General features: G+C 68.9%; 45 protein-coding genes, 1 tRNA gene and 1 other RNA gene (1 of these 47 running past the window's edge). 20 read left to right on the forward strand and 27 right to left on the reverse strand.

The features are described 5' to 3' along the window. Positions 1–54: 54 nt before the first annotated feature. The 5 genes from ACHAAJ_RS10900 to ACHAAJ_RS10920 form a co-directional block, all read right to left on the reverse strand. The gene (locus tag ACHAAJ_RS10900) at positions 55–1,143 is read right to left on the reverse strand and encodes an ArsA family ATPase (RefSeq protein WP_435728167.1); all 1,089 of its coding nucleotides are present in this window, start codon (positions 1,141–1,143) and stop codon (positions 55–57) included. A 44-nt stretch (positions 1,144–1,187) separates the two neighbouring features. Continuing rightward, complete coding sequence (locus tag ACHAAJ_RS10905) at positions 1,188–1,442, reverse strand: cory-CC-star protein (protein WP_435728168.1); 255 nt, start codon at positions 1,440–1,442, stop codon at positions 1,188–1,190. Between the two features lie 118 nt (positions 1,443–1,560). Continuing rightward, entirely contained in the window at positions 1,561–3,258 is a 1,698-nt protein-coding gene (locus ACHAAJ_RS10910; RefSeq protein WP_435728169.1) for a carbon starvation CstA family protein, read from the reverse strand. A gap of 223 nt (positions 3,259–3,481) precedes the next feature. Beyond that, positions 3,482–3,799, reverse strand: a complete 318-nt coding sequence (locus ACHAAJ_RS10915) for an SSI family serine proteinase inhibitor (RefSeq protein WP_435728170.1) — start codon at positions 3,797–3,799, stop codon at positions 3,482–3,484. A gap of 206 nt (positions 3,800–4,005) precedes the next feature. Beyond that, entirely contained in the window at positions 4,006–4,950 is a 945-nt protein-coding gene (locus ACHAAJ_RS10920; protein ID WP_435728171.1) for a 3-methyladenine DNA glycosylase, read from the reverse strand. A 191-nt stretch (positions 4,951–5,141) separates the two neighbouring features. Here ACHAAJ_RS10920 and ACHAAJ_RS10925 point away from each other — a divergent pair, with 191 nt between their 5' ends. Together ACHAAJ_RS10925 and ACHAAJ_RS10930 are read left to right on the forward strand one after the other, a co-directional pair. Next, complete coding sequence (locus tag ACHAAJ_RS10925) at positions 5,142–8,240, forward strand: S8 family serine peptidase (RefSeq protein ID WP_435728172.1); 3,099 nt, start codon at positions 5,142–5,144, stop codon at positions 8,238–8,240. A gap of 167 nt (positions 8,241–8,407) precedes the next feature. After that, positions 8,408–9,103 (forward strand): GntR family transcriptional regulator, encoded by a 696-nt coding sequence (locus tag ACHAAJ_RS10930; protein ID WP_435728173.1) that lies wholly within the window; start codon positions 8,408–8,410, stop codon positions 9,101–9,103. Between the two features lie 71 nt (positions 9,104–9,174). On the opposite strand, the gene ACHAAJ_RS10935 is transcribed toward ACHAAJ_RS10930, so the two are convergent. Genes ACHAAJ_RS10935 through ACHAAJ_RS10965 form a run of 7 tightly spaced genes read right to left on the reverse strand, consistent with a single transcriptional unit; the run spans position 9,175 to position 20,302 of the window. Then, positions 9,175–10,626, reverse strand: coding sequence for an MFS transporter (locus ACHAAJ_RS10935; protein WP_435728174.1), 1,452 nt, complete (start codon positions 10,624–10,626; stop codon positions 9,175–9,177). After that, positions 10,623–11,888, reverse strand: coding sequence for a M20 family metallopeptidase (locus ACHAAJ_RS10940; RefSeq protein ID WP_435728175.1), 1,266 nt, complete (start codon positions 11,886–11,888; stop codon positions 10,623–10,625). The genes ACHAAJ_RS10935 and ACHAAJ_RS10940 overlap by 4 nt, the downstream gene beginning before the upstream one ends. After that, a complete protein-coding gene (locus tag ACHAAJ_RS10945) occupies positions 11,885–13,105 on the reverse strand; it encodes an aminotransferase-like domain-containing protein (RefSeq protein WP_435728176.1) in 1,221 nt (406 codons plus the stop codon). Before ACHAAJ_RS10945 ends, ACHAAJ_RS10940 begins: the two co-directional genes overlap by 4 nt. Beyond that, entirely contained in the window at positions 13,102–14,445 is a 1,344-nt protein-coding gene (locus ACHAAJ_RS10950) for a M24 family metallopeptidase (protein ID WP_435728177.1), read from the reverse strand. Before ACHAAJ_RS10950 ends, ACHAAJ_RS10945 begins: the two co-directional genes overlap by 4 nt. 60 nt (positions 14,446–14,505) lie before the next feature. After that, complete coding sequence (locus tag ACHAAJ_RS10955) at positions 14,506–15,975, reverse strand: NAD-dependent succinate-semialdehyde dehydrogenase (protein WP_435728178.1); 1,470 nt, start codon at positions 15,973–15,975, stop codon at positions 14,506–14,508. Then, a complete protein-coding gene (locus ACHAAJ_RS10960; RefSeq protein ID WP_435728179.1) occupies positions 15,972–19,010 on the reverse strand; it encodes an FAD-binding and (Fe-S)-binding domain-containing protein in 3,039 nt (1,012 codons plus the stop codon). The genes ACHAAJ_RS10955 and ACHAAJ_RS10960 overlap by 4 nt, the downstream gene beginning before the upstream one ends. Then, a complete protein-coding gene (locus tag ACHAAJ_RS10965) occupies positions 19,007–20,302 on the reverse strand; it encodes an aspartate aminotransferase family protein (protein ID WP_435728180.1) in 1,296 nt (431 codons plus the stop codon). Before ACHAAJ_RS10965 ends, ACHAAJ_RS10960 begins: the two co-directional genes overlap by 4 nt. 66 nt (positions 20,303–20,368) lie before the next feature. Here ACHAAJ_RS10965 and ACHAAJ_RS10970 point away from each other — a divergent pair, with 66 nt between their 5' ends. Next, positions 20,369–21,373 (forward strand): D-2-hydroxyacid dehydrogenase, encoded by a 1,005-nt coding sequence (locus ACHAAJ_RS10970; protein WP_435728181.1) that lies wholly within the window; start codon positions 20,369–20,371, stop codon positions 21,371–21,373. Here ACHAAJ_RS10970 and ACHAAJ_RS10975 read toward each other — a convergent pair. The 5 genes from ACHAAJ_RS10975 to ehuB form a co-directional block, all read right to left on the reverse strand. Next, positions 21,370–22,656: an aspartate kinase gene (locus ACHAAJ_RS10975; RefSeq protein ID WP_435728182.1), complete on the reverse strand. Its 1,287-nt coding sequence runs from the start codon at positions 22,654–22,656 to the stop codon at positions 21,370–21,372. The genes ACHAAJ_RS10970 and ACHAAJ_RS10975 overlap by 4 nt on opposite strands. Before the next feature lie 225 nt (positions 22,657–22,881). Next, entirely contained in the window at positions 22,882–23,730 is an 849-nt protein-coding gene (gene ehuA, locus ACHAAJ_RS10980) for an ectoine/hydroxyectoine ABC transporter ATP-binding protein EhuA (protein WP_435728183.1), read from the reverse strand. Then, a complete protein-coding gene (gene ehuD, locus ACHAAJ_RS10985) occupies positions 23,714–24,382 on the reverse strand; it encodes an ectoine/hydroxyectoine ABC transporter permease subunit EhuD (RefSeq protein ID WP_435728184.1) in 669 nt (222 codons plus the stop codon). The genes ehuA and ehuD overlap by 17 nt, the downstream gene beginning before the upstream one ends. Continuing rightward, on the reverse strand, positions 24,379–25,107 hold the full coding sequence (gene ehuC, locus ACHAAJ_RS10990; RefSeq protein ID WP_435728185.1) for an ectoine/hydroxyectoine ABC transporter permease subunit EhuC: 729 nt from the start codon (positions 25,105–25,107) through the stop codon (positions 24,379–24,381). The genes ehuD and ehuC overlap by 4 nt, the downstream gene beginning before the upstream one ends. A gap of 86 nt (positions 25,108–25,193) precedes the next feature. Next, positions 25,194–26,114 (reverse strand): ectoine/hydroxyectoine ABC transporter substrate-binding protein EhuB, encoded by a 921-nt coding sequence (gene ehuB, locus ACHAAJ_RS10995; protein ID WP_435728186.1) that lies wholly within the window; start codon positions 26,112–26,114, stop codon positions 25,194–25,196. A gap of 341 nt (positions 26,115–26,455) precedes the next feature. Between ehuB and ACHAAJ_RS11000 the strand changes: the two genes are divergently transcribed. Next, complete coding sequence (locus ACHAAJ_RS11000) at positions 26,456–27,214, forward strand: GntR family transcriptional regulator (protein ID WP_435728187.1); 759 nt, start codon at positions 26,456–26,458, stop codon at positions 27,212–27,214. Between the two features lie 46 nt (positions 27,215–27,260). Here ACHAAJ_RS11000 and recR read toward each other — a convergent pair whose 3' ends face one another. The 4 genes from recR to ffs form a co-directional block, all read right to left on the reverse strand. After that, a complete protein-coding gene (gene recR / locus ACHAAJ_RS11005) occupies positions 27,261–27,860 on the reverse strand; it encodes a recombination mediator RecR (protein ID WP_435728188.1) in 600 nt (199 codons plus the stop codon). Between the two features lie 53 nt (positions 27,861–27,913). Next, entirely contained in the window at positions 27,914–30,811 is a 2,898-nt protein-coding gene (locus ACHAAJ_RS11010) for a DNA polymerase III subunit gamma and tau (protein ID WP_435728189.1), read from the reverse strand. After that, a complete protein-coding gene (gene gluQRS, locus ACHAAJ_RS11015) occupies positions 30,808–31,746 on the reverse strand; it encodes a tRNA glutamyl-Q(34) synthetase GluQRS (RefSeq protein WP_435728190.1) in 939 nt (312 codons plus the stop codon). The genes ACHAAJ_RS11010 and gluQRS overlap by 4 nt, the downstream gene beginning before the upstream one ends. A gap of 20 nt (positions 31,747–31,766) precedes the next feature. Continuing rightward, positions 31,767–31,863, reverse strand: an RNA gene (gene ffs, locus ACHAAJ_RS11020) — signal recognition particle sRNA small type. Positions 31,864–31,983: 120 nt separating this feature from the next. Here ffs and ACHAAJ_RS11025 point away from each other — a divergent pair. From ACHAAJ_RS11025 to ACHAAJ_RS11040, 4 genes are all read left to right on the forward strand, one after another. After that, positions 31,984–32,068 (forward strand) — tRNA-Ser (locus tag ACHAAJ_RS11025). 254 nt (positions 32,069–32,322) lie between these two features. Beyond that, positions 32,323–32,982, forward strand: a complete 660-nt coding sequence (locus ACHAAJ_RS11030) for a hypothetical protein (RefSeq protein WP_435728191.1) — start codon at positions 32,323–32,325, stop codon at positions 32,980–32,982. Beyond that, positions 32,975–34,390 carry a multicopper oxidase domain-containing protein gene (locus tag ACHAAJ_RS11035; protein WP_435728192.1) on the forward strand — a complete coding sequence of 472 codons (1,416 nt, stop codon included), beginning with the start codon at positions 32,975–32,977 and terminating at the stop codon, positions 34,388–34,390. The genes ACHAAJ_RS11030 and ACHAAJ_RS11035 overlap by 8 nt, the downstream gene beginning before the upstream one ends. Positions 34,391–34,393: 3 nt before the next feature. After that, positions 34,394–35,908 (forward strand): multicopper oxidase domain-containing protein, encoded by a 1,515-nt coding sequence (locus ACHAAJ_RS11040; protein WP_435728193.1) that lies wholly within the window; start codon positions 34,394–34,396, stop codon positions 35,906–35,908. Positions 35,909–36,028: 120 nt separating this feature from the next. Here the strand turns inward: ACHAAJ_RS11040 and ACHAAJ_RS11045 are convergent, their stop codons facing one another. Then, entirely contained in the window at positions 36,029–37,054 is a 1,026-nt protein-coding gene (locus ACHAAJ_RS11045; protein WP_435728194.1) for an isopenicillin N synthase family dioxygenase, read from the reverse strand. A 181-nt stretch (positions 37,055–37,235) separates the two neighbouring features. Here ACHAAJ_RS11045 and ACHAAJ_RS11050 point away from each other — a divergent pair, with 181 nt between their 5' ends. Next, entirely contained in the window at positions 37,236–37,535 is a 300-nt protein-coding gene (locus tag ACHAAJ_RS11050) for a type II toxin-antitoxin system VapB family antitoxin (RefSeq protein WP_435728195.1), read from the forward strand. 2 nt (positions 37,536–37,537) lie between these two features. After that, on the forward strand, positions 37,538–38,230 hold the full coding sequence (locus ACHAAJ_RS11055) for a LytR C-terminal domain-containing protein (RefSeq protein WP_435728196.1): 693 nt from the start codon (positions 37,538–37,540) through the stop codon (positions 38,228–38,230). Here ACHAAJ_RS11055 and ACHAAJ_RS11060 read toward each other — a convergent pair. Continuing rightward, positions 38,227–38,940 carry a DsbA family oxidoreductase gene (locus ACHAAJ_RS11060; RefSeq protein WP_435728197.1) on the reverse strand — a complete coding sequence of 238 codons (714 nt, stop codon included), beginning with the start codon at positions 38,938–38,940 and terminating at the stop codon, positions 38,227–38,229. The genes ACHAAJ_RS11055 and ACHAAJ_RS11060 overlap by 4 nt on opposite strands. A gap of 28 nt (positions 38,941–38,968) precedes the next feature. Next, on the reverse strand, positions 38,969–40,192 hold the full coding sequence (locus ACHAAJ_RS11065; RefSeq protein ID WP_435728198.1) for a benzoate/H(+) symporter BenE family transporter: 1,224 nt from the start codon (positions 40,190–40,192) through the stop codon (positions 38,969–38,971). Positions 40,193–40,480: 288 nt separating this feature from the next. On the opposite strand from ACHAAJ_RS11065, the gene benA reads away from it, so the two are divergent. From benA to ACHAAJ_RS11095, 6 genes are all read left to right on the forward strand, one after another. Beyond that, complete coding sequence (gene benA, locus ACHAAJ_RS11070; RefSeq protein ID WP_435728199.1) at positions 40,481–41,908, forward strand: benzoate 1,2-dioxygenase large subunit; 1,428 nt, start codon at positions 40,481–40,483, stop codon at positions 41,906–41,908. 10 nt (positions 41,909–41,918) lie between these two features. Further along, entirely contained in the window at positions 41,919–42,446 is a 528-nt protein-coding gene (gene benB, locus ACHAAJ_RS11075) for a benzoate 1,2-dioxygenase small subunit (protein WP_435728200.1), read from the forward strand. 23 nt (positions 42,447–42,469) lie between these two features. Beyond that, the gene (benC, locus tag ACHAAJ_RS11080; RefSeq protein ID WP_435728201.1) at positions 42,470–44,062 is read left to right on the forward strand and encodes a benzoate 1,2-dioxygenase electron transfer component BenC; all 1,593 of its coding nucleotides are present in this window, start codon (positions 42,470–42,472) and stop codon (positions 44,060–44,062) included. Continuing rightward, positions 44,059–44,853: a 1,6-dihydroxycyclohexa-2,4-diene-1-carboxylate dehydrogenase gene (locus tag ACHAAJ_RS11085; protein ID WP_435728202.1), complete on the forward strand. Its 795-nt coding sequence runs from the start codon at positions 44,059–44,061 to the stop codon at positions 44,851–44,853. Before benC ends, ACHAAJ_RS11085 begins: the two co-directional genes overlap by 4 nt. A gap of 70 nt (positions 44,854–44,923) precedes the next feature. Further along, positions 44,924–46,297, forward strand: coding sequence for an MFS transporter (locus ACHAAJ_RS11090; RefSeq protein ID WP_435728203.1), 1,374 nt, complete (start codon positions 44,924–44,926; stop codon positions 46,295–46,297). A gap of 86 nt (positions 46,298–46,383) precedes the next feature. Beyond that, positions 46,384–49,107 carry a LuxR C-terminal-related transcriptional regulator gene (locus ACHAAJ_RS11095; protein ID WP_435728204.1) on the forward strand — a complete coding sequence of 908 codons (2,724 nt, stop codon included), beginning with the start codon at positions 46,384–46,386 and terminating at the stop codon, positions 49,105–49,107. Positions 49,108–49,139: 32 nt separating this feature from the next. Here the strand turns inward: ACHAAJ_RS11095 and ACHAAJ_RS11100 are convergent, their stop codons facing one another. From ACHAAJ_RS11100 to aceA, 3 genes are all read right to left on the reverse strand, one after another. Next, positions 49,140–49,379, reverse strand: a complete 240-nt coding sequence (locus ACHAAJ_RS11100; protein WP_435728205.1) for a hypothetical protein — start codon at positions 49,377–49,379, stop codon at positions 49,140–49,142. Positions 49,380–49,475: 96 nt separating this feature from the next. Beyond that, positions 49,476–51,107: a malate synthase A gene (gene aceB / locus ACHAAJ_RS11105; protein ID WP_435728206.1), complete on the reverse strand. Its 1,632-nt coding sequence runs from the start codon at positions 51,105–51,107 to the stop codon at positions 49,476–49,478. Positions 51,108–51,139: 32 nt separating this feature from the next. Next, positions 51,140–52,444 carry an isocitrate lyase gene (gene aceA / locus ACHAAJ_RS11110; protein ID WP_435728207.1) on the reverse strand — a complete coding sequence of 435 codons (1,305 nt, stop codon included), beginning with the start codon at positions 52,442–52,444 and terminating at the stop codon, positions 51,140–51,142. Positions 52,445–52,601: 157 nt separating this feature from the next. Here aceA and ACHAAJ_RS11115 point away from each other — a divergent pair, with 157 nt between their 5' ends. The 4 genes from ACHAAJ_RS11115 to ACHAAJ_RS11130 form a co-directional block, all read left to right on the forward strand. Further along, positions 52,602–54,098, forward strand: coding sequence for a helix-turn-helix domain-containing protein (locus ACHAAJ_RS11115; RefSeq protein ID WP_435728208.1), 1,497 nt, complete (start codon positions 52,602–52,604; stop codon positions 54,096–54,098). Between the two features lie 170 nt (positions 54,099–54,268). Beyond that, positions 54,269–54,955 carry a hypothetical protein gene (locus ACHAAJ_RS11120; protein WP_435728209.1) on the forward strand — a complete coding sequence of 229 codons (687 nt, stop codon included), beginning with the start codon at positions 54,269–54,271 and terminating at the stop codon, positions 54,953–54,955. A gap of 161 nt (positions 54,956–55,116) precedes the next feature. Further along, the gene (locus ACHAAJ_RS11125) at positions 55,117–56,322 is read left to right on the forward strand and encodes an SH3 domain-containing protein (protein WP_435728210.1); all 1,206 of its coding nucleotides are present in this window, start codon (positions 55,117–55,119) and stop codon (positions 56,320–56,322) included. A 128-nt stretch (positions 56,323–56,450) separates the two neighbouring features. Further along, positions 56,451–57,671: the 5' portion of a PQQ-binding-like beta-propeller repeat protein gene (locus ACHAAJ_RS11130; protein ID WP_435728211.1), read on the forward strand. 384 nt of this gene lie beyond the right edge of the window; only the first 1,221 of its 1,605 coding nucleotides appear in the window; the start codon lies at positions 56,451–56,453; the stop codon falls past the right edge of the window.

Raw genomic sequence — 57,671 nt, forward strand, 5'->3', positions numbered from 1 at the left:
ACACCTCAAACCACGCAAAGCCGCATGAAATCGCGGAGATCCTGCACCGTCGGTTTAGGGCTCGATCAAGCTGGGGACTGCGCGCAGTCCGTCGATCCCACGGATTTCCCCGGGTGCCAAACGCAGGTTCATCTCCGGGAGCCCAGGCAGGGCGCGGTTCAGCTCGGCCACGTGGCGATCTTCGGCGGAACGGCGCTGCGCCAGGAAGTCCCCGGCGTCGCGGGGAGACCGCTTGTTGACCAGGAGGGCGCGCACCGAGATCCCTTGTGAACGCAGGTGTTCATGGAATTCGATGGTTTCGGCCACCGGGAGCCGCTCGGCGGCCAGAACCAGCACGAATGCGGTCCGCGACTCGTCGGTCAGGAGCTCGCGCAGCCCGGCGAAACGTTTTCGGCGGCGCGTCAGCAGTTGGCGGATGCGGGCGTCCCTGGAGTCCTCGTCCTTGCGCGCGTCGCCGAGGCCCACCAGGGCCTCCCCGAACTTCTCGCTGGCGGCGCGGCGGCGGAGAAGACCGTCCGTCCACGCCGTCATCATCTCCGGCAGAGCCATGAGCCGCGAAGTATGCCCCGAGGGTGCCGTGTCGAAGATCAAGACGTCGTAATCCGCGGCCGAGCCTGCGGAGCGGCCAAACCGGCCGAGGCCCGGTGCCTCCGCAACGGGAACAGCCCTGTCGAAGGACGTCTCGGTGAGTTCGGCTATCCGCTCCAGTACGGCGGCTTCGTGGGTTCCCGGGGCATCGGCGGCCAGCTTGAGGTACTTGTCCACCTCGCGGTGCAGGTGCTCGGGCATCATCCTCCGGATGGTGGCGCCCACGTCCTTAAGGTGCCGGGCCGTGATCGCCGCCGGGTCCATTTCGACGACGTCGAGACGCCCCCCGCCTGCGCCATCAGAGTCGATGAGCGTGCGGGGGGCGTCCCCCAGGCGGCATTCGAAGAGGTGCCCGAGGTTGTGTGCCGGGTCCGTGGAAACAAGAAGGACGCGCTCTCCGGCGTCGGCACGCGCCACCGCGGTGGCAGCGGCCAGTGTGGTCTTACCGACCCCACCTTTGCCGGAGAAGAACATGACGCGTGCGCCCGGACCGAGGGCGCGGAGGTCACCGCGTCCGTCGACCTCCGTGCCGGGCCGGGAAGCTTCAGAAGACATGGGTTCCTTGTGCGGGAGACGTTCTTCGTGCAATAGGGCGGGAATCAGCAACACGACAGGTTGTCGAACGGTGAACGTTCCATGCCCATGCGGCGGTGCCACTCGTGGAATCGGTCGAACATCACGGGCAGCAGCTCCAGCGTGTAGTAGCTGGCGGGATTCGGCACGCCGAGCGATTCGGAAAGGACCAGCATCATGAACAGGTCCTCCTCGTCCCGGCGGGCACGTGCCAAGGCGCTGCGGTACGGTGCCGCGTAGAACTCGGCGAGTCCGCGGCTGGCCTTTTCCATCCAACTCATGCCCGCTCGCATTCTTCGTGGTCGGTGAGGGGGGCCTGCCGGGCTGGCCGGGGCATCTCGAGGATGCCACGGCCAGCCCGTCGGGGCTACCCCCGGCCGGACTGAGGGTCCAGTCGACCTACCGGTCGACCAAGCGGTCGACGTCGTCCGCGTTGTCGGCGTCCGCGGGCTCGCGCCGGGCGCGGCCCATTGCGATGACTGCCTCCACGATGACCCAGACGGCGGCCACAAGGATGACGAGGTCCAAACCGAGCAGGAACCAGTTGCCCGCCTCGTAGAAGCCCTTCAGCTGGACCAGCAGCGCCAGAACGCTCATGGCGAGGATGAACGTCAGCGGGATCAGGGCCGGCAGGACCGGACGGCGGCGCTTGATTAGCATGACCGCGACGATCGAGAGCGTCAGGCCGGCCAGCAGCTGGTTGGTGGTGCCGAACAGCGGCCAGATCAGCATTCCGCCCGAGCCATCGCCGCCCGCGCTGAACGTCAGGCCGGCGGTCACGCCGACCGCAACCAGCGTGGCGACGGCGGGATTGACGCGGATGCCGGCGATGTCGCCGACTTCGGACACCACGAAACGCTGCAGGCGCACGCCCGTGTCCATGGTGGTGGCCGCGAACAGCACCGCCATGGTGGCCAGGATCGTGGCGGAGAGCGACTCCGGAAGCCCGAGTCCCTGGTTCACTATGGTCCCGCCGCCGGTGACGAACGCACCCACGCCGCCCTGTCCGAACGCGGAGTAGACCTCTTCCCATTCGGCCACCGTACGGAAGCCCGCGGACACGGCGATGACGGTTCCGAGGGCCAGCAGGCCCTCGCCGACGGCACCGAAGTACCCGACGAATCGCGCGTCGGTTTCCTTGTTCAGCTGCTTCGAAGAAGTCCCCGAGGCCACGATGCCGTGGAAGCCGGAGATGGCACCGCAGGCGATGGTGACGAAGAGCAGTGGAACCATCGACGGCGTGCCCTCGGGCAGATTGGTGTTGAAAGCCGGTGCCACAAGCGTGGGCGCGGAGATCAGGATGGCGCCGTAGAGGATGCCGAGGGCGATGAACAACTGCAGGCCGTTGATGTAGTCGCGCGGCTGCAACAGCATCCACACCGGAAGCAGCGAGGCGATGCCGGCGTAGACGAAGAGGATGATGATCCAGAACGCGTTCGCGCTCAGGCCCAGGATCGTCTCCGGCAGGACCACCGGGAACGCGTCGCCCAGCAGGATCAGGCCGTACAGGGCCACGACGCCGAGGGCGGAGACCCACGGCAGGCTCCACTTCATGCGGTAGATCGCCTGCCCGATGAACAGCGCAACCACAATGGCGCCCCACGCGGGGATGACCGCCGTCGGGGTGGCGACCAGAAGGTTGGAGATCACCGTGGCGAACGCCGCGTTGACCATGAGGAGAACCAGGAACACGATCACCAGGAACAGGTTGCGTCCGCGAGCCCCGATATAGCGGCCGGAGAGGGTGCCGATCGACTGGCCCTTGTTCCGGTTGGAGGCCCAAAGGGCGCCGAGGTCGTGCATGCCGGCGAAGAACACGGTGCCGAGCGTGACCCAGAGGACCGCGGGCACCCAGCCCCAAATGACGGCGATGGCCGGGCCGACAATCGGCGCGGCGCCGGCAACGGACGTGAAGTGGTGGCCCCACAGGACGTATTTGTTGGTGGGGACGAAGTCGACGCCGTCCTGGTAGCGGTGGGCCGGCGTCTGGTAGGACGGGTCCAGCGCGAAGACGCGCCGGGCTAGGAACTTCGAATAGAGCAGATAGCCCGCAATGACCATTGCGATGCCAATGAGCGCGAGTGCGACGGAACTCAAGGCCAAACCTCTTTCCTGTGTGGTTTCGCCAGCTACTCGGTCCGTCTGCGAAGTCGTGGGTGCGCTGACGTGGGGCTTTCAGCCGTGATGGTCCGGCCGGCGAGGTTGATCAGCGCCAATCATAATGGCTAGTGCGCTGGATCACATGGAGAGGCGATGGCTAGGCTCGGCGGTGCGCCGGGGGCGCCCGATTTTGCGGTGAGCGGTTCCAGGGTGGCCGTGGTCAGGTTCCGGCGCCGGATCCCATGCCAAGCAGTGCGCGTGCCGAATCCCACTCGCCGATCTTGCACCCGTCCGTGAGGCTGAACGTCTTGTTCACCTCGCTGTCGTCGACCACTCCGTGCACGCGGGCCTTCTGCGGTCCGCCATACTGCTGCGTGCAGGCGACATCCTTGCGGGGGAGCGCCGTCAGCAGTCCGGCGTCGGGGCCGGACAAGAACGCGCAGGCGTCTTCCGGCGTCGGATGGTCGGTGCCGGCGGCGGGAGCGCCATCCACGCACACCACCCGGTGCGTGGCGTCGACGTCGGTGCCGTTCGCCATGACTTCCACGGTCACGTCCGTGACGCCGGAGCCCGCGGTGGCAGTACCGGTGGGCTCCCCACTGGTACTGCCGGTGCTGCCCCCGGATCCCCCCGGCGTTCCGGGAGTCGTCTGTCCGCAGGCGGTCAAGACCAAGAGCCCGGCGGCGAAGCAAAGCGTGGCGAACGGTCGCACGGTCCGGGGCGAACGTGGGCGGTCGGCCGCCGTCACGGCGCCACCCCCGCGACCGGCGTCGTCCCCGAAATCGTCCCCGACGTCGCGGCCACCGCGGCGTCGATGTCCTCGATGGCCGTCAGGAGTCGGCCACGCAACACGGCGGAGCGCTCCGCGAAGCCTCTTTGGAGGTCGGCGTAGCGCGCCTTGCCAGCGGGCGTTTCGATCCTGATCGGCTCGTGTCCCCAGTCGCCGAGGTCGTACGGTGAGGCCTGCATGTCCATGGTTCGAATGTCCCACGCCAACTCGAAACAGTCCATGACCAGGTCACTCGGAACCGCGGGGGAGAGCTTGTAGGCCCACTTGTACAGGTCCATATTGGCGTGCAGGCACCCGGGCTGCTCGAGGTCCCGCTGCGTTTCGCGCGTCGGCGTCAGTTCGTTCAGGGCCACGGCCTGGGGTGCGTAGAAACGGAACGCATCGAAATGCGTGCAGCGGATGCGGTTCTCCTCGACCACCCTGTCGGTGCCGGACGCGCCCAGGCGCAGCGGCAGGTACTCGTGGCGGATCCCGTTCTCCTCCGAGCGGTACGCCATGGCCCACTCGTGCAGGCCGAAGCAGGAGAACTGTGCGGGGCGGGCCTCGGTTCCGGAGAGGATGATGCGCGCGAACCCGAGCGCCTCGGCGCGCGCGGTGGCGAAGGCGCCGGCGTCGAGTTCCATCCCTGCCCCGCCCGCGCTGTGCGCGTAGAACTTCCAGCCCGCACGCTCGCGGGCGGCATCACCCGCAAGGACGACGCCGGGGCCCGGGTGCCAGCGCCGCAGCTGGCCGGGCTTTTGGGTGTAGTAGGTGAAGAGGAAATCCTCGACGGGGTGCTTCCGGCCGGTCATGCGGCGGTCGAGGAAAGGCGCGGCGAACCGGTCCACCCGCGCGGCGTGTGCGGCGGCGCGGGGTCGCCAGAGATCCTCTGGCAGGACTTCGGGTTCCGGCTCGATCATGACTCCATTGTCCGCCGGGTGCTGCGCCGCCCGCGAATCTACGGAAAGTGTCAATCACTCATTTCATTTCTTGATCACTTGAGGTACCTTTCATTCAGATCCCTCCCTGTGTGAAATGGGACACGAAGGACGCCGCGAAGGACATCTCGCCCATCGGGCATCATCACCGCACCCACGAAAGGTAGCTAGTTATGGAGAACGTCTCAGCGCGGACGGGGAGGCGCCCCGTTTGGCGCGCCGCAACCGCCGTCGCCATGGGCCTGCCGCTGGTCCTGACCATGGGCCTCGGCGCCCAGCAGGCCGCCGCGGCACCCGAAACCGATACGCCGGCCGTCGCGGCCTCGCCCCAGTCCTTCAAGGACGGCAACTACATCGTCGTCCTCAAGGAGGCTCCGGTCGCCAGCTACGACGGCGGGGTCCCCGGCATCGCGGCCACGCAACCGGAGCGGGGCAAGAAGCTCGACGCCGGAGACCGCAACGTCAAGGCGTACCAGGCGCACCTGAAGAAGGCGCAGAAGGCGGTCGCGAAGTCGCAGAAGGTGGCGGTCCAGCGGGACTTCACCACCGCCCTGAACGGTTTCCAGGCGAATCTGACCGCCCGTCAGGCCCAGGATCTTTCCAAGGACAAGAACGTCCTCTCGGTCAGCGAGAACGTCCAGTTCGCGCCCGACTACGCATCCGTCGACTACCTCGGGCTGCGCGGCGAAGACGGCGTGTGGGCCGAGGAGTTCAGGGGCGAGCGGAACGCCGGCCGCGGCGTCGTCGTCGGCGTGATCGACACCGGCTACCTCCCCTCCAGCCCCTATCTGGAGGGCTCGGAGGTCTCGGCGCTCCCGGGCAAGAAGAAGGCGAAGGTCGGAGAGCCGTACCGCGACTCGGACGGCGCAATCGCCATGCTGAAGTCCGACGGCACTGTCTTCAAGGGCGAGTGCGAGGTCGGCGAGGGCTTTGACGGCTCGTTGTGCAACGACAAGGTCCTCTCCGCCCGCTACTTCGCCGACGACTTCCTGAAGTTCGTCCCCGAGGAGAAGCGCGCTCCCGAGGAGGTCATCTCCCCGGTGGACATCGGAAGCCACGGAACGCACACGGCGTCCACCGCCGCCGGCAACAACGACACGCAGCAGACCGTCAACGGGCGGGACTTCGGCACGGGGTCCGGCGTCGCACCCTCGGCGAAGGTCTCCGTCTACAAGATCTGCTGGGAAGACACCGATCCGAACACCGGCGGCTGCTACACCGCGGCTTCGGTCGCGGCGATCGAACAGGCGATCCTCGACGGCGTCGACGTCCTGAACTACTCGATCTCCGGGAACAACAACTCGGTCCTCGACCCGGTGGCCACGGCGTTCAAGAACGCCGCAGCCGCGGGCGTCTTCGTCGCCGCCTCGGCCGGCAACTCGGGCCCGACGGTCTCCACCGTCAATCACGCTTCACCGTGGCTCACCACGGTGGCCGCGTCCACGTTCTCCGCCGAACTGACCGGAACGGTCGAGATGGAGGACGGCACCAAGTACCGCGGCGTCTCGGTCGCCTCCCGCGAGGTGCTGGACACCGAACTGGTCCTCGCGGCCGACGCCGGCAGGACCGGCGCCACCAACCCCGAACTGTGCCTGCCGGACACCATCGACCCGGCCAAGGCCGAGGGCAAGATCGTGGTCTGCGACCGCGGCGTCAACGCCCGCGTCGAGAAGTCGCAGGTGGTCGGCGACGCCGGCGCCGTGGGCATGGTCCTCGTCAACCTCTCCCCGATGTCCGAGGACTCGGACATCCACGCGGTCCCGACCGTGCACATCTCCAATCCGGCCATCAAGGAACAGGTCGCGTCCAACCCGGGCATCACGGGCACCATCCGGATGACGGACACCACCGGCCTGCCCTCGGTCGAATTCCCGCAGATCGCCGGCTTCTCCTCGCGCGGCCCGACGCTCGCCGAGGGCTCCGACCTGCTCAAGCCGGACCTCGCGACCCCCGGCGTGAACGTGATGTCCGGCGTCGTTCCGGCCCGCTACAACGGCGACACCGCCGGCTTCATGTCCGGAACGTCGATGGCGTCCCCGCACGCCGCCGGCATGGGCGCGTTGATGCTCGGCAAGTACCCCACGTGGTCGCCGGCCGCCGTGAAGTCGGCCATGATGACCACGGCGTACGACGCCGTCAAGGCCGACGGTTCGGCGGATCTGGACAACTTCGCCACCGGCGCCGGCATGGCCGATCCGGGCGCGATGACCGCTCCGGGCCTGGTCTACGACAACGGCGTGGACGACTGGAACGCCATGCTGGACGGCGAGCTCGAGGCGAAGGACCTGAACCTCGCGTCCTACGCGCTGGGCAACCTGATCGGTGAAACCACGGTCACCCGCACCGTCACCGCGACCACGAAGGGCACCTACACGGCGTCGGCCGATGTTCCCGGCGTCGACGTGACGGTCAGCCCCTCGAAGCTCGCCTTCAGGAAGGCCGGCGAGTCAAAGACGTTCACCGTCACGTTCAAGCGCACGACGGCGGAGGCGGACCGGTTCGCGCACGGATCCCTCACCTGGGCCCGCGAGGGCGGCAAGGGTGGCGGCGCGACGGTGACCTCCCCGGTCAGCGTCCGGCCCGTGACCGTCCAGGCCCCCGCGGTGGCCTCGTTCGAGTCCGAGTCCGGTGAGGGTTCCGGCGTCATCGATGTCGTCGGCGGAGTCGACCGCACGGTCGACCTGTCCGTGAACGGACTCGCCAAGGCCGACAGCACCACGACGGAAAAGGTTCCTGGAGGCTCGCCCTCGGCGCGGGAGGATGCGTCCAACGGCATCAAGAACGTCACCGTTCCGGCGGGGTCCACGTCCGCGACGTTCGCGGTCAACGCGGACGACGCCACGGACGACTGGGACCTGTTCCTGATCACCCCGGCCGGCACGGTCGTTCAGGCCGCCACGGCATCGGCCAGCGAGCGCATTGTGCTCAACGCGCCGGCGGCCGGCAACTACCGGATCATCGCCAACTTGTACTCGACGTCCGATGGTGGACCGGCGACGGCCAGCATGGACTTCGTGGCGCTGGCGGACGACGCCGGCAACCTGGAGGTCTCCCCGGACCCGCTGGAGCTCGTCAACGGCGAACCCACGGCCATCACCGCGGCCTGGTCCGGCCTCGAGGCCGGCGTGTACTTCGGCAAGATCTCGCTGAACGACACGGGCAAGTCGATCGGCGTCCAGGTCTCCGTCGGCGGAACGGCCGCCGCGGCCGGATCGCCCGTGGTCCTGACCGGCGACGAGGCGGCGAAGCTGCCGAAGTCCTCGCTCAAGTAAGCAGACCAGCACCAGCCAGTGGCGGTCGCCGGACCCAGTCCGGCGGCCGCCACTGGTCTCTGCGCGCCCCTCGGGAAGCCGGGCAGGTGTGACGCATTCCTTGGCCCTCGGACCAGCAGGTCGTAGGATTGTCTGCAAACCATAGACCCGTACCGGAAGACGACGCCATGACCACGCGCAACCCGCTCGAACCGCTCAGGCAGGTATCCACGCCGGAAATTATCGCCCGAAAGATCCGGACCGCCATCGGCAACGGCGAGTTCGGTCCCGGGGAGCAACTGGGGGAGGCGGACCTCGCCCGGCAGCTCGGCGTGAGCCGTGGGCCGTTGCGCGAAGCCATGCAGCGGCTGGCCCAGGAGGGGCTGCTGCTCAGCATCCGCAACCGCGGGCTCTTCGTCGCGGAGCCGACGGCCGACGACGTTGCCGACATCTACCTGGCCCGCACCGCCGTCGAGCGTTCCGCCTGCCTGAAGATCATCGAACTGGACCACCGGGAGTCGGAGGTCGCCTCCGCCCTGGATCGGATCGTGGACCGCATGGAGGAGCTCGTCGTCGCCGGGAACCTGGAGCCGCGCCCGCTGTCGGAACTGGACATTGAGTTCCACGAGACCCTCGTGGATCTGGCCGGCAGCCTGCGGCTCTCGCGCATGCACGCCACTCTCGTCACCGAGACCCGGATGTGCCTGTCCGCCCTGGAGGACACCGGCTACACGCCGCAGGACCGCATTAGCGAGCACCGGGACATCGCCCGCGCCATCGGCGCTGCCGACGTCGCCCGGCTCCACGGCCTGCTGGCACGGCACATGGACTCCGCCGTGGAACAGATCGCCGGAAGCATGTTTGGCCGGGCCGAAGCCGTCTAGCTGCCGATGCAGCTTGTGGCTCCGGCCCGGCCAAAGCGGGTGCCGGTTCCCGGTGTCCCGGGCTGGCGGAACTAGCGGGACATGGCTTTGCCGGCGTCTGCCTTCTCGCGGTTGACCTGCACCCACTTGGTGCTCGGAAGCCCCAACGAGCCGGGATCGCCTGGCAGTTCCTCGTGGCGGAGGGACGCCTGCGACGTCTCGCGCATGTACAGGATGCTGACGAACCCGATGACGCCGGCGATCGCTAGGTACCAGCCCGGGATCAGCGTGTTGCCGGTGGTCTCAACGAGGTGGTTCGCCAGGGTCTGCGAGGGGCCCGCGAAGAACGCCGTGGAGAAGTTGTAGCCGATCGCGAAGCCCGTGTAGCGCACGGCCGTCGGGAACAGGGCGGGCAACGTGGAGGACACGGATGCCACCAGGATCACCAGCAGCAGGCCCAGGACGGCCAAACCGACGAACTGCAGGAACAGGTTGTCGATGCCCAGAAGCATGATCGCCGGAACCGACAGCAGCGCGTATCCGGCGGCGGCAACGAGCAGCAGCGGCTTGCGCCCCACCCTGTCCGAGAGCGCGCCCATCGGCGGGATGGCCACGAGCATCATCGCCATGATGCCGACCAGCATCCAGTTGCCCTGGGCGGTGCTGTGGCCCAGCTGGGTGCTCAGGTAGGTGGGCATGTAGCCGAGGATCAGGTAGAACGCGACGTTCAGCAGCACGACGAAGCCCATCAGGACCACGATCTGGCGCCAGTTGCGGCGGAAGACGTCGCGGATCGGGGACTTCGTGATCTCGCTGGATTCGCTGGCCTCCGCGTAGACCTCCGGTTCGTGCAGGCGCGTCCGGATGTACAGGGCCGTCAGGCCGAGGGGAACGGTGAGCAGGAACGGCAGGCGCCACCAGCCGTCCAGCATGGCCTGGTCGCCGACGATCGTGGTCAGCGACGTGCAGACGATCGCGGCCAGGATGAACCCGGTCGTGGTGCCGAACTCCAGGAAGGAGCCGAAGAAGCCGCGGCGCCGGTCGGGGGCGTACTCGGCCATGTAGACCGCGGCGCCGCCATACTCGCCGCCGGCGGAGAAGCCCTGCACCAGACGACAGACCAGCAGGAGGATCGGGGCCAGGATGCCGACGGAGGAGATGGTCGGCAGGAGGCCGATCGCACCGGTGGCGACGGTCATCATGGTCACCGTCATGACCATGACCTTCTGGCGGCCGATCTTGTCGCCGAGGGGGCCGAGGATGATGCCGCCGAGCGGGCGGACCAGGAAGGACAGCGCCAGCGTCGCCAGCGTTAGCGTCACGCCGAGTCCGCCGTCCCCCTCCTCGGATCCGAAGAAGTTCACGGCCATGAAAATCGTCAGGTAGCCGTAGACGCCGTAGTCGAACCACTCGACCGCGTTGCCAAGCGCTGATCCTAGGATGGAACGCTTCAGTTCGGTCTTGCCCTCTGGGGTCTGGGGCTCGGCGCCGGGAGCGTTGGAGTCCTCCACCATTGCCTCGCCTCCGCGGGGATTCTCTTTCATAGGATCCTGCCTTCTGTTCTGACCGGGGTGCCCCGGGTGGTCGATGTGTTGGGAGTGAGCAGTCGTGTAGCCATCAGCGCGTAGGCGCGGGCGGCTGTGGCGAGTTCCTCCAGCCTGACACATTCGTCGGGCTGGTGAGCCTGGTCGTTCAGTCCGCCCGGCCCCATGACGATGGTCGGGACGCCGAAGTCGCGGGCGATGAAGCCGCCGTCGCAGGCGGCCGTCCAGCCGGCCACGCGGGAGGCCGTGCCCGCGTCGCGGAGCGCATCCGTGGAGGACCGGACCAGCGGATGGTCCGCCGGCGTCGAGAATCCGGGCATGGACATGGTGACCTCGGCGCCCACCTCGATCCCGTCTCCGTCGATTCCCGCCGCGGAAATCCGCCGCAGCAGGTTCGCGCAGAGCTCCTGGGCGTCCTCGAACGGCATCAGGCGGCGGTCCACCGAAATGCGGCACTCCGGCGCCACGATCGAGGTGCCGCGGCCACCCTCGATGATGCCGACGTTCCACGACCCTGCGCCGAGCAGCGGATCGAGACTGCCCTGCAGGTCCTTGTGGTCCTCGGCGATCAGCGCGCAGATGCGGGCCGCGGCGTCGATCGCGTTGCGCCCGTCGGAGGGCCGGCCGGAGTGGGCCGCACGTCCGGTGACGGCGATCTCCAGGTAGCTGTCTCCACGGCAGGCGATGACGGTCTCGAGGTCCGTCGGTTCGGCGACGACGCACGCGGCGTACCGGTGCGGCAGGCCGGCGCGGGCCAGCGCACGGATGCCGATGCCGAGGTCCTCCTCGTCGACGGTGCACGCCAGCGTCACCGGACCGCCTCGCGGCAAGCCGGACGCCTTGAGCGCGGCCATTGCGGCGAGGACGGACGCGAGTCCGCCCTTCATGTCCGTGGAACCGCGCCCGTACAGGCGCCCGTCCTCGACGACCGGAGCGAACGGCTCCCGGCTCCAGCCCGGACCCACCGGCACGACGTCGGAATGGCCCAGGAACAGGAGTCCCTCGCCGACCGCTTCGGTGGTGGCCGGAAGCGTCAGCAGCACGTTCGGGCGGCCCGGCGCGACGTCGTCGCGCAGGACCTCGAGCCCGAGCCGGCCCGCAGCCTCCTCGAGTACGACGACGGTCGCCTCCTCGGTGCCGCCAGGGTTCTCTCCGCCGGCGGCGACCAGCGCGCAGGCCAGCTCGACGAGTGCGTCGACGTCGACGGCGTCGACCAGTGCGCGTTCGGAGCCGGTCAGGCCGACCGCCTGCGTCGCGGTCATTCGGTGTCCAGTTCGGCCCGGGCCATGTCCAGCGCGCCGGCCAGCCGGCGAACGCCCTCCTCGGTGCGCTCCGGGTTGCTGGAGGCGAAACACACGCGGAACGCGTCCTTGAAGCGGCCCTCCGCGGACAGCGCCGGACCCGGGATGAAGGCGACGCCTTGGGCCAGCGCGATCTCGAACAACCGGCGGGAGTCCACCGCGGCGTCCGGGCCGAGCAGGGTCACCCAGAGGAAGAACCCGCCCTCGGGGTCGGTGGTGCGGACCCGGCCGCCCAGGTGGCGCTCGATGCTCGCCGCCATCGCGGCCTTTCGGTTCCTGTATTCCACCCGCAGCCCGGCGAGGTGCTCGTCGAGCCCTCCGCGCCGGAGGAACTCCGCGACGACGTGCTGCGCCGGGACGTTCGTGCACGTGTCCATGGCCTGCTTCGCGTTGATCACCAGCTGGCGGAGCGACGGGTCCGCGTCGATCCAGCCCACGCGCAGGCCCGGGGCCAGGATCTTGGAGAAGGTGCGGACGGAGAAGACCAGCGGGTCTTCTCCGCTGAGCTCGCGGAACCCGGGCAGGTCCTCGCCCTGGAAACGCAGCAGGCCGTAGGGGTCGTCGTCGATGATGACGGCGTTCCACTTCCGGGCCAGCTCGATCAGCCGGATCCGGCGCTCCGTGGAGAGCGTGGTCCCGGAGGGGTTCTGGAAGTTGGGGATCGTGTAGATCGCCTTCGGCTTCGTGCCGCCGGCCTCCACGAGCCGCTCGAGCTCATCGACGTCGAGGCCGTCGGCGTCCATGGGCACCTCAAGCAGCTTGGCGCCGTAGCTCAGCGCGGTGGCGGAGCCGTTGGTGTACGTCGGGGATTCGACGACGACCAGGTCCCCGGGATCCACGAAGAGCTTGAACGCGATGTCCAGGCCCTGCATGCCACCGGAGGTGATGGTCACCCTGTCCTCGGTGGTGGCCTCGGCCTTGTCGGAGAAGTAGTCCAGCAGCGCGTCCAGCAGGCGGGGTTCGCCCTCGGTGGCGCCGTAGGTGTAGGAGGAGGCGTCGTGCACGGTGGCGGCGATGTCGTTGAAGATGTCGACCGGGACGAACTCGCTGGCGGGGGATCCCATGGCGAAGCGAACGATGTCGTGCTTCTGCGCCGCGAGCAGCGACGTGCTGGAATCGATCACGGAGCCGACCAGCGAATCCGCGCGGGCGGCCAGGGGCAGGGTGGGGAGCATCATGCGAAATCCTTGGTGTTGAGGTGGTCGTTGGCGGCGGGGAGGCCTGCGGGATCGCCGACCGTCACGACGCGGGGTGGCGCGACCCCGTGGTCCGTGACGATGGGCATTTGGCCCGTTCGGACGGCCTCGAGGCCCGAGTCGCCCGCGGGAAGCAGTCCACGCCCGAACGACGTGAACAATTCGACGCCGGTTGCGGTGACGCGGATCGATTCCGAGACCTCGTAGCCGTAGCCGTCCATCCACATGCCGCAGATCAGGTGGAACGTCATGTTCTCCTGCAGGACCGTCTGGTCCTCGCTGCGGAGGCTGATGGTCCGCTCTCCCCAATCCGGCGGGTAACCGATGCCGATCGAGTAACCGAAGCGCGAGGGCTTCTCGTAGCCGTACTCGAACAGGGTGAGGTTCCACGCCTGGGCGAGGTCGTACACCGGGACTCCGGCTGACACCGTCTCCAGGACGGCGGCCAGCCCGTGGTCGGCGGCGTCGGCCAAGCGCTGCACGTGGTCCGGGGCGCGTCCGGGGACGAACGTCCGGGCCATCGGCACGTGGTAGCGGCGGTGGGCGCCGGCCAGTTCCACGATGACCGCCTGGTCCTTCTTCAGGCGGTCGTCGTTCCAGGTCAGGTGCGGGGTGTCGGCGGATTCGCCGGTCGGCAGCATGGGCACGATCGCGGGGTAGTCGCCGCCCGCGTCGAGGCTGCCAGCGGCCTGTGCCGCCGAGATCGCCGCGGCGACGTCGCATTGTCGCACGCCGACGTCGATTGCCTCCCGGGCGGCCTGCATGGCCAGGGTCGTGACGGACGCGGCCTTGCGCATGAGGTCGATTTCCGCGGGGGACTTGACCGCGCGGACCCAGTTCACGAGTTCGAAGCTGTCCACCAGCGTCCACTCCGGGAGGGCGTTGACCAGGGCGCGGTAGGCCTTCGGGGTGAAGAAGCTCGCGTCCATCTCCAGGCCGACGCAGCCGCGCGAGGCGCGGGCCACCAGTTGCCGCCGGCGCATCGAGTAGGCGACCCAGTCGAACGGGTGGACGTGCGGGCGCTGGATGTAGCTCTCCGGGTAGCCCACGATGTTCTCCGGGGGCAGCCAGCTGGTCCGGAACGCGCCGTGCGCGTCCATTTCCCGTGCGTAGAGGACCATCTCGCCCTCCTCCGGGACGAAGACCATCTGCGGCGTGTAGAACGACCACGCGTTGTACCCGGTCAGGTAGTAGATGTTGGCGGGGTCCGTCACGATCAGGGCGCTGAGGCCCTGCTCCTGCATGCGTGCCCGCACGGCTGCGAGCCGCGCGGAGTATTCATCGCCGGTGAACGCTTGGATGGCGATGCCGTCACTTGCCATGCGTTGTCCTTTCGGGTTTCTGTGGGTTGGAGTGTGGTTTCACGTACAGGGTAGGGACGGTTAGCGGGGCATGGCCATGTATTTGGTCTCCAAAAATTCCTCGATGCCCACGCGGCCGCCTTCGCGCCCCAGGCCGGAGGCCTTGATGCCGCCGAAGGGCGCCGCCGGGTTGGACACGATCCCGGTGTTCAGGCCCACCATGCCGACTTCGAGGGCGTCGCCGACGCGGAACGCCCGGTCCAGGTCGGACGTGAACAGGTAGCCCGCCAGGCCCCAGGGGGTGTCGTTCGCGAGGCGGACCACGTCCTCCTCGGTGTCGAACGGGATGACCGGGGCGACGGGTCCGAAGATCTCCTCCGACATCAGGTTGGCGTCGGCCGGGACACCGGACAGGACGGTCGGGTTGTAGAAGTAGCCGGCGCCGTCGGGGCTGTTGCCGCCGCACACGACCGTCGCCCCGCGGGTGACGGCGTCGTCGACGAGCTCCTGGACCTTGTCCAGCGCCTTGCGCTCCACCAACGGTCCGACGTCGGTGCCCTCGGCCGCGCCGTCGCCCACGGTCAGGGAGCCCATGCGTTCGGCGAGCCGCCGGGAGAACTCGTCGGCGACGGGGCGCTGGACGAAGATCCGGTTGGCGGCGGTGCAGGCCTCGCCCATGTTCCGCATCTTGGCGGCCAGGGCCCCCTCGACGGCGCGGTCCAGGTCGGCGTCCTCGAAGACCAGCAGCGGGGCGTTTCCGCCGAGCTCCATCGAGGACCGCATCACGTGCTGCGCGGCCTGCTCCAGCAGCCGGACGCCGACGCCGGTGGATCCGGTGAAGCTGATCTTGCGGGCGATGCCGCTCTCCATCCAGGGTGTCACCACGGTTCCCGCGCTGGTGGTCGGGACCACGTTCAGGACTCCGGCGGGAAGCCCGGCCTCCACGAGGATGCCGACGAGGGCGAGGGAGGACAACGGCGTCAGGTTGGCCGGCTTGAACACCATGGTGCAACCCGCCGCGATGGCCGGCCCGATCTTGCGCGTGCCCATGGCCAGCGGGAAGTTCCACGGCGTGATGAGGACGCAGGGGCCCACCGGCTCCTTGGAGACCATGATGCGGTTCTTGCCGTCGCCGGTGGTGGTCATGTCGCCACCGATGCGCACGGCCTCCTCCGAGAACCAGCGGAAGAACTCGGCGGCGTAGGCCACCTCGCCCTTCGCCTCGGCCAGCGGCTTGCCCATCTCGGTGGTCATGAGCAGGGCGAGCTCGTCCTGGCGGGCCATGATCAGGTCGTAGGCGCGGCGCAGGATCTCGCTGCGGACGCGGGGGGCGGTGCGGGCCCAGTCCTTCTGGGCGCGGCCGGCGGCCTCGATGGCCAGGCGGGCGTCCTCGGCGTTGCCGTTGGCGACGGTGGCGATGGTCTCCTCGGTGGCGGGGTTGACGACGTCGAACCGCTTCCCGGAGGTGGACTCGACCCACTGTCCGTCGATGAACAGGTCCGTGCGGATGCCGGCCACTGCCGGTGCCTCGTGGTTCTGCAGCGTGGTCATGGCTTCTCCTTGGTCTGTGTGGTGCTTGTTTCGGGGGTGGTTGGTTTTACGGGTGTGGTTCGGCGGCCCGGGTCCAGCAGCTCGGCCAGATGGAGCCCGGCGCGTTCGGAATCGAGTTGCTGGACCTGCATGGTGCAGGAAAAGCCGTCGGCGAGCACCGGCGCGGCGGTCTCGGAGGCCAGCGCCGGGGCCAGCGATTGTTCGGCGACCTTCATCGAGAGGTCGTAGTGCTCCTTCTCGAATCCGAAGTTGCCGGCGACGCCGCAACAGCCGGTCGCCTCCACGACGTCGGGAACCCCGACGGCCGCCAGCGCCTTGCGCTGGGTGGTGGCGCCGAACACCGAGTACTCGTGGCAGTGCGTCTGCACCACCACGCGCTCCGGCAGGTCCGTGGCCGGCGCCGGCAGGGTGCCGGCGGCGGCCAGGGTGGACACGTGCCCGGCGAAGCTGCGGATGCGCGCGGCGACCCGCTTGGCCTGGTCGGTGTGCACCAGTTCGGGGAGGTCCTTGCGCAGCGCCGCCGCGCACGAGGGTTCGACGACGACGATCGGGCGGTCGGTGCCGTCGTCGAGCGCCGCGGCCGCGTGCGCGAGCTTCCGCTTGGCCGTGTCCAGCTGCCCGGTGGATATCCACGTCAGTCCGCAGCAGGCGTCGGCGGAGCACTCGACCGCGTCCCCGGAGCCCGCCAGCACCCGGGCCGCCGCGCCGGCGACCCGGGGGCGGAACCCCCGGGTGAACGTGTCCACGAACAACACGACGCCTGAGTCCCCGCCCGCCGTGCGGCCGTCGGTCGCGCCGGCGTCGCGCACCTCGCGGCGCCACGCGGAGGCGCCGGCGAAGCGCGGCATGGCGCGCTTGGCGGTGACGCCGGCGAGCGGCGCCAGGCGGGCCAGGGGCGTGGCGAGCACGGCGTTCACGAGCGGGGCCACCGGGCCGGCGAGCTTGAGCCAGCGCGGCAGCCATCCGAGCGAATAGTGGGCCGCCGGACGTCGCCGGCCCTCGTAGTAGTGCGAGAAGAACTCGGACTTGTACGTGGCCATGTCCACCCCGGTGGGGCAGTCGGACGAGCACGCCTTGCAGGACAGGCAGAGGTCCAGCGCCTCGCGGACGTCCTCGGACTTCCAGCCCTCGGCGACCGTCGCAGCGCCGCGGACCATGTCCTGCAGCACCCGGGCGCGCCCGCGGGTGGAGTCCTTTTCGTCGCCCGTCGCCCGGTAGCTGGGGCACATGACCCCGCCCGACGGCGTGCGGCAGCGTCCCACGCCGATGCAGCCCTGGACGGCGTGCACGAAGTCGTCCAGCTTCCCCGGCTGGTCCGTTTCCGGGTGCGCTGGTTCGTTGGCGGCCACGTAATCGTTCCCGTGGCCGCCGAGCGGACGCAGGTCGAAGCTGGTCCGCCATTCGCGGTCCGGCACGCCCTCGAGCGCGAGGTTCTCGTCGATGGCGTCCGGTTCGGTCAGCGATCCGGGGTTGAGGATCGCGTCCGGGTCCCAGGCCGCACGGAAGGCGCGGAACGCCTCCATGAGGGCGGGGGAGTACATCAGGGGCAGGAACTCGGAACGCGCGCGGCCGTCGCCGTGCTCGCCGGAGAGCGATCCGCCGTGCGCGACCACCAGTTCCGCGGCGTCGCGGGTGAACGCCCGGAAGACGCGGCGTCCGGCATCGCTGCGCAGGTCGTAGGTGATGCGCACGTGCATGCATCCGGCTCCGAAGTGCCCGTACATCACTCCGGTGAGTCCGTGGCGTTGCAGCAGCTCGCGGAAGTCGGCGAGGTAGTCGGCGAGGTTCTCCGGCGCGACGGCGGAATCCTCCCAGCCGGGCCAGGATTCCCCGCCGGTGTGAAGGCGCGCGGACAGCCCGGCGCCGTCCTCGCGGACGCGCCAGAGCCCGGCGCGTTCGGCGGCGTCCGGGACGGCCCGCCCGTCGACCATGCGTCCGTTCCCGCGCAGCGCCTCCAGCAGTGCCTCGGCCTTGTGCTCGACGGCCTTCGGGTCCGTCCCGTCCAGGCCGATGTACAGCCAGGCGCGGCCGGCGGGGAGTCCGGTGACGGAGTCGTCGCCGCGGCGAAAACGCATGGTCTCGACGATCGCGTCGTCGATCCCCTCGACCGCAGCGGGGTCGAAGCCCAGGATCGTCGGCACGTCGCGCGCCGCCTCCACGACGTCCGGGTAGCCGACGCACAGCAGCAGCTGGCTGGCCGGCTTGGGGACCAGGCGCACGCGGGCGCGGACGACGACGGCGCAAGTGCCCTCAGAGCCGACGAGCGCGCGGGCCACGTCGAATCCGTTCTCGGGCAGCAGGTGGTCCAGGTGGTAGCCGGAGACCTGGCGCTGGATGCGTCCCAGGCCCACGCGGATGTCCCCGAGATTGGCCGCGGCGAGGTCCCGCAGCCCGGCGGACAGTTCGGCGGCGCGCCGGACGGAGGCCGCGTCCCTCGAATCGGTGGCGCGCAGCCCGGTGCGGTGCGCGGTGAGGCGTGCGCCGTCGGACGTGACGACGTCGAGCTCCTCGACGTGGTCGCTGGTGCGGCCGTAGCGCACCGAGTGGTTGCCGCAGGCGTCGTTGCCGATCGCGCCGCCGACCGTGGCGCGGGCCTTGGTGGAGGGGTCGGGGGCGAACGTGAGCCGGTTTCCCGTGCGGCGTTCGACCTCGGCGGACAGCGTCGCCAGGATCACGCCCGGCTCCACATCCACGGTCATGGCGTCCTCGTCGACGGCGCCGATGCCGGTGAGGTGTCGGGAGAAGTCGAGCACGACGCCGGGCCCGATCGCGTTGCCGGCCATCGACGTTCCCGCTCCGCGGCCGACGAGCGGCGTGCCCGAGGCGCGGCACGCGGCCATGGCGCGCACGACGTCGTCGGTCGAGGCGGGGAAGACGACGGCGACCGGCGGGACCCGGTAGTTGGAGGCGTCGTAGGAGTACTCGGCGAGGCGGCGCGAACTGTCGTCGGGCGCCAGCCCCGCGCCGCGCAGCCGGTCGAGGACGGACGAGCCGTTCGACGGCGCCTGCGCGGCAGCGGTGTGGAGCGAAGTCATCGGTAGGAGGGCTCTCCGAAGACGGGGTCGGCCGTGGCGGCGTCCGCCACGGTGCCCAGGGCGGCCTCGAAACGGGCCAGGCCCGTGGAGATCTCGTCCTCGGTGACGACGAGGGCCGGGATCAGGCGGACGACGTTGCCCGCGGGACCACAGGTCAGCGTCAGGAGGTCCTGCTCCGTGGTGGCCTGCTGGACGGCGGTCGCGGTGGCCGCGTCGGGCTTTCCGTCGGCGCCGGTGAACTCGATGCCCTGCATCAGGCCCAGCCCGCGCACGTTGCCGATGGCGGGGAAGCGCTCCTGGATGCGCAACAGGCCGGCCTGCAGCTGGTCGCCGCGGAGCCGGGAGTTCTCGACGAGGCCCTCCTCCTGGACGACGCCGAGCGTGGCGACGCCGGCCGCGGCGGAGACGGCGTTGCCGCCGTACGTGCCGCCCTGGGATCCGGGCCATCCCTTGGACATGGTCTCCGTGGACGCGGCGATCGCGGAGATCGGGAAGCCGGAGGCGATGCCCTTGGCCGTGACGATGATGTCCGGCTCGGCCGAGGAGAACTGGTGTCCCCAGAAACGGCCCATGCGTCCGACGCCGGCCTGCACCTCGTCGATGATGAGCTGGATCCCGTGGTGCGTGGCGCGCTCGCGCAGGCCCTCGAGAAACGCCGGGGGCGTGGGCAGGTAGCCGCCGTCGCCCAGGGCGGGCTCGATCAGGAAGGCGGCGGTGTCGTTGGGGGCGGTGCGGGTCTGCAGGAGGTAGTCCAGTTCCTGCAGGGCGAAGGCCACCGCGGTGTCCTCGTCCCACCCGTAGCGGTAGGCGTAGGGGAACGCGGACATGTGGACGCCGGCCATCAGCGGCGCGAAGCCCGCGGAGAACTTGGTGCCGGCGGTCGTGAGCGATGCGGCGGCGACCGTGCGGCCGTGGAACCCGCCCTGGAAGACGACGATGTTGGGGCGGCCCGTGGCCATGCGGGCGAGGCGGACGGCGGCCTCGACGGCCTCCGAGCCGGAGTTGGCGTAGAAGACGGAGTCGAGTCCCGTGGGCAGGACCTCGCCCAGCTTGTCGGTGAGCTCCAGCAGCGGCTGGTGCATCACGGTGGTGTACTGCGCGTGGATGATCTTGCCGGCCTGTTCCCGGGCGGCGGCGACCACCTTCGGGTGGCAGTGGCCGGTGCTGGTCACGCCGATGCCGGTCGTGAAGTCGAGGTAGGAACGTCCGTCGGTGCCGTAAATCCAGGAGCCGAGGGCGTGGTCCACCACTACGGGGGTGGCTTGTTTCAGGAGGGGGCTCAGGCTTGTCATGAGTTCTATGTTGCACATCACACGGCATGATTGTCAACAATCTACCAATGCCGTAGCGTGGAGGGCGTGAAGAGCAATGAAACACGGCCGCGACTGGCCGTCCTGACCGCACCCGGAGTCCCGGAACCGCACAACATCGACGCCATCCGCGCACGGGCCGACGTCGTCCTGACCGACGCCGACCACCTGGCCGCGGCGCTCGCCGGAACGGACGCGGTCCTGCTGTGGGACTTTTTCAGCTCGGCGTTGCGCGACGCCTGGGCGGGAGCCGACCGGTTGGAGTGGGTGCACGTGGCCGCGGCCGGCGTGGATGCGATCATGTTCGACGAGCTTCGGGACTCCGACGTGCTCCTGACCAATGCCCACGGCTTCTTCGATGTGCCGATCGCGGAGTTCGTGCTGGCCTCGGTCATGGCCCACCAGAAGCAGCTGCACGCCAGTAAGTCGCTGCAGCGCGACGGCGTGTGGCGGCACCGGGAACCGACGTCGACCCGCGGTTCGCGCGCGCTCGTGGTGGGCACCGGGGGAATCGGGCGGGCCACCGCCCGGCTGCTGCACGCCGTCGGCATGGAGGTGCGCGGGGCGGGACGCACGGCCCGCACGGACCACCCGGACTTCGGCACCGTCGTCGACAGCGCGGACCTCGCCGAGCACGTCGGCTGGGCGGACCACGTCGTGCTGGCGGCGCCGCTGACCCCGCAGACCGCCGGAATCGTGGATTCGGCCGTGCTGGCCGCGATGGCCCCGCACGCGCACCTCGTCAACATCGGGCGCGGAGCCCTCGTGGACGAGCCCGAACTGGAGCGGGCGCTGCGGGACGGAGGCATCGCGGCGGCGTCGCTGGACGTCTTCGCCGTGGAGCCGCTACCTGCGGACCACGCGTTCTGGGAGATGCCGAACGTCCACGTCTCGGCGCACATGTGCGGGGACGTGGTGGGGTGGCGGGACGCCTTGGCGGACCAGTTCCTGGAGAACCTGGACGCCTACGTGGCCGGCGAGCCGCTCGGGAACGTGGTGGACAAGGAACGCGGCTACGTGCAGGCGCCCCCGTCCACCCGGGCCGGGGCCTAGCGGCCGGTTCCGCCGTAGACCGTGGCCTCGGCTTCGCCGTCCAGGTCGAAGGCGCCGTGCACGGCGCGGACCGCGGTGTCCAGCAGTGCGGCGTCGGTGACCACCGAGATGCGGATTTCGGAGGTGGAGATCATGTCCACGTTGACGCCCGCCTGGTGCAGGGCCTCGAAGAAGCGGAACGAGACGCCCGGGTTGGAGCGCATGCCGGCGCCGATGAGGGAGAGCTTGCCGACGTTGTCGTTGTAGGAGATGTCCTCGAACCCGATCTCGGCCTGCACCTGCCGCAGCGCGGCGATCGCGTCCTTGCCCTCGACGATCGGCAGGGTGAAGGAGATGTCCGTCTTGCCGGTCTCGGCCTTCGAGATGTTCTGCACGATCATGTCGATGTTGACGTTGGCGCCGGCGATGACGCGGAAGATCTCCGCGGCCGAGCCGGGGACGTCGGGGACGCCCGTGACGGTGACCTTGGCTTCGGAGCGGTCGTGCGCGACGCCGGAGATGATGGGCTGTTCCATGGGTGCTCCCTCTTCGATCTTGATCTGGTCGTCGGGGTTGGGCTGGACCCAGGTCCCCTCGTTGTTGCTGAAGGACGAACGCACGTGCAGCGGCACCCCGAAGCGGCGCGCGTACTCCACGCAGCGCAGGTGCAGGATCTTGGCACCCGAGGCGGCCATCTCCAGCATTTCCTCGGAGGAGATGAGGTCCAGCTTCTGGGCCGAGGGGACGATGCGCGGGTCCGCCGTGTAGATGCCGTCGACGTCGGTGTAGATCTCGCAGACGTCCGCATCCAGGGCGGCGGCCAGAGCCACGGCGGTGGTGTCCGATCCGCCGCGGCCCATGGTCGTGATGTCGTTGGACTCCTTGGCCATGCCCTGGAACCCGGCGACGATGGAGACGTAGCCGCGGTCGATCGCGCGGCGCACGCGGTGCGGCGAAACGTCGATGATGCGGGCCTTGCCGTGGATCGAATCGGTGATCATTCCGGCCTGGCTCCCGGTGAAGGAAACGGCCTTGCCGCCGAGGCTGTTAATGGACATCGCCAGCAGGGCCATGGAGATCCGCTCGCCGGCGGAGAGGAGCATGTCCATCTCCCGCGCGGGCGGCTCGTCGGTCAGCTGGCCGGCGAGGTCGAGGAGTTCGTCGGTGCTGTCGCCCATCGCGGAGACGACAACAACGACGTCGTTCCCGGCGGCCTGGGTGTCAATAATCCGGCGGGCGACGCGTTTGATGCCCTCGGCATCCGACACGGAAGAACCGCCGAACTTTTGGACAATGAGGCTCATGGGACAGCACACTCCACGGGGGTAGGGAATTGGGTAGACTGCGCCGACGTTCCCGGCGCATGCATTTTTCAGTGTAGCGAGGCCGTTTCGGGCCCCGGGGATTCGTGACCGCACGGGGTCACATTGACTGGCAATGTCATACGAGGTGATGTATTCGCAGGCATGCGCGTGCGCAGCACGCCGGCGCCCCCAAGCCTGTGGACGTGCCGGTGTCGCACACCGGATCTAGTGCGTGCCGATCGTCCCCTCGGCGCCGCCGAGCACTGCGCGCAGGAACGCCTGGCTGCGTTCGTGCTTCGGGTTGCTGAACATGACGTCGGGGGCGGCCTCCTCGACGATCTTGCCGCCGTCGAACATCAGGACGCGATTGGAGACGTCGCGTGCGAACTGCATCTCGTGGGTGACGATCAGCATGGTGATATCCGTGGTCTCCGCGATGTGGCGCAGGATGCCCAGCACTTCGCCGACGATTTCCGGGTCCAGCGCGCTGGTGACCTCGTCCAGCAACAGGATCTCGGGGTCCATGGCCAGCGCGCGGGCGATCGCGACGCGCTGCTGCTGGCCGCCGGAGAGCGACGTCGGGTGCTGATCCGCCTTGTCCGCCAGCCCCACCTTCTCCAGCAGGGAGCGGGCGTTGGCCGTGGCCTCCGCCTTGGACTGGCCCAGCACGTGCACGGGCGCCTCGATGATGTTCTCCAGCACGGACATGTTGGGGAACAGGTTGAACTGCTGGAAGACCATGCCGATCCGTTGGCGGATCCGCTTCTGCTCCTTGGGGCTGCGCTCCACGCGCTTTCCGTTGCGCTCCTCGTGGGTGAGGGGCTCGCCGTCGATGAAGATGAAGCCGTCGGTGGCCTTCTCGAGGGTCATGACCAGGCGGAGGATCGTGGTCTTGCCGGAGCCGGAGGGCCCGATCAGCGTGACGCGGTCGCCCTTGGCCACGGAGAAGTTCAGGTCCTTTAGGACCACGTTGTCACCGAAGCGCTTTTCGACGTCGCGGAACTCGATGACCGGCGTTCCGCCGGCCGCCGGGGACGGGGTGGCCGTCGCGGACGACTCAGGTGTTGAAGGCAAGGCGCTTTTCCAATCTGCCGATGAGGAGTGAGGTGGGGTAGCTGGCCAGCAGGAAGATGATGCCGACCAGGGTGATGGCCTCGACGTAGCGGAAGGCGTTGCCGCCGTAGATCAGGCCCGCGTTGACGAGTTCGACCACGCCGATCACCAGGAGGAACGGAGTGTCCTTGAACATCGAGACGGCGTAGTTGCCCAACGCGGGAATGGTGGCGCGCAGGGCCTGCGGGACGATCACGGCGGTCCAGGTGCGCCCCGCCGACATCGACAGGGCAGTGGTGGCCTCCCACTGTCCCTTGGGCACCGAATCGATGCCCGCGCGGTAGACCTCCGACATGTACGTGGAGTAGTGGACACCGAAGATGATGATGCCAATGGTGAGGGCCTCAAGGTTCAGGAACGCGTAGTACGCGAACAACAGCTGCACCACGATCGGTGTCATGCGGATGAAGTTGGCGATCCATTTGACGGTGACGGCGATCGGCTTGGGCGCCACGCGCATCACGATGGCGATGGCGAGACCGAGGACCGCCGCGATCAGGGTGCTCAGCACGGTGACCAGCAGGGTGACCTCGAGGAAGGCCATCAGCAGGATCGGCAGGGAATCCCAGGTGGCGTCCCAGTTCCAATCGACGGCGGCGGGAACGGCGATCATGCGGCGACTCCGCTCTGGGTGGTGGGCGTCGGCGCGGGACTGAGGATCGAGCGCAACGACTTGCCCTGGCCGAGTTTGTGCTTGGCGTGCCGCTCCAGGGCGTTCATCAGCAGCGTGAGCACCAGCGCAATGAGGAAGTACGTAATCAGTCCCACCAGTGCGTAGGCGAAGAACGTGTCGGTGACGCGCTTGAGCTGGTCGAGCTGGAACGTGAAGTCGGCGATCGTGATGAAGCTGACGATCGCGGTGCCCTTCATCAGGTGGATGAGCAGGTTGTTGAGCGAGGGGATCATCAGGGCCCATGCCTGCGGAAAGATGATGCGCCGCATGCGCTTGACCTTGCCCAGGCTCAGCGCGGTGGTGGCTTCCCACTGGCCGGCCGGGACGGAATTGAGCGAACCCCGAACCACCTCGGCACCGTAGGCACCGTAGTTGAGCCCCAGCCCCAGCACGCCGCAGACCAGCGGGTGTAGGTCAACCCCGAACTGGGGGAGGACGAAAAACAGGAAAAAGAGTTGAACCACCAGCGACGTGCCGCGAAATAACTCGACGACCACGCGGGCCGGAATCCGGACCAGCTTGGATCGGTGCGAGGACATCAGGCCCAGGACCACGGCTATGGCGAAGGCGAGGATTGCACCCAGGGTGGTGAGCTCGAGGGTGATCCAGATCCCGTTGAGCAGGCGCGGCATGGCCTCGCCGAGCGCCTCGAATTTCTCGTCCACGGCGGACGGACTCCTTTGCTAGGGGGCTGTGGGGACGACGGTGCGCGTGGACCCCGGCGGCGCCGGGGTCCACGCGATTGTCGTTGCTAACCCACCTCGCCCGAGCAAAGCTGCTCGGTGGTGAGGTCCTCGGGCGCCAGGTTTTCGGCGGTGAATCCGAATTCGCCCACCACATCCAGGTAGGTTTCCTCCGACTCGGTGATCTTGGCCAGACCCTCGTTGTAGGCCTCACGGAGTTCGTCGTCGTCCTGGTGGAAGACCGTGGATCCCGCCCCGACCTGCGGCGTGCCGTCGATGGCCTGCTCGAAGGCCTCGGTGACCTCGACCCCGGCGTCGGGGTTCTGGTCGGCCATGAAGTTCAGCGAGATGGCCGTCATGGCGAAGGCGTCGGCGCGGCCGTTGGCTACCGTGTCCATGCCGGTCTGGGCGTCGGGGACGGACTGCACGTCGAGTCCGAGGCTGTCCGCGTAGCCGGCTTCGATGCCTCCCGCGAGGACCGCCAGCTTCACATCGCCCTTGTCCACCACGGAGTCGAGATCGGTCAGTTCCATGGGGTTGCCCTCTTGGACCATCAGCGCGGTGGTGTACATGATCTCGGGGTCCGCGAAGTCGGCCTGTTCGCAGCGTTCGGGAAGGATGGACATTCCGGCGCTCACGGCATCGAAGCGACCCGCGTTGAGCCCGGGGATCAGCGAGTTCCAGTCGACGAGCACGGTCTCGACGTTGTCGATGCCCATCTCGCCGAAGATCTGCTCGGCCAGGGCGATGGTGGCGCCCGTCGGCTCCCCGCCCTCCTCGTAGGAATAGGGGGCCTCGCCGGCGATGGCGACCGTGATGGTGCCGGCCTCCTGGAGCGCCTCAAGCTTGTTGTCTCCGGCGGGTGCCGCGGCGCTGCCGCCACCCTCGCTCTCGGTTGTCGTGGAACCGCCACAGGCGGTCAGCGCGAGCGAGAGCGAAGCCAGGATCGAGCCGGCGGCGAGCGCCCGGCGTCGTTGGTTGCTGTTCATGATGTGCCCCTTCAGCGGATTATCAACGGTGCGGCGGCCACGGCGCGGCCTGTGATTAGTGCCACGCTATCGATCTGACAGCCACTTTACAATCCGTCTGTCCTCATGTCCTTTTGTCGACAACCCCGGGGTCCTTGTGCTTGGATGCCAGTATTGGCGCGGATTTCCGCGACATCCTGCGGAAGGTTCCGTCCGTTCCGACGGCGGAGGGCCCGCGGTCACGATTAAGTTACGATCACTGGTGGTCACCGTCCGGAACGCCCCTGTTCCCCGATGGACCGGACTCGGCCACGACGAATGGAGCTCGAATGCACAGGTCTCCGACGGGTGGAGCTCCCACCGTGCCCCGCGTTCAGCGTTCCTCGACCGTCGACCTCATCACCCTGGAATTGCGCAATGCGATTTACGACGGCGGGCTGTTGCCTGGGACCCCATTGCCGGACCTGGAGATCGCCAGACAGCTGGGCGTGAGCCGGGGACCGTTTCGGGAGTCCGCCCAAAGGCTCGTCCAGGAGGGTCTGTTGGTCGCCCGGCCGGGGCAGGGACTGCGCGTCGCGACCGTCGGAATGGACCAACTGGAAGAACTCTACGAGGCGCGGCTGGCGATCGAGGGCGCCGCCCTGAGGCGATTGGCCCGGGAGCCGGATCCCGAATGCCGCGCGCGCCGGCTCGAGGATTCAAGTACCGCCCTGCGGCGGATCCTCGTCGCGTGTGAGCAGACAGAGGTCCTCGCCGGTCAGGCCGAGCAGGAGGCCATGGCCCGCGCCATCGGCGACGCGGACCTGGATTTTCACTTCGAGATGGTGCGTGCGGCGGGCAACCAGCGGTTGACCCGGTGCATGTCGACGCTGGTCATCGAAACCCGCATGGCCAGTTTTGGCAATCCGTTGGGATACGTGGTCCGCACGGATATGCACGGCCCGCACAGCAAACGGCTCGAGCTGGTGTTGAAAGGCGATGGCGAGGGCGCGGTTCGGGCCTTGCGGGAACACTTTTCGGGCACGGTCCATCGGTTGACCGGCCACCCCGAAGCCGGGGTCCGGACGATGGCCGCGGAGCTATCCCACGACGAGCTCGAACTCGGTCCGATCGGCGGTTAGGGCCCGCCTCCCGCCTTCGGCGGATGCCGCGGCCGGCCGTGGGTCGCTAGCCGATGGCGCTGCGGCGCCCCTCGAACGCGCGGCCGAGGGTGACCTCGTCGGCGTATTCCAGATCGCCGCCGACGGGCAGGCCCGAGGCGAGGCGGGTCACCTTGATGCCGATGGTTTTCAGCATGCGCGCCAGATAGGTCGCGGTCGCCTCGCCCTCGAGGTTCGGATCCGTGGCGATGATGACCTCTTCGATCTTGTCGTCGTGCAGGCGGCCGAGCAGTTCGCGGATATGCAGTTGGTCCGGTCCGATGCCAGCAATCGGATTGATGGAGCCGCCGAGCACGTGATACCGGCCGCGGAAGGAGCGCGTGCGCTCGACGGCCATCACGTCCTTGGATTCCTCGACGACGCACAGGATGGTTTCGTCGCGGCGGGCGTCGCGGCAGATGTTGCAGGTCTCCTGCTCGGAGACGTTGAAGCAGATCGAGCAGAACTTGACCTTGTCCTTGACCGCGCGGATGGCGTCGGCGAGCCGGTCCATGTCCTCGCGGTTGGCCTCCAGGATGTGGAACGCGATGCGCTGCGCGGACTTGGGGCCGATGCCAGGTAGTCGGCCGAACTCATCGATCAGTTCCTGAACTGCGCCTTCGTACACAAGACCTCACACTGCTGGGATGGGATGGGACCACGGCGGCCGTGGACCGGGAATCAGGTTACGGGGGAACCGTCGTGGTTGCGTTCCTCGATCAGCCGTCCGTTGAGGATCCGCTCGATGGCCGGTCGCCCGACGACCCCGGACTCCTCGATCGCGATGTCGTCGTCGCTGGGGACGTCCTCAACGTAGGTCGATTCTACGGGCTTGCCGCCGCCCGGGGATGCGGCGGGTCCTCCCGGCTGGCCGGAGGGCGCGGCTGGTTGTTGGGTCCGGGTTTCCGGCGGGCCCGACTCCCGCGCCTGGCTGAGGAGTTGCTGGTAGCGACTCATGCGCTTCTGACCGGACGACGCCGGTGCCGGTGCGGGGGCGCCGGGTGCCGACGCCTCGGGCGACGGCGACGGCATGGATACGGAGTCCGAGTCCATGGGCTGGAAGTCCGACGGCGGCGGTGCCACGGCTCCGGGGGCCGGTGCCGCGGCGCCCGGGATGCGCACGGCAGGAGCGGGTGCGGCGGCGAGTCCGGTCGGGCGGGGCGCGGCGGCGCTCGGCGGGACGGGCTGCTCCCAGTCGGGGACGGGGACGTTGTCCGCGCCCCAGTCGTAGCCGCCCTCGTCCTCGGGTTCGGGACCGAAGTCGGGGGATTCGTCGTCGGATGGTGGTGGCGAAGCGGTGCGCGAGGGACCGCGGGACGTCTCCGTCTGCCGAGCGGCCTTCCATCGAGCCGCGGCCGCGGCGGGCGCGGGCTCTGAAGAGGGCGCGGCAGGACGGTGCGGTGCCGCGGTTGCTACGGGTTCGGCGGCGCGGGCCTCCACTGTCGGAACGGGGCCGTGCGTGGGATCGACAATTCGGTTCGTGGTGGGGACGGCGGCCGCCGGCGTTGGCCGGCGGTCAGCTTTTGGGCCCGAACCACCCGCCGGAGCGGAACCCCCGGCGGTGATGACGATCTCGCACTTGACCCCAAGGACCTTGTGGATGCTCTGTTGCAGGAGGCCGACGTTCTCCGGCTTGCCCTCGAATGCCCTCATCGGCCCGGGGTTGGCGAAGGCGACGGTCAGCGTGCGGCCGTCGTAGCCGGCGAGGGAGGCGTGCGGCTGGATGGTCAGCCAAACGTACTTCTTCTCCTCCTTCAGGGCGGCCATGATCTCGGGCCAGGCCCGGCGGAACATTTCGATGGAGCCCGCCGCGGGCGCGCTGGGGGAAGCGGGAGGGGAAGGGGGAGCGGAAGCGGGTTCCGGGGTCTGCACCGATGCCGGTTCCGAAACGGGACCGGAGACCTTTTCGTCAGTCTGCGGAACGGGCTGGTCGCGGGTGGGCCCGCGCTCGGGAGCGGGCGGGGTGGCAACCGGTTCGGACCGGACAGACGCCGGCTTGTCGGACTCGGACTCGGCTTCCGGCACCACGCACCAGTTCCCGCCCCAATCGGGTGAGGCATCCGCGGCTTCCCCCGGTGCGGCCGCGGGCGATTTGGCGGCGGGAGCTTCGGCGGGCGACACGGCGGCCGGCGAGGACGCGGTGGCCACCGCCGTCACGGGGGCGACGGCTGGTGCGACGGGGGCGGCGGGAGCGACAGTCGGGTTCTGGTCGCCGACGTCCCGGGGGGCGACCTCCGGCGGGTCCCCGGCATCCTGCTTGCGCGCGGAACGCAGGGCCTCGCGGACCTGCGCCGCACCCTGTTCGCGGGGGGATTCGAAACCGCCGCCGGATGACGTTCCGGACGAGGCCGGCGCGGTTCCGGCGTCGGACCAGTTGGCGGTCGGGAGGGCATTCGATGCGGCCGGCACATCCCCGGCGTACGCCAGCCGCCGGTCGATCCGGTCGATACGCGCGTTGATGCCGCGTTCCGTCGCGTCGGAGGCCGGCAACAGCAACCGCGCGCACAGGAGCTCCAGGTGCAGGCGCGGGCTCGTGGCCCCGGTCATCTCGGTCAGGGCCTGGTTCGTCACGTCGGCGGAGCGGCTCAGCTCCGCCTGCCCCAGCTGGGTGGCCTGCTGCCGCATGCGGTTGAGCTGGTCCTCGGGCAACCCGCGGATGATCTGCGCGGCGTTGTCCGGCATCGCCTTGACGATGATGAGGTCGCGGAACCGCTCGAGGAGGTCCTCCACGAAGCGGCGCGGATCGTGGCCGGTCTGGATGACGCGGTCCACTGCGCCGAAGACGACCGCCGCGTCCTGCGCCGCCATCGCGTCGACGACGTCGTCCAACAGGGACGCGTGCGTGTAGCCGAGGAGGGACACGGCGAGCTCGTAGTCGAGCCCGCTCGGACCAGCGCCGGCAATCAGCTGGTCCAGGACCGACAGCGAGTCGCGGACGGAACCGCCGCCGGCGCGGACGACCAGGGACAGGACGCCGGGCGCAACGGGCACGCCCTCGGATTCGCTGAGCCTCTCGAGGTACGTCATCAGCGGCTCGGGCGGCACCAACCGGAACGGGTAGTGGTGGGTGCGCGAGCGGATGGTGCCGATGACCTTGTCCGGCTCCGTCGTCGCGAAGATGAACTTGATGTGCTCGGGCGGTTCCTCGACGATCTTGAGGAGGGCGTTGAACCCGGCGGACGTGACCATGTGGGCCTCGTCGATGATGAAGATCTTGTAGCGGTCGCGGACCGGGGCGAACGTGGCGCGTTCGCGCAGGTCGCGCGCGTCGTCGACGCCGCCGTGGCTCGCGGCGTCGATTTCGATCACGTCAAGGGAGCCGGGACCGCCGGTCGCGAGCTCCACGCAGCTTCCACAGGCGCCGCAGGGCGCGGCGGTTGGGCCCTGTTCGCAGTTCAGGCAGCGGGCCAGGATGCGGGCCGACGTGGTCTTGCCGCAGCCACGAGGTCCGGAGAAGAGGTAGGCGTGGTTGACGCGGTTTTTTTCCAGCGCCGCCATCAAGGGGGTGGTGACATGCTCCTGCCCGATGACGTCCGCGAAAGTGTCCGGACGGTAGCGACGGTAAAGGGCTGTACTCACCACTGCACCCTATCCGTTTGCGGCGTCTCGCCGCATCCTCGATCGGCCGCTGTGAGGGGCGAGTGGACCCAAGGCTCCCGCGGGAGCCGGGCCGGTTCGAACGCGGCCAGCGCGGAGGCGAGCGAGTCCTCCGGAAGCCCCAGCGAACGCAGCAGGAGGGCGCGCACGCGGGCCGGCGGAACGCCGTCGTTCGCAAGGTCCGTCAGCGTCACGGCACCGTCTCGCTTGGACAGTCGTCTACCCTCCTGGTTGAGCACCAGCGGCACGTGCGCGTAGGCGGGAACGGCGGCGGGTCCGTAGAGGAGCGAGGCGAGGTGCGCCTGGCGCGGGGACGAGCTGAGGAGGTCGTCCCCGCGGACCACCTGGTCGACGCCCTGCAGCGCATCGTCGACGACGACGGCGAAATTGTAGGCGGGCACGCCGTCGTTGCGGAGCACCACGAAGTCGTCGACGGCGCCCGTGTACGGTCCGTGGAGTTCATCGGCGACGGTCAGGCGCACGACGTCGGTGCGGAGACGCAGCGCGGCCGGGCGGTGCCGGCGTCGTTCGCTGCGTTCGGCGTCGCCGAGAAGGCGACACGTTCCCGGGTAGGAGCCGGGCGCCGCGTGCGGAGCGGACGCGGCCTCGGCGATGTCGCGCCGGGTGCAGAAGCATTCGTAGAGCAGCCCGCGGGCCAGGAGCGCCGCCACGGCGTCCCGGAAGCCGTCCATGCGGTCCGTTTGGCGTTCGGCGCGGCCGTCCCAGTCGAGGCCTATGGCCGCGAGGTCGCGCAGCTGGTCGGCCTCCGCGCCGGCCCGTGCGCGGTCGAGGTCCTCGACGCGGATCAGGAACCGGCGGCCGGTGGAGCGGGCGAAGAGCCAGGCGAGAACGGCGGTGCGGACGTTGCCGACGTGCAGTTCGCCCGAAGGGCTCGGGGCGAAGCGTCCTGCTCCCACCGTGGCACCTCCCGCGGAAAATTAAAGACCCCCCGTGCACCTGCCAGAGCCCATCTACCCTTGCTACCTTCCGGTCCTGGGGGAGTTCGACAGGATGACACCACACGGGGGGCCGACAAATAGTCTAACCGCTTGGGCCCGCGCCTCGAAACCGGCACCGCAGGCATGCCATCCCGGCCCCGATTCGTCCCCCGGCGGTTTCTCCGGTACTCTGGAGACTGCTCTTTTGAGCAATCTGGAGGATTCGCCTAGCGGCCTATGGCGCACGCCTGGAACGCGTGTTGGGTTCACGCCCTCGGGGGTTCAAATCCCCCATCCTCCGCGGATCGGAACAGGTCCCGCCCTTGTGGCGGGATCTTTTTCGTTTAACCGAGGCCCTCCAAGCCCAAGTCAGAGCCGACTGCCGGAGCGATTCACTCGAATCGATGTATTGACTGCCCCCTGACTATTTACACTTTTTTGACGCGGGTGCATACTAAGTCGCAAGTGGGGAGATGGAGGACCTTCGGACCGCGTTTGGGGCAGTATTGAGGGTCCTTCGATGTTTGGGGCATCGACTATAAGGATGGTTTTACCGTGTTCGGGACTTGGGGGAAGTCGCGCCTGCGCGACGAAAAATTGGGAAATGGCGCGTTCGACGCCGGCGGCACATCCGGCGTGGCGGTCGAAGGGCTGTCTAGGCGTGGCTTCGGTCTGGTGCTGGGCTCGTCCATCGTGGTCGGCGCCGGCGGCATCAGCGCGTTGGCCGCGGCGTTCGCCTCGGGCGGGCCGCCCGGCACGACGACGGTGGCCGCGAGCTTCGGAAGGTTGCGCATCGTCGCCGCGCAACGACAGTCGAGGCTGTCGGGAGTGGGGGCGGGTGCCTCGCACAGCGGACACGAGGTCGCCGGAACGTCCTCCGCGCAACCGGCGAACATGACGTACGGCGACCATCTGGTGCTCCGTCTGGAGGTCTTCAACGAATCCGACGAGGACGTCCTCTTGTCCCCGGGCCAGTTGCGGGTGTTGCCGGATACGCAGCCGTGGCTGGTGGTCAACAGGGGATCGGACTTGCCGACGTCCGTTTTGCCGCCGGGTGGATCGATCGGCGGGGACATCAGTTTCCTGGTGCCTTCCGACGCCCATGCCTTCACGGCGCAATTCGACGACGTCGTCGCCGTCAACGCCGGGTCCCTGCAACTTCCCCTGCCGGCGGTCGCGTGGCGGCCCGGATACCTGGAGGCCAGCCATGCGTGAGAACCAGAACGCCACGGGAACGGGCGGGGACACGCGGGTGGACCGCGCGGACGCGCTGAAGCTCGGCGCCGCGGCAGGTGTGGTGGCGGTGGCCGCCCTGGCCGCCGGACCGTCCGTGGCCGCGCGGGCCGCGGTCCGGCCGGTGCGCACGCCGGCGGCCGTGCCCGCGGCCGAGGTTCCGCTGCCGGGCGTCCTCGACATCTACATCAACGAGGGATACGCGAAGATGGTCGACGACTCGCTCGTCTACCACCGCGGGTTCGGCGACGCGCCGACCACACTCAAGGCCGCCAAACCCGCCCTGCGCATGAAGCCGAAGGTCTTCACGGCCGACGGGCGGATCGTCGATTCGCGGACCTATCCGCTGGACGCGGAGGTGCCCGCGGACGGGACGCCCACGCCGCTGGCCCAGGATCCCGCAAACGTGGGACAGTTCCTAATCCGCCGCGACTACTGGGCCAGCCACTTCCCGGAACGGACGCTGATCGCCGAGCTTGGGGCCACGGTGCGGCTGCGCGTGTTCAACACGCTGGCCGGTACGCACCGGCTGACGATCGCCCGCGCCGGAGCGGACGGGACCGAGTTGACGACGGGAGACATTCCGCCGGGTGGATACGGCATGCTCGAATTCGAGGCGCCGCCGCCCGGCACCTACATCTACCACGACTCGACCAATGCACCGGTCCAACGGACCCTGGGGCTGTTCGGATGCCTGTTGGTCGCCGACCCGGAGGAACCCTGGCACGTGGCCAAGGACCAGGCCTGTTTCGAACGGCAATGGCTGTGGATGGCGCACGCCGTCGATCCGGAGTGGGCGGCTATCGAAGCTGCGGGCGGGACCGTGGACCAGAAGGCGAACCCGGCCGTCCCGCGGTACTTCCTGCTCAACGACCGCAGCGGGTACGAGGCCCTGGCCCATTCGCCGAACAAGGCCATCAACCAAGCAAGCCACGAGGAGTCGTTGATCTCCGGCTATCCGCGACAGGTCGATGTGCGGCTGTTCGGGGAGGACCTGGTGGCCGGCACGATCCGCGCCGGGCAGATGGTGCGTCTGGTCAACCCGGGCATCGTCTTCCACCAGATCCACTTCCACGGCAACCACTTGTGGACCGTGCGGCGCAACAACGTGGAGTGGCCGCGCACGCGGGGCTATGTCGATGCCGACGGGCACGTGGTCCTGCAGCAGTGGGAGGACGTCGTGGAGTTGGAGCCGATGGACGCGAAGGACTGCATGATCCCGATGAAGCGACCGCCGGACGCCACGGACATGGTGTGGGCAGCCAGGGGAACGGACTGGCTATATCCGATGCACTGCCACGCCGAGCCGTCGCAGACCGCGGCCGGCGGGATGTACCCGGGCGGCTTGGTCGCCCACTGGAATCTCAAATCGATGGCATGGGGGGTGTAGGTCATGGCTTCACCACAGATCGAGACGGTCGCCGCACGAAGGCGCGACGCCCGAGCGACCAAGGAGGATGCCCGGGAACGCGCGCGGAAGGCCGCTAGGGCCGCCAAGAAGGCGCGCGAAGAGGCCAAGAGGGCGAAGGGAGCCGCAGTGCGGGCCGCCAAGAACGCCAAGGAGGAGGCAAGGCGAGCCGCACGGCGAACCGCGACGCCCACCAAGTCCGCGGCCCGGTCGAGCCAGACACCCACGTCGTCGTCGGCGCCGGCCACCTCTTCCGCGCCGGCCTCGTCATCGGCCGAAGTCTCATCCTCCGCGCCTCTGTCCTCTTCCGCGCCCGCATCGTCATCATCGTCGAACAGTTCGCCGTCGAGCAGCGCGCCATCGACGGCGCCGCCGAAGGACGACGACGGCGATCACAGCGAGTACGACTCGCAGGCCGACTTTGCCTCGCGTCAGATGGAACAGGACAATCCGGTGACGGAATTCCTGCAGGAACCACACTTCGCGGTGGAGATGGGAATCTCGAAGCGGGACCTGACGTTCCCCGACGGGGCGGAATTCGAAATGTGGGTGTTCGACACCGAAGCATCCGGCCGCGGGTTCCCCGGTCCCACGCTTCGTCCGAAGGAAAACGAGGTCTTCCACGCGGGCATCAAGCCGAGCATGGGGCCACACACGATCCACTGGCACGGCATGGAACCGGATCCACGGAACGACGGCGTCGGGCACACTTCGTTTGAGATCGACGGACGGTACACGTACCAGTGGCGGGCGGAGCCGGGCCGCGTTGGCAACCCGAACTACGGGGCGGCGGGAACGTACTTTTACCACTGCCACGTCAACACGCCGTTGCATGCGCAACTGGGGCTGCTGGGACCGCTGATCGTGGATCCCGTGGTGCTGCCGGGATTCCCGGTGCCCGCGGGCATGCGGCGCGCGTTCGCGGACGGGCCGTTGTACGACATCGCCACGGAGTCCCTGATCATGCCGTATTCCGTGGACCCCCGCTGGCACACGATGGGCCACGCGGCGGGGCTGTCCGGCGAGGACGTGGGACTGAACAGGTTCGAACCGACGAACTTCTACATCACGGGCGGGCTCCTGGACAGCCGCGTGGAGAAGGACGAGGCCGTGTGGGCCCCGGACCAGCTGCCGATCAACATCGAGCGGGAAGGGCGCGCGCCCAGTCTGATGCGACTGCTGGACGGCAACTACCTGCCGAACAAGATCAAGTTCAAGGGACCGGACGGCAAGTACGCCCGCATCGCCGAACTGATCGCCCACGACGGGCGTCCCTACCGGGACACGTCGGATCCCCTGGGGCCCTCCATCCCGACCAGCATGCTGGAGGACCAGGCGAACCGGCTGACCACCCACGTCGTGGCGATGGGCGCCGCCGAGCGTTACGACATCCTGCTGCATCCGGAGGTGCCGGGCGAGTACGTCATGTCGATCGAGTGGCACCACTGGATCACCGGGGCGGTGCTCGGGACACGGACGCTGAAGTTGATCGCCTCGTAGCCGGCAACCCAACCAGTTCTGTCCGTGTCGGGATATGTGTCGGAATGCGCGAGGCTTTTCGACATGTATCCCGACACCACCGGTTGGGCTGGGAAGTCCGCCGCGGATCAGCGCCGGAGGCTACTTGGCCAGTTCCGGGTAGTGGATCTTCGCGGTCTGCGGGTGGGCGCGGAGCCAACCCTTGAGCACGTTGGCCCCGTAGGAGGACAGCATCGGGTTGTGGGGATCGTCCGACGCGCCGCGCGCGTCCGCCGCGAGGTGCGGCGGCAGCGGAATCGTGTCGATCACCGAGTCGAGGCGCGGCGACCAGAAGAACGGCACCGAATAGCGGTCGACGCCGGCCGGGGGAGCGGTCACGCGGTGGATGGTGGCCATCAGGTAGCCGTTGGTCGCTACCTCCAGCATCTCGCCGAGGTTCACCACGAGCGCGCCCTCGATGGGTTCGACCGTGATCCACTCGTCCTGGCCGTAGGGCTTGACCTCGAGCCCGCCCACCAGATCCTGCAGCAGCAGGGTCACGAAACCGTAGTCCGCGTGGGCGCCGACGCCCTGGTTGCCCGCCTCGGGGACCAGGTTGCCGCCGACATAGTGGACCAGCTTGCCCATCCAGGCAGGGGCGGATTCGAACGGCTCGGCGAAGTAGTCCTCGGGCAGTTCGAGCGAGACGGCGATCGCGGACAGCAGCTCCGCGCCGATTGAACTCATGAGCCCGGCCCATTCCATGGCCGCGTGCTCGAGGTCCGGGAAGGCCTCGGGCCACTGGTTCGGTCCCTGCAGGTTCAGGTACGGGCGGTCGGCCGGCACCTCGAGAAGCGTCTCGCGCTCAGGGCCGAAGTCGATCTGTTCGCGCGAATCGGCGCGCCCGCGGGTGATCTCCGTGCCGAGGCGGGTGTATCCGCGGAACTGGGCAGAACTGCGGTTGTCCAGCTTGAGCCGCTCCTCCAGCGGAAGGCGGAAAAAACGGGCGATGGTGTCCAGTAGCTCCCGCGCCTGCTCGGCGCGCGCCCCGTAGCCGGTGATCTGGAAGAAGCCGACATTGTGTGCGGCGTCGCGCAGCGCGGCGATGAAGTCGGGATCGAAATGTCCGTCGGCGGTGCGCGCGGTGGACATATCCAATACGGGAACGGAGGTGCGGACTGTGTTCATGACACAACGTTAGGCCCGTGTTACGTGGCCGGGGAAGCGATCATGACGCGCTATTCCGTCATGTGTCGGAACATTGCGGAACCCTTGACTTAAGGCGCCGCCGGCTTGCCATTCGACGCGCCGCACCGCCGACGCGGCGGCGGTCGTTCTAAGTTGGTCCGCCGTTCCCTAAGCTGGGTTGGTGATCTTCAAAGCCGTTGGCGATTCCCGCCCGTACCCGGACCATGGTTACGTCTCGCCCAAGGACTGGGCGGTCGTCTCCCCGCGCCAGGTCCGGCTGGACGAGCTCGTGACGGTCAAGACCACCCTGGACCTCGGCGCGCTGCTCGCGGAGGACTCCACTTTCTTCGGCGACCTGTTCCCGCACGTCGTGGTGTGGCGGGGCACCATGTACCTCGAGGACGGGCTGCACCGGGCGGTTCGCACGGCGCTGCACCACCGCTCAGTGATGCATGCGCGCGTGCTGGTCCTGGAGGACTAGGCATGGCGCGTAAGAAGCGCGTGGACCCGCGAGAGTGGCATGGACACCGCATCGTCACCGAGGACGACCTCGCCCGCGACTTCGACGCCAGCGATCCCGAACACGTCAACGACCCCCACCATTACATGAAGCGGCTGCGCCACGGCGTCGTTTTGGTGCTGCTGGTGGCCTTCGTGGTGGCGGCGCTCGTCGGCGCCTACCTGGTGTCGACCCGGCAACTGGTTATCCCCGCCCTGGAGCCGGAGGCCGAGGCGCCCGTGACCGCGGTGGCGGAACCGGCGTGCCCCGTTCAGACATACCCCTACCTCGACCCGCAAACCGTCACGGTGAACGTCTACAACGCCACGCAAATCAACGGATTGGCCGGCGCCGCCGCCAACCGGCTCGAACAGCGCGGCTTCACGATCGGCGAGGTGGGCAACAAGGTGCTCAACGATCCGGACATCGTGGCGGCCGTGGGCTCCGGGACGGCGGGCCGCGGCCAGGCGCTGACCCTCCAGCACCACATCGAGGGCACCGAGTACGTCAAGGACCCAGCGAACGACGGCGATTCGGTGGACCTGGTGGTGGGGCAGAAGTTCGACCAACTCATCGACGCCGCGTCCGTTTCAACCGACGACGGACGCCTGCGCTGCCCGCGGGCGACCGAGGAGGAGGAGAAGTCGGCGGAGGCGACGCCGGCCCCCGAAGGCTAGTCGCAGCCCCGCGGACCGCACGTCTGGCCGTCGGCGCCGGCGGCAACCATGGTGAGCGGGTTGCTTTCCCCCCACGCCGTGGTCAGCGCCTCGGCGAAGGCCTCGGCGGGCTGTGCGCCGGAGATGCCGTACTTCATGTCCAGCACGAAAAACGGGACCCCGGTGATGCCGAGGGCGCGCGCCTGGGCGAAATCGGCCTCGACGGCATCCCGGTAACCGTCGCCGTCCAGGACGCGGGCGACTTCGGCCTCCGTGAGCCCGGCCTCCGTCGCGAGCGACAGGAGCGTGCCGCGGTCCCCGGTGTCCAGGCCCTTTTCGAAGTGGGCGGAGAGCAACGCCTCCTTGACCTCGTCGCCGCGGCCGTTCTCCTTGGCGAGGTGCAGGAGGCGGTGGGCGGTGAACGAGTTGGCGACCTTGAGGTTCCCGAAGTCGTACGCGAGCCCCTCGCCGGCGGCCTGGCCCGTGACGTGCTCCAGCATCCGGGTGACCTGCGCGGCGGGCAGGCCCTTGATGGTGGACAGGTATTCGGTCTCCGTGCCCTCATAGCGCTCCGGCAGCGAGGGGTCCAGCTGGTAGCTGTGCCACACGACGTCGACCTGGTCGCGGAAGGGGAGGCCGGCCAGGGCCGTCTCGAAGCGGCGCTTGCCGATGTAGCACCAGGGGCAGGCGATGTCGGACCAAATGTCTACGGTGAGGCGGGGCTGGTTCATACGTGGGTGAACCCCGGGACGGACGGGCCTATTCCCGGTGTGTGCGGCGCAACAGCAGGTACGCCAGGCTCCCGGCGAGGAACCCCCAGAAGGGCGCGACGATGCCCCACGGCGCGATGCCGGAGGCGGTCACCACTAGCGTGATCAGCGCGGCCTCGACCGCCGCCGGACCCCGCTTGTCCGGTGACATCGCGTCGGCGAACGCTCCCTGGAGGGCCCCGGCCAGGGCGACGCCGGCCATCGCCGTGACGAGTTCGTCGGGGACGGCGTCGAGGAGGGAAACGATGGTCGCGCTGAAGGTGCCGAAGAGGATGAAGAACGCCCCGCAGGCGACGCCGGCGATGTAGCGGCGGCGGAGGTCCTCGTGGGACTCCCTGCCCGCGCAGATCCCGGCCGTGATCGCGGCCAGGTTGATCGAGTGGGCTCCGAACGGCGCGAAGACGATGGAGGCGGCCGCCGCCCCGCCGAGCAGCAGCCGGTCGTTGGGCACGTAGCCGCTGGAGATCATCATGGCCAGCCCGGGCGCGTTCTGGCCCGCCATCGTCACGATCAGGAGCGGAACGGAGATGCCCAGCACGGCCATCGGGGAGAACGTCGGGGTGGTCCACAGCGGGCCGGACAGCGAGGCCTCGACCTCCGGCGCGGTGGCCTGGCCGGAGGCGACGGCGAGCACGACGCCGGCGAGAAGGGCGAGCAGGACGGCGTACTTGGGGAGGAAGCGGCGGCCCAGGAGGTAGGCGGCGACCAGCCCGCCGGCCACCAGCGGGGAGTCGACGACGGCGCCGGCCACGTTGATCACGAACGGCAGGAGGACGCCGGCCAGGACGGCGGCCACGACGGGCCGGGGAACGGCGGTGAGCAGGCGGCCGAAGAGGCCCGAAACGCCGAGCGCGAGACCGAGGGCCCCGGCGACGATGTACGCGCCGATCGCGTCCGAATACGCGTAGTCGCCCAGCGCGGTCAGCAACAGGGCCGCTCCCGGTACGGACCACGCGACGACGACGGGCATCCGCGTCATCACGCTGAGCAGGACGCAGACGATCCCGCTGCCGACCGAGATGGCCCACACCCAGGAGGTGGTCTGGTCGGCCGTCAGGCCGGCGCGCTTCGCGGCCCCGAGAACCACCAGCAGCGGTCCGGCGTAGGAGACGGCGACGGCGATGAATCCCGCCACGACGGCGGACAACGAGACGTCGCGGAGGAAGCCGCCGCGCCGCGCGTCGGGGGCGCGGAGCCCGGTGGATGACTGCATGCCGCGCCTTTCGTTCGTGTGGGGGTCTGTGTGGAGGGCGTCCGGTGTGATCCGGGGCACGCCCAAACCCAGCCCACCGTACGCCGCAGAGGAGCGTGCCACAAATACCAAAAGCCCCGTAATCCAGAGGAAAAGGCTCTCAATAGGCACCCTTGGTCAAGCCTAGGTAAATGCCCAGTGTGACCGCGCGCACTAGGTGTGATGGTTGAGGTCACCCATTTTTTTCCCGCGTCCCATTCGGCAGGATGGCGCGGCCCCAGTGGCAATGAAGACACAGAAGGAGACGCCATGACCGAGATACTCGATGAAGTCAGCGCACGTTTGGACCAGGCCCTGATCGAGGATGAGGAAAACGGCGTCTTCCGCGCCAACCGCAACATCTTCACCGACGAGGAGATCTTCGAGCTCGAGATGCGGCACATCTTCGAGGGCAACTGGATCTACCTGGCGCACGAGTCGCAGATCCCCAATGTCGGCGACTACCTGACCACGAACATCGGCCGCCAGCCCATCGTGATCTCCCGCAACAAGGAGGGCGTGCTGAACGCCCTCATCAACGCGTGCAGCCACCGCGGCGCCATGCTGTGCCGCCGCAAGACGGACAACCGGACCACGTTCACCTGCCCGTTCCACGGCTGGACGTTCAACAACTCCGGCAAGCTCCTGAAGGTCAAGGACTCCCGCGGCGCCGGCTACCCGGAGCAGTTCAACAAGGACGGCTCGCACGACCTCACGAAGGTCGCGCGGTTCGAGAACTACCGCGGCTTCCTCTTTGGTTCGCTGAACGCGGACGTCAAGCCGCTCGAGGAGCACCTGGGCGAGAGCACGAAGATCATCGACATGATCGTGGACCAGTCGCCGGACGGACTGGAGGTCCTGCGCGGTTCCTCGACGTACACGTACGACGGCAACTGGAAGCTTCAGGCGGAAAACGGCGCCGACGGCTACCACGTCTCCGCGACGCACTGGAACTACGCGGCCACGCAGGCCCGCCGCACCGCCGGCGAGTCCACCAACGACACCAAGACCATGGACGCCGGCGGCTGGGCCAAGCAGAAGGGCGGCTACTACTCCTTCGAGCACGGCCACTTGCTGCTGTGGACCGAGTGGCTGGATCCGGCCAACCGTCCGCTGTTCGACCAGCGCGACGAGCTCGTGGCGAAGTTCGGGGAGGCCAAGGCGGACTGGATGATTAACATCTCCCGCAACCTGTGCCTCTACCCCAACGTGTACCTGATGGACCAGTTCGGATCCCAGATCCGCCAGTTCCGTCCGATCGCCGTGGACAAGACCGAGGTCACCATCTACTGCATCGCCCCCAAGGGCGAGTCCGACGCGGCCCGCGCCAACCGCATCCGCCAGTACGAGGACTTCTTCAACGCCTCCGGCATGGCCACCCCGGACGACCTCGAGGAGTTCCGCTCCTGCCAGAAGACGTACATGGCCACCTCAGCGAAGTGGAACGACCTCAGCCGCGGCCAGGCGCACCAGATCACCGGTCCGGACGAGAACGCTGACAAGATCGGGCTCAAGCCGATCTCCAGCGGCGCCCGCACCGAGGACGAGGGCCTGTACCCGATCCAGCACGGCTACTGGCGGGACACCATGCGTGCCGCGGTCGCCGCGGAGATCGCGGCCCCGCAGGCATCAGGCCCGGGCGCGTCCGCCGCGGACCCGTGCAGCGGCCACGGCCACACCGAGAACACCGAGCGCTAGGGAGCGGGCAATGACGATCACCAACACCACCGAAGGCAACGTCGCCGGCCGGGTCTCGCAGGCCGACGTCGAGCAGTTCCTCTACCGCGAGGCCCGCTACCTCGACGACCGCCAGTTCGACGAGTGGATCGAGTGCTACCACCCCGAGGCCACGTTCTGGATGCCGGCCTGGGCCGACGACGACAAGCTCACCGAGGACCCGCAGCGCGAGATCTCGCTGATCTACTACTCCAACCGCGGAGGTCTCGAGGACCGCGTCTTCCGCATCAAGACGGACCGCTCGAGCGCCACCAGCCTGCCGGAGCCGCGCACCGGGCACAACATCAACAACGTCGAGATCCTCTCCCAGGCGGACGGCATGGTGGAACTGCGCTTCAACTGGTTCACGCTGTACTACCGGTACCAGAACGTCGACACCTACTTCGGCGCGTCGTACTACACGGTGGACTTCTCGGGCCCGCAGCCGGTCATCACCAGCAAGAAGGTCGTCCTCAAGAACGACTTCATCCACCACGTCGTGGACATCTACCACATCTGATCCCCTCGGAAAGAGCGATTCACATGACCTACCAGGTTGCCCTGAGCTTCGAAGACGGGATCACCCGCTTCATCAAGTGCGGGCCGAACGAGACCGTCGCCGACGCGTCCTACAAGGCCCGCATCAACATCCCGCTGGACTGCCGCGACGGCGCGTGCGGTACCTGCAAGTCCTTCTGCGAGTCCGGCAAGTACGACGGCGGCGACTACATCGAGGACGCGCTGTCCGACGAAGAGGCGGACAAGGGCTTCTGCCTGCCGTGCCAGATGGTCCCCGAATCGGACCTGGTCCTGCAGATCCCCACGACCTCCGACGTCGCGAAGACCGAGGCCGGCGAGTTCGAGGCCACGCTGACGCAGATCCGCCGGTTGTCCACGACGACCTACGGCTTCGACGTCGAGATCGAGAACCGCGACGCGCTCGCCTTCCTGCCGGGGCAGTACGTCAACGTGTCCGTTCCCGGAACGGACCAGGCGCGCTCGTACTCGTTCAGCTCCGGCCCGACCGAGAACACGCTGTCCTTCCTGATCCGCATCACGGACAAGGGTGTCATGTCCTCCTACCTGCGCGACACCGCCCAGGTCGGCGACAAGCTCACCCTCACGGGTCCGATGGGCAGCTTTTTCCTCCGCGAGCTCAAGCGCCCGGCGCTGCTGCTCGCCGGCGGAACCGGCCTCGCGCCGCTGCTGTCGATGCTGGAGAAGATGACCGGCCAGCAGCCGGAACAGCCCGTCCACCTGATCTACGGTGTCACCACGGACACCGACCTGGTGGAGGTCGACGTGCTGGAGGACTACTCCGCGAAGATCGAGAAACTGACCTTCGACGTCGTCGTCGGCGACCCCGAAAGCACGGCGGAGAAGAAGGGGTACGTCACCAACCACTTCCTGCCCGAGCACCTCAACGACGGCGACGTCGACATCTACCTGTGCGGCCCGCCGCCCATGGTCGAAGGCGTCCGCCGCCACCTGGCCGCCGAGGACATCGTGCCAGTGAACTTCTACTACGAGAAGTTCGCGCTGGCCGTCCCGGCCGCCGAGGCGCCCGCCGAAGCCGAGGCCGAGGTAGGGGAAGCGGTCGCGGAGGCCGTCGCCGAGGTCGCCGAGGAGGCCGCACCCGTGGCCCCCGCCGCGCCCGCCACGGGCACCGGATACGAGATCGGCGAGGAGCACTCGACGTTCGAGGCCGAGTTCGATGCCCGGATGGCGCTGGAGCTCGGTGCCATGGAACTGATGATGGGCCGGCTCACCACCGAGCAGCTCGCCGAATACCGCATCCTGGCCGAGGTCGCCGGGAAGTCGCTGAGCGGCGAGCGCTTCGATGACGCGGAGGGCTTCACCGTCTCCAACGCCGCCTTCCACGACTTCCTGTTCGCCTGCACGGGCAACCGCTTCCTCAGCGAGGCGTACTCCCGGCTCGAGGTCCAGGGCCTGATGTCCAAGGTCCTGCGCAGCGGACACTGGGTCGAGGGTTCCGTCGCAAACGACCACCTGGAGCTGGTCTCGGCGTTCGAGAACAACGATCAGGAGGCGGCGCGCCGCTGCATCGTCGCGCACAACGAGCACGCCAAGGCCACCATGCGCGCCGCCGAGAACGCCGGAAACGCAAGCGCATGAGCGGTTCCATCCACGCGGGCCGCTTCGACGGCAAGGCGGTCGTCGTGACCGGGGCGGCGCAGGGCATCGGCCTTGCGGTCGCCCGGAGGATCGCCGCCGAGGGCGGCGCCGTCGTCCTGGTGGACCGCGCCGAACTGGTCCACGAGGTCGCCGCCGGGTTGCGCGCCGAGGGCGCGTCCGCCATTTCCGTCACCGCGGACCTGGAGACGTACGACGGCGCCGACTCGGCCGTCCGCGCGGCCGTCGCCGAGCACGGGCGGGTCGACGTCATGGTCAACAACGTCGGCGGCACCATCTGGGCGAAGCCGTTCGAGCACTACACGCCGGAGGAGATCGGCAAGGAGATCAACCGTTCGTTGTTCCCCACGCTGTGGTCCTGCCGGGCCGTCCTGCCGCACATGATCGAACGCGGCGCCGGCGTGATCGTCAACGTCTCCTCCGTCGCCACACGCGGCGTCAACCGCGTCCCCTACGCCGCGGCCAAGGGTGGGGTCAAGGCCATCACGGCCTCCCTCGCCCTGGAGGCGGCCCCGCACGGCATCCGCGTGGTGGCCACCGCCCCGGGCGGCACCGAGGCGCCGGAGCGCAAGGTCCGCCGCGGTCCCTCCCCCCAGGGGGAGCGGGAAACCGCCTGGTACCAGCAGATCGTCGACCAGACGATCGGGTCGTCGCTGCTCAAGCGCTACGGCACCCTCGACGAGCAGGCGGCGCCGATCGCGTTCCTCGCCTCCGACGAGGCCTCGTACATCACCGGCAACACGCTGCCGGTGGCCGGCGGGGACCTCGGCTAGCACAGACCATCCCGCACCATCCTTCGGGCCCGCCGTCCCCCGGCGGGTTCCATGACAATGGAGTCGCACCATGAACACCTCAGAACTCGCAGTATCCCTCAGGCAGAAGAAAACCGTTCGCTGGGTGGTGTCCATCGCGGCCATCGCCCTGATCTTCGACGGCTACGACCTCGTGGTCTACGGCACGGTCGTCTCCGGCCTGCTGAACGACCCGACCCAGCTCGGCCAGCTTGATCCGGCGCAGGCGGGAGCCCTCGGCAGCTACGCCCTGATGGGTGTCCTGGTCGGCGCGCTTACCACGGGAGCGGTCGGCGACTACGTCGGTCGCCGCCGCGTCATGATCACCGGCATCGTCTGGTTCTCCGTCGGCATGGCGATCACCGCCATGGCCCCGAACATCGCCACGTTCGGCATCATGCGCTTCCTCACCGGCATCGGCGTCGGGGCCCTCGTGGCGACCGCCGGAGCCACCGTGGCGGAGTTCGCCCCCGCCGGCAAGCGCAACTTCTACAACGCCGTCGTCTACTCCGGCGTACCGGCCGGCGGCGTGCTGGCCTCGCTGCTCGCGATCGTCCTGATCGACGTCATCGGCTGGCGCGGACTGTTCTTGATCGGCGCCCTGCCGCTGCTGTTCCTGCTGCCGATGGCCCTGCTCAAGCTGCCCGAATCCCCGCAGTGGCTGGTCACCCGGGGCCGCCTCGACGAGGCCGTCCGCGTCTCCGAGCGCACCGGCGTCCCGGTGAACGTCCCCGCTGGCGCCATCGAGGGCAGCGTCGTCGTCAAGAAGGCCGAACGCGTGGGCTTCGCCGCCCTCGCCACCAAGCGCTACGCGTTCCCGACCGCCCTGCTGGGCCTGATGAGCTTCTCCGGGCTGCTGCTCACCTACGGCCTGAACACCTGGCTCCCGCAGATCATGAGCCTCTACGGATACGGCAAGACGTACTCGCTGACCTTCCTGCTGGTGCTCAACGCCGGGGCGATCGTCGGCGGCGTCATCGCCTCCATCTCCGCGGACCGCTTCGGTCCGAAGCGGATCGTCTCGACGACGTTCTTCATGGCCGCACTGGCCATGGTGTTGATGACGCTCCAGTTCCCCCTGGCGGTCCTGCTCGCACTGGTGGCCGTCGCCGGCGTCGGAACCATCGGCACGCAGGTGCTGATCTACGGTTTCGTCTCCAACTACTACTCCAGCAACGCCCGCGGCGCGGGCGTGGCATGGTGCGCCGGGTTCGGCCGCCTGGGCGGAATCTTCGGCCCGCTAGTGGGCGGGTTCCTGCTCGCATCCGGCGTCGAGAACCAGGTCGCGTTCTACGTCTTCGCCGCGGTGGCGACGGCCGGTGCCTTCGTGACCATGTTCGTCCCGAAGCGTCCGGAGGACATCGTCGAGGTCGTCCCGGCGGACGCGGGCCACGCGCCCTCGGCCGCCCCGCTCGAGAAGGCGTAGCCTCCGCCGCTTCCGAACGGCACACGCGCACCAAACAGAGGGCGCCCCGCGTCGCGGGGCGCCCTCTGCCGCTAGTCTTGGTGCCCATGGGAGGCATCGGGACAACGGGCGCGTTCGAGGGCAGGGAGCGCGAACTCGCGATCCTCGACGGACTGCTGGAGGCGGCGGCCGCCGGGGAGCCGCAGCTGGCGGTGGTGCGCGGCGTTTCGGGGATCGGCAAGTCGGCGCTGGTCGAGGCCTTCCTGGCCGCGCACCCGCGCACGCCGGTCTTGCGTGCCAGCGGGGCCGCCTGGGAGCGGGAGTACGACGGCGGAGTGTTGCGGCAGTTGCTCGGCGCACCCGTCCCGGTTGCCGACGGGGCGGGCCCCCCGGGGGAGCGGTTGCTGGCCGCGTTGCGCGCCGGGGGGCGGGACGCCGGCGTCGTCCTGATTGAGAACCTGCACTGGGTGGACGAGGAAACGCTGCGCGCCCTGTTGTTCACGGTCCGCCGGCTGACCGACGAGGCGCTGTTGGTCCTGGTCACGCTCACGGAGGAGGAGGCCCACCTGCTGCCGCCCGGCGCCCGCGCGCTCCACGACGGGGAGCGGGGAACGCCCGTGGTCCTGAGGCCCCTCGACGGGACCTGTGTGCGCGGCATCGCCCTGCGGGCCGGGGTGGAACTGTCGACGGCGGCGTCGCACCGGTTGGCCGCCCATGTGGACGGCAACCCCCGTCACATCCTGGCGCTGCTGCGCGAGTATCCCCACGAACTGCGGAGCCAGTGGCAACCGGAACTGCCCGCCCCCGCCGAACTCTCCGCCGAGGTCACGCGGGCGCTCGAGCGGCTCGGTGCTCCGGCGCGCGACCTGGTGGAGGCCGCAGGCGTCCTGGGCTTGGTGTCCCCGTTGCGCGACGCCGCCGCACTGGCCGGATTGCCGGAACCGTTGGGACCCGTGGAGGAGGCGGTCGATGCGGGCCTGCTGACCCTGTCCGGGGGCTCGGGGGCGCTCACCGTCGGTTTCGCGTCGCCGGTGCGGCGCGCCGCCGTCTACCACCGGGTGCCGCTGTCCCGGAGAAACACGCTGCACCTCGCCGCCGCCGCGAGGCTCGAGGGCCGCGGCCAGAAGCTGCTGCACCGCGCGGCGGCCAGCCTCCTGCCGGACGCGTCGCTGGCTGCCGAGCTGGAGGAATACGCGGCGGGCGAGGCGGAGGTCGGGGCCTGGCAGAACGCCGCGGACGCACTGTTCACGGCGGGCCAGCTGTTCCCGACGACCGAGGGGCGCGAGGCCCGCCTGCTCCGGGCGATCGATGCCATGGTCGCGGCGGGCCAGCTCCCGCGTGCGCTGGCGCACGCGGACGAGATCGGCAACTTCGCCCCGAGCCCGTTCCGCGACGCGGTGTCCGCCTACATCGCCATTCTGCAGGGGCAAGGCGGGGTTGCGGAGGCACTGCTGACGCGGGCATGGGACGCCGCCACCGGCGAGGAGGGGCGGGACCTGCGCGCCACCATCGCGCAGCGACGCGTCCTGCACTCGCTGGCGCTGATCGACGGACCGGAGCTGGTGCACTGGGCGGCGCAGGTGGGAACATTGGCCCGCCCGGACAGCCCGGCGTTCATCGAATCCCAGGCCATCCGCGGGCTGGGGCTGGGCGCCATGGGCCGGATCGCGGAGGCCGAGGAGGGTTACGCGCAGCTGAGATCGCGGAAGGACCTGGGCGCCCAGCACCAGCGGGTCCTCATGGGCAGCGGGTGGCTGCATCTGGCCACCGACCAGCACGAGGCGGCCCGCGAAGAGCTCTCCGCCGCGGTCTCCACGGATTTCAGCGACGGCTCCTACCGGATCTCCCTGTGGGCCAGGGCGTGGCTGGCCCGCGTCGAGTTCTCCGCCGGCCGCTGGTCCCGTTCGCTGCAGGTCGCCGAGGAGGCCGTGGTCCTGCAGGAGCGCGTGGGCATGGACCTGGTGCGGCCGCTGCTGCACTGGACGGCCACGCAGATCCATGCGCTGCGCGGGAACTGGGACGCCGCGGCCGAACACCTCGAGCGCGGCCGCACCACGTCGGACAGCTACCCCGTCATGCAGGTGCCGGGGCGGCTGGCGATGGCCAGCGCGGCGGAGGCGCGCTCGGACTATGACGGCGTCATCCGGGCGCTGGAGCCGCTGCTGCTGCTGAACCGCTCGGTGGGACTGGACGAGCCGGGGTTCTGGCCGTGGCAGGACGTCTACGCGAACGCGCTGGTGATGAAGGACCGGGTGGCGGAGGCCTCCGCGTTCCTGCGCCCGCTCGAGGAGCTGGCGGCCGCCCGGGGGCACCGCTCGGCGACCGCCCGGATGGCCTATGTGCGCGGCCGTATCCTGGGGGCCGAGGGGGACACGGACGGCGCGCGCGCGGCGTTCGAGGCCGGCCGCGCCCAGCTGGCAGGGATGAACCGGCCGTTCGACAGGGCCCGCGTGGACTTCGCCTACGGGCAGACCATGCGGCGGGCCGGCAAGCGAAGGGAGGCCGCGGCGGTGCTCACCACCGCGCGCGCCGACTTCGCCGCGATGGGGGCGGCCGCCTATGTGGAGCGGTGCGAGCGCGAACTGCAGGCCGCCGGCACCAGCGTCTCGCGGCGCGAGAACACGGACATGGCCGCGCTGACACCGCAGGAGCGTGCGGTGGCCAAACTGGTGGCGGCGGGGCTGAGCAACAAACAGGCGGCGGAGGAGCTCTACATCAGCGTGAAGACCATCCAGTACCACCTGACGCATGCCTACGAGAAGCTGGGCGTCGCCTCGCGCAGCGAACTCGCGGCGCGCTACCGCCTGACGGACCCGGCCCAAGCGGACTGAGCCCGCGCAGGCGGACTGCGCCCGTGCGCGGCTCAGGCGTCGCGGGGATCCAGTGGGTCCTCGACGTCGGGGGCGTCCGCGTCGGTGCCGTCCCGCCGGTCCTGCAGAACCACCCGGCGTTCGCTGTCGACGCCGGCCGGATCGTCGGCCGCCGACCCGGCCGCGGGCCGGGCGTCCTCGAAGTCGATCACGCCGTCGGAGAGGGCCTGCGCGTCGCCGTCGTCCATGGGTTCGGACGCGGTCCATGCGGGTTCCTGCCGTTCGTGTGCCACCGTGTGCCTCCTGCTCTCGGGGGATGACACCAGAATAGGCGCGACGGCGGCCACACCCAAGGGGAATGTGGCCACCGTCGCGCCGTTGTGCGCCGCTCAGGCGCTCTGGTACTCCTTGGTCTCGCACAGGAAGCGGTCGTAGGCCGGGATGGTGAGGAACTCGGGGTAGTCGTCCGTCAGGGCACACTCCTCGAAGATCTCCCGGGCGTCCTCGAAACGGTCGCCCTCGAAGCGCTCCATCCGCGCGAACTCCTCCTCGACGATCTCCTGGACCCAGTGCCGCGTGATGAGGTCGCCCTCGTCGGTGACGGCCGACTGGTGGATCCATTGCCAGATCTGCGAGCGGGAGATCTCCGCCGTCGCGGCGTCTTCCATCAGGTTCCGCAGCACCACCGCGCCGTTGCCGCGCAACCAGGACTCGATGTAGCGGATCCCGATCTCGATGTTGCCGCGGATCCCCGCCTCGGTGATGAGCCCCTGTGTGCCGGCGATGTTCAGGAGCGCGCGGTCGTCGGGAACAACGTCCTCGCGCTGCCGGTCCAGCTGGTTGGTCCGGTCGCCGAGGACGGCGTCGAACACCTCGCGGGCCACCGGCACCAGGTCCGGGTGGGCCACCCAAGTGCCGTCGAAGCCGTCATTGGCCTCCCGGCTCTTATCCGCGGCGACTTTCTCAAAGCCCACCGTGTTGGCGACCTCGTCCCGGCGGTTCGGGATGAAGGCGGACATCCCGCCGATCGCCATCGCCCCGCGGCGGTGGCAGGCCCGGACCAGCTGTTCGGTGTAGGCGCGCATGAACGGGGCCGTCATGGTGACCATCGCGCGGTCCGGCAGCACGTAGCGCGGTCCGCGGGTGCGGAAGTTCTTGATGACCGAGAAGATGTAGTCCCAGCGTCCGGCGTTCAGGCCCGCGGCGTGGTCGCGGAGTTCGTACAGGATCTCCTCCATCTCGAACGCCGCCGTGATGGTCTCGATCAGGACGGTCGCGCGGATGGTCCCCTGCGGGATGCCGAGCAGGTCCTGCGCCAGCACGAAGACGTCGTTCCAGAGACGGGCCTCCAGGTGGCTCTCCGTCTTGGGGAGGTAGAAGTAGGGGCCGCGGCCCTGGCTGATGAGGCGCTGGGCGTTGTGGAAGAAGTGCAGCCCGAAGTCCACGAGCGAACCGGAGATCGGCTCGCCGGCGACGAGCAGGTGCTTCTCCGGCAGGTGCCAGCCGCGCGGCCGGACCACGATGGTCGGCAGGTCGGTCAGCGTCTGCCCGGCGAGCTTGTACTCCTTGCCCTCGGGGGAGGTGAAGTCGATGTTGCGGTCCAGGACGGCCCGGAGGTTCAGCTGTCCCTTGACGACGTTGCGCCACGTGGGGGTGTTGGAGTCCTCCAGGTCGGCGAGCCACACCTTGGCCCCGGAGTTCAGGGCGTTGATGGTCATCTTGCGGTCCGTCGGGCCGGTGATCTCCACGCGGCGGTCTTCGAGGCCCGGGGCGACGGGGGCCACGCGCCACTCGCGGTCCTCGCGGATGCCTCGGGTCTCGGGGAGGAAGCGGGGGTCGGAGCCGTTGGCGATGCGCCGGGTGCGGGACGTGCGCTCCTGGAGGAGCTCCCGACGTCGTGGTTCGAACGTCCGGTGCAGGGTGGCGAGGAAGTCCAGCGCTTGGGGCGTCAGGATCTCCTCCTGCCGGCACACGGGGGACGCGGTGAGGGTGATTCCGTTGAGGGTGATGGGATCGTTCATGGCTCAAACTCCTTGCTGGTCCAAAAGGCTGGTTAGTGGAACTGGCCCTCTTCGGTGGATCCCACGAGGGCGAGGGTGCTGCCGCCGGGGTTCAGGGTGGTGGCGATCTTGTCGAAGTAGCCGGTGCCGACTTCGCGCTGGTGTTTGGTGGCGGTGTATCCGCGGGCCTCGGAGGCGAACTCGCGTTCCTGGAGTTCGACGTATGCGCTCATCCCGGACTCGGCGTAGCCTTGGGCGAGGTCGAACATCGAGTGGTTCAGGGCGTGGAAGCCGGCCAGGGTGATGAACTGGAAGGTGAAGCCCATGGCGCCGAGTTCGCGCTGGAACTTGGCGATCGTGGCGTCGTCGAGGTGCTTTTTCCAGTTGAACGACGGCGAGCAGTTGTAGGAGAGCATCTGGTCCGGGAACTCGGACTTGACCGACTCGGCGAACTTGCGCGCCAGCTCCAGGTCCGGGGTGCCGGTCTCCATCCAGATGAGGTCGGAGTACGGCGCGTAGGCCTTGGCGCGGGCGATGCAGGGTTCGATCCCGTTGCGGACCTTGTAGAAGCCCTCCGCGGTGCGCTCGCCGGTGATGAACTCCTGGTCGCGCTCGTCGACGTCGGAGGTGATCAGCGTGGCGGCCTCGGCGTCGGTGCGGGCGATGACGACCGACGGGGTGTTGGAGACGTCGGCGGCGAGCCGGGCGGCGTTCAGGGTGCGCACGTGCTGACTCGTGGGGATGAGCACCTTGCCGCCGAGGTGGCCGCACTTCTTCTCCGAGGCGAGCTGGTCCTCCCAGTGCACGCCCGCGGCGCCGGCGGTGATCATCGACTTCATGAGCTCGTAGGCGTTGAGCGGTCCGCCGAAGCCGGCCTCGGCGTCGGCGACGATCGGGACCATCCAGTCCTCGACCGTCTGGATGTCCTCGGAGAACTCGATCTGGTCCGCGCGGAGCAGCGCGTTGTTGATGCGGCGGACGACCTGCGGGACGGAGTTGGCCGGGTACAGCGACTGGTCCGGGTAGGTCTGGCCGGAGAGGTTGGCGTCGGCGGCGACCTGCCAGCCGGATAGGTAGATGGCTCGGAGGCCGGCCTTGACCTGCTGCACCGCCTGGTTGCCGGTGAGGGCGCCGAGGGCGTTGGTGTAGCCGCCCGTCTTGGCCTCCTCGGTCAGCTGCGTCCAGAGCTTCTCGGATCCGCGGCGGGCCAGCGTGTGCTCCTCCTGGACCCGTCCCTGGAGGCGGACGACGTCGGCGGCCGAGTAGTCGCGGGTGATGCCGTTCCAGCGGGGGTTGGTGCTCCACTCCAGCTCCAAGGCCTCTTCGCGGGATGCGGTGGGGTTCTGGTTCTCGGTCATCGTGTTCTCCTCGTATCGCTCGGCCGGACGTTGGTGCTGGGCGACGGTGCCCGGCTTCCGGCGTTTTTCTTCGTGGGACTCACTTTTCTGCACTCCAGCACACTTCACTAGAGGGAATTGAAGGAAAGATTGGCATTTCTTCGCGTACCATCAAGAAATGACGACTCCCACTTGGAACCGCCCCGCCAAGGGCACGTCCACCAGCTCCCCGGACGCCGCCGCCGACGACCTGGACGTGATTTCGCTGGGACGCCGGGTGCGCCACCTGCGCAAGGCCAGGGGGCTCACGCTGGACGGCCTGGGCGAGCTGGTGGGGACGGCGCCGTCGCAGCTTTCCCTTATCGAAAACGGCAAGCGCGAACCCAAGCTGAGCCTGCTCAAGCAGCTGGCGACGGCGCTGGGAACGGGCCTGGACGAACTGCTCGGCTCAGAGCCGCCCAACCGCCGGGCGGCGCTGGAGATCGAGCTTGAGCGCGCCCAGCGCGGGCCGCTGTACGGGTCGCTCGGGCTTCCGAAAGTCCGCGTCAGCTCGCGGCTTTCCATGGAGGTGCTGGAGTCCCTGGTGGGGTTGCAGAACGAACTCGAGCGCCGGCTTGACGAGCAGGCGGCGACCCCCGAGGAGGCCCGGCGGGCCAACACCGAGATCCGTGCCGAGATGCGCGAGAAGAACAACTACTACCCGGAGCTCGAGCGCGGGGCGCAGAAGCTACTCGACGCCGTCGGGCACAGTGCCGGTCCGCTGTCCCACCACGTGGCCGCCGACATCGCCGAGCACTTGGGTTTCGGGCTGCGTTTCGTGGGCGACCTGCCCCATTCGACGCGCTCCGTGACCGACCTGAAGAACCGCCGAATTTACCTGACGCAGTCCACCCGCGACGAACATGACGCCCGTTCGGTGCTGTTGCAGGCCGTGGGGCACTACGTGTTGGGCCACCAGACGCCGGCCGACTACTCGGAGTTCCTCCGCCAGCGGGTCTACACGAACTACTTCGCGGCGGCGCTGTTGATGCCCGAACGGCCCACCGTCGGGTTCCTGCACACGGCCAAAGGTGCCAAGGAGTTGGCCATCGAGGACCTGCGCGACGCCTACGCGGTGTCCTACGAGTCCGCGGCCCACCGGTTCACGAATTTGGCCACCGAGCACCTGGGCATCACCACGCACTTCCAGAAGGTCCACGAGTCCGGGATCATCCACAAGGCCTACGAGAACGACGGCGTGAACTTCCCCGCCGACCACACCGGCGCCATCGAGGGGCAGCCTGTGTGCAGGTACTGGACCAGCCGCGAAGTGTTCGACGTCGCGGACAAGTTCCGCGCCTACAACCAGTACACGGACACCGCGGTCGGCACGTTCTGGTGCACCGCGCGCACGGAGCGGCACTCGTCGGGGACGTACTCGCTGAGCATCGGCGTCCCGTTCCAGCACGTGAAGTGGTTCCGCGGGCGGGACACGACGGAGCGGTCGAAGTCCCGGTGCCCGGACGAGGCGTGCTGCCGCCGGCCGCCGGACGATTTGGCGCGACAGTGGGCGGGGAACGCGTGGCCTGCCGCGCGCGCCAACTCGCACCTGTTGGCAGCGATGCCGCCCGGCGCGTTCCCCGGCGTGGACGAGACCGAGGTCTACGAGTTCCTCCGCGCGCATACCGGCGACTGACGCCGCACCGGATCGCCTTTGCGCGCACGGTGTCCCCGGGACGGTGTCACCCTAGAAAAAATACCGTCGAACTCCAATCCGTGAGCCGCGTCACTCCGAATAGTCGGTGTACGACGGGCGACGCTACCCCGATATGCCGTAGGGAGCCCGGAATTCGTTCAGGAGTCATCATGCGTAGATCAGCCATATTGGCAGGGGCAGCATCGGCCGCCCTGGTGTTGTTGGGGGCCGGCGGGGCCGTCGCCTCCACGGGCAACCAGCCGGACTGGAATGGCCACAAACCCCACGAGCGGGACGCGGGGCGGACGTTCGCGACGCAGCTCAAGCCCTTGAATGCGGGCAGCCACACGGTGGGCGATACGACCTACACCATTCCCACGACGCGTGGGAGCGCGGAAGTGAAGGTCCGGGGCGATGACGTGAGCGTGACAATCAAGGTCAGGGGCGTCACCGCGGGTACGCTGCATCCGCAGCACATCCACGCAGGTGAAAAGTGTCCGGACGCTTCGGACGACAAGAACAACGACGGCTTCGTCGATGTCATAGAGGGCCTGCCGAAGTACGGGCCCATCCTGGTTTCCCTGGACAGCGAACTCGACAGCTTCGCGCCGTCCCTGGACTTCCCCGTAGCCGATGCGAACGGCCGCTACGAGTATCGCGAGCAGGCCTCCAAGTCGCATCTGCAGGAGGAGCTGGAGGAGGCGCTGAAATTGGGCACCCGCCATGTGGTGATCCACGGCATCGACCCGGATCCGGAGGTCAATCCGCTCCCGGAGTCCGTGGCCTCCCTGCCGGGGTTGCCCGCGTGGGCGACGCTTCCGGTCGCCTGTGGAGAACTGGACCGGACCAACCGCTGATTCGGCCGATTCCGGTGCCAGCGGCTCGGCGCGGAGTATGTGTGTAGTTCTTGTAAAAATCCCTTGACGTTCCCCAGTCGCAGGCCCACGCTGATCCCACTACGTTCTTACGGGGCTTTGGGGGCCACAAAATGTTGGGAAATCGTGCTCGTGGGGGAGTCGTGTTCAGGGTGCTGGCCGCGTGTGGGCTGGCGGTCGCCATTGTCGTCCAGCCGCTACCTGCCGCGGCCGCGCCTGCGGGTCCGCAGCCCGCCGCCGCCGGCGCTTTGGTGACCAAATCCGCCGTCGTTCCGCGTGCGGTGCCCGCCGTCACGGCGCACCGGACCGGAACGACCACTGCGCGGCTGAACCTGCGTACCGGCGCGGGGACGACCTATCGGATCGTCAAGGTCTTGGCGCTGGGCGCCAAGGTGTCCATCCTCGCCACGCACAGCAGTGGATGGCATCGGGTCACCGCCTCGGGCTCGACGGGCTGGGTGAGCGTCCAATACGTGCGGATCGGCGCCGCCGCACCGAAGCCGGCCGCCACGACGGCCGGCACCACCACGACGCTGGTGAACATGCGCACCGGGGCGGGGACGGCGTACCGGGTCGTCAAGACGCTTCCCGCGGGAAGCGCGTTGCGTATCCACTCCCGGCACTCCAATGGCTGGTACCGGGTCACCGCCGCGGGCGCGACCGGCTGGGTCAGTGGCGCGTACGTGACCTCCTCGGGCGCGAGCCGGTACAACGCCCGGACCAAGGGCCCGAACAAGACGGCCCGCGTCGTGCTGACCTACGACGACTGCCCGCGCACGCTGGCGTCCTACACGCAGACGGTCCGCTGGGCGCGCGACGACGGCATCGCCCTGGTGCTCGCGCCCACAGGGGATTGCCTGGCCAAGTTCCGCACGAGCCATGGCGTCGATCTGGCCGTCTACGGGCGGCAGCACGGGCAGTGGATGATCAACCACTCGGTCAGTCACCCCGACCTCCGCCGGCTTACCTGCACGCAGGTCCACGCCCAGTTGCAGGGAACCGGCGTGCGGTCGAATTGGGGCAGGCCGCCCTACGGCGCCGTCAACGCGGCGGTCGAATGCGGCTACCGGGCGGCGGGCATGCACATCTGGAACTGGAGCAAGGACACGTGGGACTGGCAGTCGAAGTCGAAAACGGTCACGATCAGCCGGGCCGTAACCCGCGCGGCCGCGGGTGACACGGTCTTGATGCACTTCCAGTGGCAGGGATTCTCGCCCGACTCCATCCGGCAGATCAAGACGGGTCTGGCCGCCAAGGGGCTTGGGCTCTGCAGGGTGCACCGCGGCACGGACGGGGTGGGTGCGGTGGTCCAGACTCCCGTGGCCCTGCCCGTGTCGCTACCGTGCTGAGATCCGGAAGGATCTGACTGTCCCGGAGCGGCGCGAGCAACTTATCCACAGTTTCGGTTTCCGGGCGTTTTCTGTCCTGCGGTCTCGATAGTTTTGACGTGTCCACCGCGTCGAACAGAGGAGAATCCGTGGCATCCGTCTTCCGCACCCGCTTTCGAAGCGTCCGCCTGCGGAGCCCCGGGGGCGCGCGGCGGACCACGGCGGCGATAGCTGGCCTGTTTGTCGCCGTCATGCTCGCCGGGTGCGTCGTGGGCGAGGGGGAGCCCGCGGAATCCGCGGAGCGGCAGCGGATGGACACGACGTCGGAGGTGCTATGGCGTTCCGGCGACCAGCTGATGAGCAGGATAGTACGTGTAGACGGCGTGGTCCTCGCCTATGTGGCCGACGGAGGACACATGCACCTGATCGCCCGCGACGCCATGACGGGTGAAGAGGCGTGGAGGGAGCCCGCACTCTTCGGAATGGGCTCGAGCGGTGTCGTCGCCTCCGTCTCGACGTTGGAACGCGACGGCCGCACCTACGCCGCCTATTACGCGTCCGATGGTGGAGGTCCGGGGGCCCTGCGCGTCATTGATGTCGACAGCGGGGAACACCTGGACCGGGACCGCACCCAGCCCATCTACGCCGACAGACCAGAGACGTGCGGAGATTCGTTCTGTGCCACCGGATCGTGGTGGTACGACGGGGCCGAACGCCCATGGTCGGACCGAACCGGCGTCGTCTTCGATTGGGACTCCGGCGCGTGGAAGTCGCGGCGCACTTCTGAACTGCCGATGCCACTGGTGAGCGAGGACGCGGTTCGCCTCGGGAAACAACTCTCCGTATCGGAAGCCCGCGGTGCCGGCCAGGAAAGACTGGGGTACGGCGCGGATGGCGTCCTCGTCTGGTCCCGGCCCTATGAGGAAATCTTCGCCGACGGCTTCTCGTCGGACTACGGCTGGGCCTGGGCCGTGGACGAATCCCGGCCACTGCTGGGAACGGGGGTGGGTGGCCGCACCACAACTTCGAACGGCGGCAGGGACACGACCACCGTCGACCTGCCGGCCTCCAGCAAAACCGTTCGGCTCTCCCGCGAGACCGGAGAGACCATATGGGAGGCCGAGGGGGTCTCCATGCGGTGCGACCAGTCGTGGCGGAGCCATGGCGGCCCGGACAACGTGCTGGTTCTCTGCGGATTCTCAGCGGGGAAAGTCGTGGCCACCGAGACGGCGGACGGGGAATCGATCGCCGAGGAGGGCACGCAGGCGTTCGTCGCCGGGCTCGACAAGGAGACGGGCGACGAGCTGTGGCGCGTTGATACGGCAGAGGCGTGGGATGGCGAGACCTCGTCGCGGCACATCGTCCCGGGC

It is taken from the genome of Arthrobacter arnarulunnguaqae, from assembly GCF_051262515.1.
Taxonomy (GTDB): Bacteria; Actinomycetota; Actinomycetes; order Actinomycetales; family Micrococcaceae; genus Arthrobacter_N.

Bases quoted from the DNA above. Each gene is read 5' to 3' on its own strand.
- ACHAAJ_RS10900 (WP_435728167.1), bottom strand. From the start codon at position 1,143: ATGTCTTCTGAAGCTTCCCGGCCCGGCACGGAGGTCGACGGACGCGGT.
- ACHAAJ_RS10905 (WP_435728168.1), bottom strand. From the start codon at position 1,442: ATGAGTTGGATGGAAAAGGCCAGCCGCGGACTCGCCGAGTTCTACGCG.
- ACHAAJ_RS10915 (WP_435728170.1), bottom strand. From the start codon at position 3,799: ATGGCGAACGGCACCGACGTCGACGCCACGCACCGGGTGGTGTGCGTG.
- ACHAAJ_RS10920 (WP_435728171.1), bottom strand. From the start codon at position 4,950: ATGATCGAGCCGGAACCCGAAGTCCTGCCAGAGGATCTCTGGCGACCC.
- ACHAAJ_RS10925 (WP_435728172.1), top strand. From the start codon at position 5,142: ATGGAGAACGTCTCAGCGCGGACGGGGAGGCGCCCCGTTTGGCGCGCC.
- ACHAAJ_RS10930 (WP_435728173.1), top strand. From the start codon at position 8,408: ATGACCACGCGCAACCCGCTCGAACCGCTCAGGCAGGTATCCACGCCG.
- ACHAAJ_RS10935 (WP_435728174.1), bottom strand. From the start codon at position 10,626: ATGAAAGAGAATCCCCGCGGAGGCGAGGCAATGGTGGAGGACTCCAAC.
- ACHAAJ_RS10940 (WP_435728175.1), bottom strand. From the start codon at position 11,888: ATGACCGCGACGCAGGCGGTCGGCCTGACCGGCTCCGAACGCGCACTG.
- ACHAAJ_RS10945 (WP_435728176.1), bottom strand. From the start codon at position 13,105: ATGATGCTCCCCACCCTGCCCCTGGCCGCCCGCGCGGATTCGCTGGTC.
- ACHAAJ_RS10950 (WP_435728177.1), bottom strand. From the start codon at position 14,445: ATGGCAAGTGACGGCATCGCCATCCAAGCGTTCACCGGCGATGAATAC.
- ACHAAJ_RS10955 (WP_435728178.1), bottom strand. From the start codon at position 15,975: ATGACCACGCTGCAGAACCACGAGGCACCGGCAGTGGCCGGCATCCGC.
- ACHAAJ_RS10960 (WP_435728179.1), bottom strand. From the start codon at position 19,010: ATGACTTCGCTCCACACCGCTGCCGCGCAGGCGCCGTCGAACGGCTCG.
- ACHAAJ_RS10965 (WP_435728180.1), bottom strand. From the start codon at position 20,302: ATGACAAGCCTGAGCCCCCTCCTGAAACAAGCCACCCCCGTAGTGGTG.
- ACHAAJ_RS10975 (WP_435728182.1), bottom strand. From the start codon at position 22,656: ATGAGCCTCATTGTCCAAAAGTTCGGCGGTTCTTCCGTGTCGGATGCC.
- ehuD (WP_435728184.1), bottom strand. From the start codon at position 24,382: ATGATCGCCGTTCCCGCCGCCGTCGATTGGAACTGGGACGCCACCTGG.
- ehuB (WP_435728186.1), bottom strand. From the start codon at position 26,114: ATGAACAGCAACCAACGACGCCGGGCGCTCGCCGCCGGCTCGATCCTG.
- ACHAAJ_RS11035 (WP_435728192.1), top strand. From the start codon at position 32,975: ATGCGTGAGAACCAGAACGCCACGGGAACGGGCGGGGACACGCGGGTG.
- ACHAAJ_RS11040 (WP_435728193.1), top strand. From the start codon at position 34,394: ATGGCTTCACCACAGATCGAGACGGTCGCCGCACGAAGGCGCGACGCC.
- ACHAAJ_RS11045 (WP_435728194.1), bottom strand. From the start codon at position 37,054: ATGAACACAGTCCGCACCTCCGTTCCCGTATTGGATATGTCCACCGCG.
- ACHAAJ_RS11055 (WP_435728196.1), top strand. From the start codon at position 37,538: ATGGCGCGTAAGAAGCGCGTGGACCCGCGAGAGTGGCATGGACACCGC.
- ACHAAJ_RS11060 (WP_435728197.1), bottom strand. From the start codon at position 38,940: ATGAACCAGCCCCGCCTCACCGTAGACATTTGGTCCGACATCGCCTGC.
- ACHAAJ_RS11065 (WP_435728198.1), bottom strand. From the start codon at position 40,192: ATGCAGTCATCCACCGGGCTCCGCGCCCCCGACGCGCGGCGCGGCGGC.
- benA (WP_435728199.1), top strand. From the start codon at position 40,481: ATGACCGAGATACTCGATGAAGTCAGCGCACGTTTGGACCAGGCCCTG.
- benB (WP_435728200.1), top strand. From the start codon at position 41,919: ATGACGATCACCAACACCACCGAAGGCAACGTCGCCGGCCGGGTCTCG.
- benC (WP_435728201.1), top strand. From the start codon at position 42,470: ATGACCTACCAGGTTGCCCTGAGCTTCGAAGACGGGATCACCCGCTTC.
- ACHAAJ_RS11085 (WP_435728202.1), top strand. From the start codon at position 44,059: ATGAGCGGTTCCATCCACGCGGGCCGCTTCGACGGCAAGGCGGTCGTC.
- ACHAAJ_RS11090 (WP_435728203.1), top strand. From the start codon at position 44,924: ATGAACACCTCAGAACTCGCAGTATCCCTCAGGCAGAAGAAAACCGTT.
- ACHAAJ_RS11095 (WP_435728204.1), top strand. From the start codon at position 46,384: ATGGGAGGCATCGGGACAACGGGCGCGTTCGAGGGCAGGGAGCGCGAA.
- aceB (WP_435728206.1), bottom strand. From the start codon at position 51,107: ATGAACGATCCCATCACCCTCAACGGAATCACCCTCACCGCGTCCCCC.
- aceA (WP_435728207.1), bottom strand. From the start codon at position 52,444: ATGACCGAGAACCAGAACCCCACCGCATCCCGCGAAGAGGCCTTGGAG.
- ACHAAJ_RS11115 (WP_435728208.1), top strand. From the start codon at position 52,602: ATGACGACTCCCACTTGGAACCGCCCCGCCAAGGGCACGTCCACCAGC.
- ACHAAJ_RS11120 (WP_435728209.1), top strand. From the start codon at position 54,269: ATGCGTAGATCAGCCATATTGGCAGGGGCAGCATCGGCCGCCCTGGTG.